Source organism: Pseudovibrio sp. W74 (assembly GCF_001623085.1).
In the GTDB taxonomy this organism is placed as follows: Bacteria; Pseudomonadota; Alphaproteobacteria; order Rhizobiales; family Stappiaceae; genus Pseudovibrio.
This window is the reverse complement of the sequence record NZ_LMCJ01000021.1, coordinates 460,386-515,931: the sequence shown is the minus strand read 5'-3', so window position 1 is coordinate 515,931 and position 55,546 is coordinate 460,386. Positions and strand designations below refer to the sequence as shown.

Genomic DNA, 55,546 nt, shown 5'->3' with positions numbered 1-55,546 from the left:
TGGACCAACCTGTCTTATCCTGTTTGTGCTCTTCTTCCACCTTTTGGTGCAGGGCAAAAATCGCATCCTGTCGTTCAGCAAGTGCGATCTCTTCACCAAACACATCATCAAGGAACTCAACATCCTCCATCGCATGCGCACCCTTGGAAACCAGACCGAATTCCACATCATCTGCAGTGGCTTTCTTCGCAGTCTTGGCATTCTTTGGCGTTTCAAAGCACTTCGGCATGTTGCCGATGGCGGCTTTCATCTGCTCAATGGCTATTTTGGCATCAGCAACGCGATTTTCAGAAATGAGCAGCTTAGCTTCCTGCCCCAGTGTTTCCACCATGGTCTGGTAGCTTAAAAGGTCAGAAAGCTGTTCTTCGTAAGGGATCTTGTTACGCTGTTTGTAATAGGTGCCAGCTTCCTTGAGCAGAGCGGTGACTTCCTGCACGTAGCCGTCCAGCTTGAGAGCCGTTGAAACACCACGATCAAGTGCCTCGCTCATGCCCTTCATGCTGAGCTTTGCATTATCAAGGAAATCATTTGCTACATCGATGTCTTCCCCTTCAGCAGCACGTTCAGCTTCATTCAGGTAATCATCGGTTTTCTGCTCAAAATTATCGAAGATTTTGCGCTGTTCCTTGTCGATGATCAGATGGGCCTTTTCCGTAAGACTTCCAAATTCTACATAGGACTGCGCTACTGCATTCTGAATGCCTTCCGCGGTATCAAGCGATACCTCAAGCGCCTCGGGCACTTCATCTCCATAGGAGGAAACAGTATCGGCCTCAGAAGGATCAATACTGCAAATTTTGAGCATAGCATTCGCCCATGCATCAACCTGACTGGACTGTTTTGGAGTACCAGCAGTTTCATTTGAACCGGAAGGGATATCGGAACCAGCCATAACGGACCTCTTGGCGCACTAAAATAAGTTAATGCGGGATATCACTTACGCCATGAGATTATGTTTCACTATTCCCCCTCTATCGAGCGAATATTTATTAAAAAGAAGACATTGTGAAATTGAAGTATTCTGCTGGACACACAGTTGCGCAGCTCACTCACACAAAAGCACGACATTCAACCTCGCCGACCTACAAGCAGAACGCATTGCCACAAAATCTGGTCTCCCAACTCTCATCAAGCAAACTGCAAGAACTTACCATAAGAACTAACGGAAAAGATGGGGAATTACCCAACAGCAAAAATGCCAGCAACGCTATTAAGCATTCCTGGCATTGTGCTATCTAAAAACCGAACGAATGAACGATGCTTTACATGAATCAAACGGGAGAAAGCACTCCTGTTATCAAAATCGAACTAAACCTAACCGCCGAACTTCAGAGCATTAACAGCCGTCAGGGCACTTTCAGAGATCCCAGCTATAGGGTTGCCAGCAAACAGCTGCACTGTTGGTGCCCCACCCGTTCCAGTTTGAGCATCGTATAGGATCACAAACTTTTTGACGAACTTTTCAACTTCCTCTGGATCCTGAAACTTCTTAATGTCAAATTTCTCATTAATTACAGCTGCTTGGTTGTCAATATCTGTACCGACCATAGACTCAGACATACCTAGTACGGTTCGAACAACCTGATACAATGCGGGCGATCCAAGAATCTCGTAGGCGCTTGTGATGTTACCACCCGTTCTTTGGAAGTTGAGAGCAAGCCTGACACCATCATTTTGCTCACCTTCTTCTTCTTCGAAACTAACCTGGATATACTGTTCAACAATACCTTTAGCTCTTTCCGCCTCGCGCACTTCAAGATTATCTCGATATTTTGCGATTGTATCCTTCAGCTCTGCTGGTTTCTTCAACTCCTCAATATCGATGTTTTCATCAAACCAATCAATTCGCTCACTCTTCGGGCCATTAATGATATCTTCCGGGACATCAAAGGCGACCGTTATAATTTCATACAAAGCGGGATCAGCCAGAATCTGTGTGGAGAAAAGTACATCCCTTGGCATTTTTAGCTGATAATATTTAGCCAATCGATCAACGTCATCAATCTCTTGCCCCGGAGTGTTGGACCAGAGCGCCATTCTCCGATCCAAAGCTTTGCTGTCCCAATCAAATTTTCCTTTGATCGTACCATCTTTGTTAAACGGAAACGCTTCTGCTAGATCTCTGAAGCGCCTATCTTTTAGAGTATTAGCGAGCGCACCGGGATCCTCTGTGCCTTCGACAAGAGCTTTCCGAACCATGCCTTTTGCATAGGACATGTCCTCCAAGCCCATTGTTTTCAACACAAAAGTATAAAGCCGATAGTCGTTGAGCAGATCATCAACTGTCTCGACCTTGCTGAAGTTTTCTTCATAATACTGAACTTCACGGGCAATTATTGGATCCTTAGCTGTTCGATCCTTTGCACCAGGCAAGTCCCGATTGAGCATTGAGAAACGAAGGTTAGTATCCATTGAATTGAACCCGATTACATAAAAACAGTTTGGGATAGTCTGACTCGGTTGTCTTGTCTGAACCTGATGAACTTTGGCGCCGATCTTTTCTACGGACTAGTTTATTTAAGCCATTGTAATGATTGGATTTCAGGCAGCAAACTCGAGCCATGCAGAGTTTGGTCCTGCCCAGTTTCCAGCCTTAAGACTGGTTTACTTAAGCATCTCGTGATGTTGGAATGATTATTGGAGAATCGCCTCATGTAATCTCGCGCCCCTTCTCCCACAAAAAAGACCCCCGCCATCTTTGGCGAGGGTTGTGGGAGTTTTTCTGCCCGAGATGTGCCTCATACCAGGTTGGAGGAGTGTTTGGCTTTGGCTGTTTGTTGTTTTCAAGCACTGCTGGGGGCAGTGCCTGACGTTTTTGTTGGCGTATTCTTTTTACGAGAACCCTAGGTATTCTCCGGGGTTCGGCTAGCTCATTTTTTCTATACGCGCGGGGAGAGCCTGACGGGCGATGCTGCCGACGACGGGGTCGGCGAGCAGGGCCGGGCATTTGCTGGTTGGATCGGTGTAGCCCAGGTCATTGCTGTTGGTGCCGAGGCCCCGCTCAGAATGTCCTTCCACAATGACCTTTCCGATCTTGTGGGTGCGCGCGCCCAGCTCGCGGTGGCCGTAGCCGTGCTCGATGCCGATGGCGCCCCGTGCAATGCCCTGGCGAACCAAAGCCTGCCCGCTGATACGGTTGCTTGGGGAGATGACGGTGATCCAGTCTCCGGTTTTGATGGCAAGCTGGTCCGCATCCACCGTGTTGATGGCGATGGTGTTGGAGAGTTTCAGATCATCCAGATACGGATTGCCTCCGGTGCTGGAAGAGCGCAGCTGGGATTTGGTGCTGACAACGCGGAACGGCCATAGATCTGGCGGGAAAGTTTTGTCCACCTTAGTTCCATCAGCAAAGCTTGGGGCCTGCCATGTGGGGCAGCCAACAAACTTCTCGCCCGTCATAGAGTTTTTCGCCGTACCAACGGTCTCGTTCCAGACCTGAATGCCTTTTTTGTAGGAGCGAGCAAATGTCTCGTCCTTGTATGTTTTCGCTGCATCCTCATAGCGGCCACCTCTGTTGTAAACATAAGCAACACGGCGCCATTCATCTGGCTTTAACGTGCTTTCCAAGTCCGCGCGGATACGATCCACACCGGTGATCGTCATGTCGACGTCATCACTTTCTGGAACAGCTCCCCCGTCAAACGCCACGTTGGCACCGGCACGCATCCAGAAATCCTCAGACCGGTGCAGCGGGTGCAGGTTGCCGTCTGCATCCGGGATGGCTTTGTCGCCAAAGCCCGGCAGATCCATGCGTTTGGCCACGTCGATGAAGAAGTTATCCATGTCCATGTGGCGACCATCTGGTGTTTTGCCGGTCTGACAATCCACCACCGGCCAGCGGGCCGTGGAGACCTTGGTTGGCACACCGCCCCATGCAGACGCCCAGCCCCATGCCTCATAGAACACACGGTCCGGCACGATGTAATCGGCGAAACGTGAAGTTTCGTTGATGAACGGATCAATGGCGATGAACAGCGGCAAGCGCTTGGTGTCTTTGATCTTCTCTTTGACGTCGTTTTCCATGCCCGCAACACCGTAGACCGGGTTGGAGGACCATGTAATGACGGCCTTGGCCTTGTAGGGATACCCCTCCAACACAGAGGTGAGCCATTGCGCGCCCATGGGCTGGGTGAAAGAATGCCAAGGAGCCTGTGCCGGATACGGGTTCTTGCCGTCCGCAACCAGTCGCTTGAACTCACTGGTTTTCTCGTAGGCGAAGCCACCGCGGCCTGCATCCACGCCTTTCACCTTCACCTTGCCGGGGAAGGCCAGCAGGTTGTAGCGTGGGCCTTTCTGCACATCTTTGAAGCGACCGCCACCTGCTGTGGTGCCGCCTTTGGCGTTGAGGTTGCCGACAAGGGCGTTGAGCATGACGATGGCGTAGGCGGTGTAAAAGCCTGCTGCATGCATAGTACCGCCGTGGCAATCGGCAGCTGCCTGTTTGCCAACGCTGGTGAAATCGCGTGCCAGAGAGATGATGCGCTCTTCCGGCACACCGCAATCTGCTGAATATTCAGCAAGCGTTTTGCGCAGTGCCTCCCGGCGCAGCAAGCTCAGGCTGGTGGCTATGGGCACAGTAGAACCATCCAGAAGTCTCACAGTTCCCTGGTGGAACAGTGTGGCAGGGCGGCCCTTTGCAGGAGAAAGCTCTCCCGTTTGCGCATCAAGGCACATAGGTGCTTTTTGAGCATCTTCTTCCAGGTCAGCTGTTACCATTCCTTGCCGCAGGAATGAGCCGCCTTTTGGATGCTCAGGATCATCAATGACCAGATGCGTTGCATTGGACCAACTGGCCTCCCCTGCCGTCTGAGCTGCTGCGCCGGACGGTTGAGCCAGAAACTTGGCGTCATATCGTTCGTTTTCCATGATCCAGCGGATCATGCCCATCACCAGAGCCCCATCGGTGCCCGGCCTGATAGGAACCCATGTGTTGTTCTTGCCAAACGCATGGTTTTGAGAGTTGGTGAGAACAGGGTCCACCACCGCGTACTTAACCCCATCACGCCCACGGGCAGCACCCATCAGCGTGCCCTGCAGCTTGTAGGGGTTGCCTGCATTGCCGGGGGCCGTGCCGATGAACAGCATGTACTTGGCGTGGCGATAGTCCGGCTTCAGGTGTGGCTGCTTCTTCAGGTTGTCCAACATGGCTGCATAGCCAGCCCGCATGGACAGGCCGCAGTAAGAGCGATGCCCCACGAAATTGCGGGTGCCGTAAGCCATTTTAGCGAAGCGGGCAGCCATCATCAAACGACCGTTTTTAAAGACCGGGATCACCACCAGCTGGTTGGCTTTTGGGCCGTATTCCGGGTTTTCCGGATCAAGCGGTGTCTTCAGATCGCGGATGGCACGCAGGCCTTCCACGTGGCCTTCACCAAACAAGTCACCACCCTCAACGGTTTCCTCAATCAGCTGGTCCCAGGAGATTTCCTTCCACTGGCCGCTGCCGCGTTCACCAACGCGTTTCATTGGCTTGAGAATGCGTTCCTTGCTGTTTTGCTTAGCGATGGCAGCATTGCCGCGCCCGCAGGCGGTGGAGCGTCCTGCGAGGCCTTGTTCCCCATAGGCAGACAGGCCGGTGATCGCCTCTTTAATTGGCGTGTCGTATGGAATGTGCGGATTGGTGGAGAGTGGGCTGTATGGGTTGCCGGTGGCGCGCAGAATATCACCAGAGGCTTTGTCGACCCGCACACGGATGCCGCAAACGCTGGTGCAGCCCATGCACATGGTGTAGCCGACCCGTTGATCCGGGTTGAGGATCACCTCTCCAGTTGCTTGATCAACCTTATATTCCGGTGGTAAAGCACCACCGGCAATGCCTTTGGCTTTCGCTGAACCCATTACACCTTGATAGAAGTTTTTGCCCGTTTCAGCAAAGCCCCAGAAGGCAGCGCCAGCTGCGCCAAGAGCGGTTGCACCTTGAAGAACACCACGGCGAGAAATAGTCATAACTGGCTCTCCTTAGGCTTGAGTTTGCTTGCTGGCACGCACGGCCAGCAGGTTGATGAGAAGCGTGACAAAGATCAGGCTGAGGATCAGCAGGCCCGCAGACCCAGCCAATGTGCGCAGAGCGTCCTGAGACAGGGCGGCTTCATGGCCGTAAAATGCGGTCTCGGTTTTGGACATGAGCTGCGCCCCGTTGAAGGTGGACCAGCGGAAAGCCAATGCGCCAAACACGGCCAGCGCTCCACTTACACCGCGCAGCAGCAAGGAGGTCTTTGCACTCACGGCCAGCGCCACCGGCACCACAACACCTGCGATGATGAACGCACCGAACAAGCCAACAGGGGCATAGTCTGCCGCGAGTGTTGAGAGGTTGGTGTCAGTCAGCATCCAGAGGCCAAACGCGACCAGAGTTGCGGCACCTGTCACCACCAGCATGTAGCGGCCTTCACCCTTCTCACCATTGAGGCTATCAATGGTCATGGTGGCACCGGCACCGCTCATCAACGCGGTCAGAATGAGCACAACAGGAAAGCCGAGTGTGTTCCACACCGGACGCGCAGCGACCACGCTCATTTCACCAGCGGTGTACCCTAAAATGCAGAGGGCCAGAGCACCGACAATCATGGTCAGCATGCGTTCACCGCCGCACATGGGCGCGTTGCCGCGACGGCCTGTCATGAACGCCAGCAAAAGCGTAGAGGCGATAAACAGCGGCAGGAACCAGCTGCCCCACCACATGATGGAACCGGGTGCAGCACCACTGTAAAAGTGCATAAAACGTGCAGGCTGGTGCAAGTCCGCCAGCAATGGCAAACCGGAGGCCAATGCAAAACTGGCAGCTACAATCAACGCGCCTTTGGCTTCTGCAACGCGCACAAGACGGGCATAAGCCAGCAGCAACGCAGCGCCTGCGCCCGTTCCCACCAGCAGGAAATACGCGACCGCCCAGGGCCGCCAGACGGCTTCATGATCAAAAGACATTAGATCAACAGCAGGCATAACTCACACCTCCCCATGTGCAGGCGTTTCAAGACCTTGGCGCAAATCACGGGCACCACCACCAACCGCTACGGTTGAGGCAAGCCTGTCATCCAGCCCGATGTAATAGACGTTTGGTCCTGTCTTGAATTCCGGTCGCAGGCCCTTGGTTTCATGCTGGGCCATCAGCTTGCGGATTTCGCTTTCCGGATCATTCAGATCGCCAAATACGCGGGCGTTGCCAACGCAGGTTTCAACGCAGGCAGGCAGCAAGCCAACGGACGTGCGATGCACACAAAACGTGCACTTGTCTGCAACGCCGGTTTTGTGGTTGATGAAGCGCGCTTCATAAGGGCACGCCTGCACGCAGTAGCCGCAGGCCACGCATTGCTCGGCATCCACCACAACAGCGCCCTCATCTGTTTTATAGGTGGCATTGACCGGACACACCGGAATGCACGGCGGCTCGTCACAATGGTTGCACAAGCGCGGTAACACGGCTTGACTGGGACCATCCGGGCCATCCAGCTCATATATGGGGACAGCGGTACGGTGCTGGCCTGCGGGCACGTCGTTTTCAATGGTGCAGGCCACGGTGCAGGCCTGACAGCCGATGCATTTGCGAAGATCCACCAGCATGCCCCAGCGTTTGGGCTTTGCCTGTGCGCTTGCAGCTGCCGGCGCTGCCACCGCAGCTGTTGAGCCTGCCATGGCCAGTTTGAGGAACTCACGTCTTGAATTCATGTCTCCCCCCGGAGTGTCACGGTTTGGGTTGTTCCCAAGCTACCGGGAGGCCAGCAACAAAAATATTGGGGAGGTTATCTGCGGGCTTAGGGGAGTTCCCCTAGATGGGTGGGGCAACACCAGAGAACAAACCCTTAGTCATCACAGATGCACGTCTCATTCGTCCATAGGAGAGCAGCCATAAGCATGCTGCACAAACAAATGATCGTGGTGAATAAAGGAAAACAAACATGCCCGCTATCAATCTTACCGCTGCCTGGCAGGCCGTGCCTTCAGGCGTCTGGCAACCTCAACATCAGGTCGCTGGTGTTTGGAGAGACATCGATCGCGAAACATCAATTGCCTCAATACCGTTGGTACGCTCTGCACCGGGAGGTGGCGAACGTCCAATTTCTGGCCGTTTCACCGTGCCTGAAGCCTCAACCTATCAGGCGCGCGTCTCTCCCCTCTCTCCAAACCCTGTCCGCCTGAACTCTGTCTAATCTTTTAGAGGAGCGAAGCTGTGTTTTTTCATGCAGCTTCTCTTCAAGCAAATTGCATCATGAGGCAGTCGCTCTTATACAGATCAGAAGATTTTTCAGAATGTTCTTTTCTCCAAGGGTTCCTCATTTGAGCATATTGATTATTGCCGTTTCTGGCATGCTTGCCGGGGTATTGTCCGGCATTGTTGGCACGGGGTCATCCATCATCCTGCTGCCTATTCTGGTGGCTGTGTTTGGCACCAAAGCGGCCATTCCCATCATGGCGATTGCGGCACTCATCGCCAATTGCGGGCGCGTGATTGTGTGGTGGAGTGAGATCAACTGGCGGGCAGTTTTCTTTTACGCGCTGCCGAGCATTCCCATGGCTGCTCTGGGCGCTAACCTGCTGATTGCCATACCGGAATCCGTTGGCAGCACCATCCTTGGCCTGTTCTTTCTGGTGCTCATTCCCGTGCGCTATCTGCTGCGCTCCAAAAACATCGGTTCCAAACCAATCCACCTTGTGTTTGGCGGAACGCTCATCGGGTTCATCACCGGACTGGTCGCCTCCTCTGGCCCACTGAGCCTGGCGGTTTTCTCCTCTTTCGGCCTCGTCAAAAGCGCGTTGATCGCAACAGAGGCGGCGGCCTCCCTGTTCGTGTTCGGCTCCAAGGCCGCGACCTTCAGCTATCTCAATGTCATGAGCACGGACATCCTCATTGGCGGGGCACTGGTGGGCGGGTCGATCACCCTTGGCACGTATGCAGCCAAAGCGATCCTGAACAAGCTCAGTTCAAAGCATCATGACCGGATGATTGATCTGGTTCTGGCAGGCTCCGGCATCTCCATGATTATGCCTTGAATATTGCAGGTCGCACCCTACAATCGGCACACTTACAGATTTAGTCCTTCTGCTCTTTCAGCCTCTGACTTTCATTGAGACATTGCGATGCTTCCTGCTGACTATATTGACCTTTACTGCGAGCGAACCGCACCGGGGTTCTGGAATGAACCGCTGAATGCGCTCAGCAATCTCAGCTTTATTGTGGCTGCTCTGATCGCGCTTTCTCTGGTGCGCAAACGGGGCAACCCGAGCATCACAGAGCTGGTGCTGATCGCGCTTGCAGCGGCCATTGGTATTGGCTCATTCCTGTTTCATACATTTGCAAACACTTGGTCAGAGCTGGCAGACGTTGTCCCGATCTGGAGTTTTGTGGCCTTTTACATCGTCACGGTTATCTATCGTGCGACCGGTGAAAACCTGTTCCGTACTTTCCGTGCCAGTGCCATTGCAGTGGGCATCACCGCCGCTATTTTCTGGTTCAGTTCGGATGCTGTACTGACGGATATTGATGCCGGTCCTGACCCGTTCAACGGCTCCCTGCAATACCTGCCAGCTATGGTCGCTCTGCTCATCGCAACCCTGCTGATGCACCTGCGCAAGCACCCGGCCCGGGCCTATATCACGCTCGCCACGGCAACCTTTGCGGTCTCTTTGATGTTCCGAACTGTGGACATGGCCCTCTGCTTCTCCGTCGCTTTCGGCACTCACTTCATGTGGCACCTGCTCAACGGCCTGATGATCGGCTTCCTCCTCGCAGCGCTGGTTCTCAAGATGCCGCCACAAGGAAAGGCTCAATGATCCGGTTGCGTGACTACATTGCGAGCTGGGAGAACTCACCACTCGCAGAACTTGGGCACACACCGTGGGCGATGACGACGAACGCTGCAAGCATCATTCAGGGCATGATCTCTCGCCTTGATAGCTCGTACCGCATCACCAACAACATCGCTATTCACGAAAGCGCCGTGGTGGAAGATGGGGCGACGCTGAAAGACGCAGTGATCATCGGACCAAACGCCTTTGTGTCCTCCCGCAGTTATTTGCGCGGAGGCGTGTTTCTGGATGAAGGCTGCGCGGTTGGCCCGTTTTGTGAGGTAAAGTCGAGCTTCATGCTCAAAGGCTCCAAACTCGCCCATCTGGGGTTCCTCGGAGATTCCATTTTAGGCGAAAACGTCAATCTGGAAGCCGGCGTTGTGGTCGCCAATCACCGCAATGAATGGGCTGGGAAAGAGATTACGCTCCTTCAGGATGGCAACGAGATATCGACAGGTGTGAGAAAATTCGGCTCCCTGATCGGTGACAACAGCAAGGTCGGCGCAAACTCAGTCCTCGCTCCTGGCACCCTGCTCAAACCCGACAGTGTCATCCCCCGCTTGACCTCGGTCGATCAGCAGGCGAAGCAGCTCATATCTGCGATGCTATAAGCTTGTCTCTGGCATTACACTTTGCGCCTGACGCAATCACATTCAGAATTCTTTCCGCACACACTTCCGCACTCAGCGCCGAAGTGTCCAGCTCCAGATCATAAATCCCCGGCTTATGGACCTCTTCCTGCCAGCGAAGGACGGGTAATGGGATTTCGCCTTCCTCATTGGCCGTGAGATAAGTCCCATCACTGCCAGCTCGGCGTTGCATAATCTCTGCCAGTGGGCAAAAGACGCCGACGATCATCACGTCCAGCCCTTCCAGCTCCTTCAGATAATGCCTCCAGTTGCCGTCCAGCGCCGCATAGTTGTTGTGGTGGCCCAGATCAGCGATGACATCAAAGCCCAGTTCGGCATGAGCTGCGATGCTTTTGTAAAGCGCGTGATAGGAGCGGGAGATAAAGTCTTCCAGATCAGGCCTTTCCCCTCCCGGACGCAGACCTATCCCCGGTTTCATATGTTCCGGGGTCATGTGCTTGACGACGACGTCCACACCGAGATTTATCCAGGGCTCATCTGCCTGCTTTTGCAGTGCTGATACAATGGAACTTTTGCCAGACCTCGGTGCTCCATTGAGCAACACAACCCGCCCTTGTATCATCTGCCAGTCTCCCCTTTTCGGAGAGCATATCAAACCTATAGATTTAGACAAAACCCGCCCCACCCATCAACTCCCCCTTCACTCAGCTCGCCAAATTTGCCCGAAAACCAGTGCAATCAAGGCATTATCCGGCGCGTGAATTGCTTTGGGTTGGAGAGGGTGATGCCGGTTGAGAAGCTGAGTGTTGAGCAGCAGAGATGGGCTGAGGATTTCTATCGGCATATGTCATGGACATTTCCGGAGGATGATCTGGTTGGTGGAGACGAGGAAACGGACACCCCGGATCCTGCTGTCACTGATTTCGAGCAGATTGCAGTGCTGGAGAAGAAAGTCGATGAGCTTTATGCGCAGGGCAACCTCATCAAGTTCTGCCGTGCCCTCCTTGGAGGCTTCAAGAAAGCACATAAGGCCGCGCGTCAGGCAATCACCTCTGCCAAGTCCAAAAAAACGCGTGATATTCAGCCATTTGTTGCGGAGATAAACGCAGGCATCACATCGCTTAGTTTTTATGTCGGTGAGTTTGAAGACGCGCTTGCCGTGATTGGCGACCAGATCCCATTGTTACAAAACACCCATGGCCAACTTCAGGAACATCGTTTCCAGTTCATGGAATTGGCGAGCAAGCATAAGAACTACCAGAAAAAACTGCGCAATTTTGAAAGTGCTGATCAGGAGGTGCAAAAGCACTTTGACCAGATCACCACCCACCACCGCGCATCTCACGTGGACGATGCCAACAAGGCAATTGCCAGTTTTGAAAAAAGCCTGCTGAAGATGAAAGCGATAGTCGCGTGGTTGCAGGAAGCGCCCGTAATCCAGTCTGCGGCACCGGAGCTGGAGGCTTCGCTCAAGTTTGGCAAGAAGGTCACCAAAGCCCGTACAGACTTACGTGCGTTTCACATCCGCTCCGGCTCGTTCAAAGACACCGAGGAACTGGTGATCTTTGAAAAACTGCATAACAGAGCGAGCGCCTACATTGTGGAGGCAGAGAAACTCTATGCCAAACGCGAATACCGCCGCGCTGAGGACATGCTTGATAACGCCAACATCACCATGACCGGGCTGGAAATTGCCTTTACCCGTGGCATCAACACAGCCGCACAGGTGGAAGGGTTCCTACAGGATGTGAAAGAGGCTCGCAAAGAAATCGAAGGGCTGGATGCGCAAAAAGCCACGATCCAAAATCCGGAGCAGCTCCGTCACTACGAAGGTTATAGCGCCACCGCCTCAACACTCACCATCCAGATTGAGCGGCTTCTAACCACTGGACGTGTGAAGGACGCCCGCTATATGCTGGAGGACCTGAACGCAACCATCGCCAACATGAAAATTGCGCTAGACCGTCTCAACCCGCCGCCTGAGAAGGTTAAACCAGAGCCAACCGTAGAAGCCCCACCAAGAGAACAGATTATCGAGGATGAACCTGTGCAGCGTCCACGGTCAGCAAAACGTTCAAAGCACGAGGAAGAAGCTGCCAGATACACAGCGCAGATGGGCAAGGCGAAGAAAGATATCGTCGCCATGATGGTGCTGCGCAAAAGCGCCAAGTACAAAGGCGAGTTGGCGGACTTCCTGAGTTACAAAGCCATGGCAGATGATTCAATTGCGCGGGTGGAAGAGGCCATAAAGCAAGACAATCTGGCAGAAGCCTCCGCCAGATTACAGGATATGAAGACCGCCATGTTCACGCTGGATGCGCTGCTCAAAGAAGCCAAAGCGCAAGCTCAGGCGGTTGCCGAGGGACTGCCCCCAATGCGCCCTCGGCGTTAGGGCTGCGATCAGCCCTCCCCCGCGTCCTGTTATTTTTTGCTGAGCAAGCTCATGCGGCCCATGACGTCGTGACCATCCCAATATTTGTGCTTGAGAACAGCGGCCACGTGCACAGCGACCAGTGCCAACAGAGACCAAGCCAGCAACTCATGTGCTGTTGCAGTTGTGTCTTCCAGATTGATACCGGCGAAAGTTTCCATGGTTGGGAAGATCTTTGGCATACCAATGGTGAACCACTTCACACCATGACCGCCAAAATCAACCTCGGCCCAAGCAACCAGCATGGTGACGAGCGGCAGAAGGTACAGGCCCAGGTGACCCAGATGGGAGCCGATTTTTTCCCATGAAGTCAGCCCCGCAGGCAATGCAGGCGGTTTGTTGACCAAGCGGATAGCCACGCGCAGCAACAACAGGCCCAGCAGGGTCACGCCCATAGAGATGTGGAGGTCAAACAGGCTTTCTTCCAAGGGGGTATCTTCCAGAGAGTCCAGCTTCATGATGTAGCCGGTCACCCACATGGATAAAAAGCCAAGGGCCATTAGCCAGTGAAGGATCCGGGCGGAGCGCACATATTGTTGATCAGTCATAGTTTCTGCCAGTTCTTCTTATGGCAGCAACGTGTTGTTTGCAGTTGTGCTTCAGGCGCGTCTTAAACACCGCCTGGTTGCCGCCTCGTAACCCCGGCACCTCACCATGCTATCCTGAAGTTAACCTGAAACTTTGAGTAAAGTTTGCACCGCAAAGCTCCGAAATCCGCCTTTAAGCCTCTTCCACACCGCAACACCGGCCAGACCCTGTCGCGCGGTCGGCACTTTGGGTGAGCTGGTAAACGTCGACGAGGGTTTGCACTTCCAGTTTGGCGAGGACGTTGTGGCGGTGGATTTCTACGGTTTTGACGCTAAGGCCTAATGCATTGGCAATGCTTTTGTTTTGCAGGCCTTGTGCCAGATAACCCATCACCTCGCGTTCGCGGTTGGTGAGGCGGTCTACCTTCACTTTGGCCTGCGCTGTCAGGCAGCATTGGCTGGCGCGGTTTCGGGTCTCTGTGATCAGGTCTTGCAGTTTGTCGAGCAGGCCTTGCTCATCAAACGGTTTTTCCAGTACATCGACGGCGCCAAGGCTCATGGCACGCACACCATCACGCAGGTTCGCAAAGGCAGAGATGACGATCACCGGCAAGTGCTGGCCTGAGGTACGCAGCTTCTCTAAAAGCCCGAGGCCACTGGTGCCGGGGATGCGCATGTCGGTGATGATGACGCCAACGCAAGGGCGTAGATCAGAGCTCAGAAAATCATCAGCACGCTCAAAATCAACAGCCTTCAACCCGACAGACTCCACCAGACACACCAGCGCTTCCCGCATGGCGTCATCATCATCAATAATGATGATCACAGGCTCAGCCTCTGGTCCATAAAGCGGTTTAACTGGTTGTTGTGTCATGATTTCCCTCAGTTTGTGAGCAGCTTAGTGGTAGCCTCACTGTTGCGCATGTACCTGCCTCAAGCATCGGTTTCAGGGTCAACTCCCCATCGTGGCTGTCTACAATGCTAAGCGCGGTGGCCAGCCCCAAACCCAGACTGCCCTTGCTGGAATAAAACGGCTCAAACACCTTATCCTCCAGCTTTTTTGGAATGCCAGCCCCTTGGTCGCACACCATAAGCTCACAGGCTTCTGCAGTCTGTTCCAGCTGAATGGAGATCACTCCATCCTCAAGGCCAGCTTCCACCGTAGCATCAAGCGCGTTTTGCAGCAGAACCACCATGACCTGCCGCAATTGCACATCATCACAGCAGACGAACACAGGCTCATGGGGTGGGTTCCATTGCAGCTGACAGGCATGTTTGGCGGCGAAAGTGCGCATCAGCATCACCGTTTCATCCGCCAAATCGCGCAGGTCCACACGCCGCCGCGCCTCTGGCTGCTTGTTGAGGAAGCTGCGCATGGAGTTGATGAAGTCGGAGGCCCGATTGGCTTGCTCGGAGATGCGGGTCAGCTGTTTTTGCAGCGTTTCTTCATCCGCCGTACCACGGTCCAACCGCTGCCGCAGACTGTGGGCGAAGGTGGAGATGGCCCCAAGCGGTTGCTTTAGATCATGCGCCAGACTGCTGGCGAGGATGTTCATGGAAGAGACACGCCCGGCATGGGCCAGCTCGCTCTCCAACATCAGGTTGCGTTGCAGTGCGTTCGCCAGCTTGTCGCTTGCTGTTTCCAGCTGACGTGAGCGGCGGCGGACCAGAAACTCCACATGCCCGACATGCAGCAGAAAAGCTCCGCTGAGCAGGATAATCACGCCAAGCAAAAAGTAGTTCCGCTCCACCCAGTCCTTCAGGATCTGTCGCAGGTCCTTGTTGTAGGGGTAGAGCGCCAGATCGCGGTAAACGCGCTCAACCGCAGCATAGGAAACCGGCGCAATCCAGTTGGCGTGGCCGAGCCATTCATCCGTGCAGGCGCCATCTGGCATAGAAAGCAGGGCCTGCGTGATGCGCGTTGCCAGCTGAGGCGAGACGCCGGGCACCTTCAAAAACGCCCACCCCGGATAAAGTTCCGTGGTTCTGGCACAGGCAAACTCCGGGTCATACTGCTGGCCCAGAACACGAATTTGCGTTTTGTCCAGCTTGCCAGCGGCACTCATGCTCTCCAACAGACAGGCGCGGACAATGCCGATCTGCACGTCTCCCTTGACCACCGCCTCCACCACTGTTTGCTGCGGAAAGCCCAGTGGTTTAACGCGCAAGTCAGGCTCATCACCAAGGCTCTGCTGCAGGCTGTGTTTGGCAGCAAGATATCCGCCAAAAGCTTCTGTCGAGACAACGCCTGCGCTTGCGCCTTTCAGCTTTGTCAGGCCCGTGATGCCACTGTCCGTTCGCGTAAAAATCACCGACCCGAGGTCGTGCATCTCATTCTTATTGACGTGAGAGCGAGCACTGGCGATGCGGCTGACGCCCGCAATCCGTTCCAACTGAAACGAGTGACCGGGATTGGTGATGATGAAGTCCAGCTGGTCAGCTTGTTCAGCGATTTGTTGAAGGGTCAGAGGCAGATAGGAGAACTCCACATCCGGCAGCTCACGTTGTAAATGCTCAATGGTCGGTGCCCATGTGCGCTGGGTTTCCAAACTGCCGCGATAGGACAGGATGCCAACACGCACCATGTCAGAGCGCGCAAACACCGGACTGGCCGTCAGTTGGAGTACAACCAGCACAGCAAGAAAAAGTACAACACAAACAATGCGCTGAAGAAAGCCTCGCATGCAGCAGTTCCCAGGCTCAACGTATATTAGATAATCCGAAACAAACAGCGATCCTGCCGAATTGCAATAGGTATTTCACCTAGGGCGACGAAGCGCGGCAGGTTGTACCGCTTCTGCATTTACTTGGGGCCTGCCCTGTAGTTTACTCAGGGGAATGAAACTTTCACCTCTGCTGATTTTGAACACTCTGTCATTTACTGCAATCTATTAGGACCAGAACACCATATGATCGGCTATATCACTCTAGGTACCAACGACTTAGACCGTGCCTGTGCATTTTACGACGCCATTTTTGGGAAGATGGGTGCAACACGGGTCTTTGAAAACAACCGGCTCTATGCCTGGAGCTTTGGCGAGGGCAAACCACTCATCGTCCTCAACACACCTTATGATGGCGAAGACGCATCCGTTGGCAACGGCACCATGGTGGCTTTGCGGGTGGAGGATCGCGAAACCGTCGAGACCCTGCATACACTCGCCCTGCAACTGGGTGGCAAAGATGAAGGCCCTCCCGGTCCGCGCGGTGAAGCATTTTATGGGGCTTACTGCCGCGATCTGGATGGCAACAAGCTCAACTTCCACTGCTAACAGCCTTCAGATGTATCACAAAGCACAAAGGATTTGGCGAACCTGCGTAAACATGGCATTGGAATGATTATTCAGAGATTTCAAGTGCTCATACGGAAGGCCGCCAATGCTACGTTCTCTTCTTCTCACCGCGACTTGCGCAGTTTCGCTGCTGTCTCCTCTTGGTGCACAGGCTGATGAAGCAGAGAACGCCTTTGTGGAGGCCAACATCCTGTCGATCTTTTACCACGAGGTTGGCCATGCGGTGATTGACCAGATGCAGGTACCAATCTTCGGGCAGGAGGAAGACGCCGCAGATGTGCTCTCCGTGCTGATGATTGACTGGCTTTATGAGGAAGAGGCCGCGCAGGAGCTCGCAGTCAACAGCGCGTTTGGCTACATCAACGATCCCGATGGGGAGGAAGAGGTGGCGTGGTGGGATCTGCATGGGCCAGATCAGCAACGCTACTACAACCACGTCTGCCTGTTTTATGGTGCAGACCCGGATAACCGTGCAGGGCTGGCCGAAGATTTGGACCTACCGGAAGACCGGGCGGAGATGTGCCCTGTAGAATACGAGCAAGCGGCCAGCAGTTGGGGCGCTGTGTTTGATGAGATGACGCCAGACTCCGGTGTCGCAATGACTTTTCATGCCGGGACTGGCGCGGACGCCGAGGTCATCAATCAGGTACTTTCTGAAGAGATCAAAAGCCTGAAAGACGACATGTCTCTGCCTAACGAGGTGATCGTGAAGGTGGAAAGCTGTGGCGAGCCGAATGCGTTTTACGATCCTGAGGAGGTTTCCATCTCGTTCTGCACCGAGTTCATTCCGCACCTGAGATCACTCTATCAGTCCAACTTGCAGAACTGACACGCTCGTACGCTGGGGATCATAACTTGAGCCCCAGTTTGCTGATCCAGCTACGGCGCATATCCCGAAGTGTCCACTTCAACGCATCACTCGGGATGAAATACCCGCCAATCCCCGAGGAAAATAGCAAGTCATACGTGTGCTCGGTTGATTTGCGCAGCGCTTGCTCAACCTCTTCAGCAGAACCCACCGGCTTGATGGGGATCATCATGCAAATCGTGTCGGGTTCTTGCTCTATCACCTCAACGCGCACGCTCTCGTCAAACGCATAACCTGTTGTTTCGCAGAGCGTTCCTTTCGGATCATCTATCAAGCGCTGCCGATAGTCAGGATCGTTGATCATCCGCCGGTAATCTTGCTCCGCAAAGTCGTTGTTGCTGTGGCCCGTCATGCTTTCCCCTCTCCCTTCGCGATGCTGGAGCGAATGCCGAGCAGCTTGACCTTGTTATAAACCGAGGCAACCCAGACAAACATCTCCCCGCTGGACCACAAATCCATCTGGTTGAGATCCAATGTTGTATCAAGTGCACCCTCTTGTTTGGCAGGTGGAATAGTCAGATAAAGCGTGTCTTTGCGCTGCTGGATGATCCGGACTTTAACGCTGGGATCAACCTTCACTCCCAGCTCTTTAAGCGCAGCAGCTGCATCGCGCTGCGCCAGTTTCGCGAATGCCGGATCCTCCCACATGCGCTGGGTCAACAACAACTCAAAGTCTCTTTCCATTGCTGCTCTTCCTGTTTGACTGCACAAGATCAGAAAGAGCCTAAAGGCAGGACCTTAAGTCTTCGTGGTAACAAGTTTTGCATCTGAGAGGATGGTTTCAATCACTGCTTTTGCTTCTCTTTGTTCCTCAGCGATATTGTCTTTTCTGGCGTAGTAGAGCGTGCGAACTGCCTTCCAGAGAGCCCAGCCTATGGCGCGATCCCAGGTATTTTGGTCGATGTTGACCGCGGTTTTGAAAATCTCGCGATTGACGCCGGAAAAGAACTTCCAGGTGATAACTAAGTCGCAGGCGGGATCGCCAACCGTGCATAAGCCGAAATCAATGACGGCACTGAGGCGGCCATCTCGTGTGAGGATATTCCCGTTTGAGAGGTCTCCCTGCACCCAAACTGCAGGCTTCTCCCATTTGGACCGAAGCGCCTGCTCCCAGATCATCAGCGCTGCGTCGGCATCAATCAGGTCAGTTACACCAGAGAGGCAAAAACGGGTCTCCTCATCATAGACGCTGAGATCACCGCCACGGTAGCAGTTGTGCTCTCCGGCTTCCGGCGCTCCTGTGGTATCGACAGCCCAGAGCGCATGCAGGAAGGCCGCGAGATCTCTCGCAAACTCGTTCATATCACGGATAGATTCTGCGGAGGCTGTCTCTCCCGCGATCCAGCGATAGACCGACCACGGATATGGGTAATCTGCATTTGGTTTACCAAGGGCAGCAGGTGCAGGAACCGCCACGGGCAGGTATTTTGCCAGTTTTGGCAGCCAGTTAAACTCCTTCTCGACCTGCGGAACATAGCCCGCAGCAGACGGCAAACGCACCTTCAGCTCATCGCCCAGGCGGAACGTGTTGTTGTCCCAGCCATCCTTCTCAACACGCCTGAGAGGCAGGGCGGGCCACGCGGGGAACTGCTCATCAAGCATCTTGCGCACCACCTCGGGCGCTATCGTCAACCGGCCATCACTCATTGAAACTCGCAATCACACATAAAAAATCAGCATTAAAAAAGGCGCGGTCGGAACCGCACCTTCAAGAAAGCAGAACTGAGTGTGTTTGCGAAGGGAAAGCCACAAAACCGGGGCAATCCCTTGAAAACTGTCGCCCTAAAGCGACACTAGGCAACGAACATCAGATAGAGGCCAAACAGCGCTGTAACCGCACCAAGCGCGCGCAGGAACATGCGTCCGCTGTTCCATTCGGTCAACGAGCCAAGCCCGATGCCGGATAAGCCAAGCGCAAAAGAGGAAGTGGAAAAGCCGAGCGCATAGATCAACAGGCTGCTCGCGTTCGCCTCAGTGGCATGCGCCGCACCGTGGAACACAGCAAACACGCCAACAATCAGCGCACCCACCACCACAGGCAGTTTCAGAGCGAACGCCACCAGCAGGCCGATCACGATAACAGACGCCAGAATACCCGTCTCCACATACGGCACAACAACGCCCATGTAACGAGCCCAGAACGCCATGAACATGACCAGCGTGAACACCAAGGGCCAGACAAGGCGCTTCTTAAGCAGAACCAGCGCCGCCCAAACACCAACACCGACCATGGTGAGGATGTGGTCCAGCCCGCCAAGTGGGTGCCAGAGGCCGTGAAGGAAGTCCGCTTTGGCCTGTGCCGTGGAAAATGCGGCAGCCTGAGCGGGCAGAGCAATCAATATCAATACTGCCAGAAGACCCGTTAAACCGGCAGTTTCTCTCAATTTCATCAGTGTAATTTCCAATATTGAGCGCGCGACGCCACGCGCAGTCTATGTCGTCAGGTATGGTGCAGGGTGACCGCACAAGGTGACGCCAAACTGACTTGTTTTCGGTGATCAAGCAATCAAACCACGTTCTTTTGGGAAAATCACACCGGATTGCTTGTAGAAAACATCATTGGAACTACTCACTGAGAATGCAGCAGTAAAAAAGGGAGCCTGTGAGGCCCCCTTGCTGGGTGTCTTAATGGGTCATCAGAACCGGGATCTTCATATCATGCAGCACGCGGCGCGTTGCCCCACCAAACAGGTATTGCGCCAACCGGCTGTGGCCGTATCCGCCCATCACCAGCATGTCTGCGTTGAGACGTTCCACCGTGCTTAGCAGAGCTGCTGAAACGGAGCCGGAGACGTTGCTCATCACTTCCAGATGGATATTGACGCCATGGCGCTCGAAGTAACTACGAATATCCGTTATTTCTGAATGCTTTGGCTCGTCATGCGGCGTGATCATCACAACAGAGACAGTGTCTGCATTTTGCAACATGGACATAGAAGCATGCGCTGCGTTGGAGGCTGGGCCCGAGCCATCCCATGCCACAGCTATGTTTTTGGGCGCAAACGCTTTTTCATAGGCGTGCGGCACAATGAGCGTCGCGACACCGGTGTCAAACACCATCGCCTCAATCATGGCAGCTCGCATCGGTTCCGGCTTGGCAGGATCATCCTGTCGTATCACGGTAACATCACTCAAACGCCCCAGATGCATCAGCTCGTCAAACGTGCCGCCAAGGGTGATGTCTGTGACGCGCGTTTCACCATCTATGCCTGCACCGTCAAAGTGTTTTGCGAAGCCTTCCAATGACTTATTGAGTGTCGCGGCGGACTGCTCCTGCAAGCGCAGTTCATAGTCTGGCGGCATTGGCCCGGCGGTGCACAGGTAATAGGAGGTCTCGTAGTTGGGCACGACGCCAATCAGATAGGCATCTGTCAGCTTGGAGAGTTCCACGGCAACGCGGGATGCTACCTGATCACCGGACGTGTCGGTAAGGGTGACGACTGTTTTGATAGACATATCTGAACCTCCAATTGACTCAATTCATGAAGCGCAGAATGCGAAAAGCACCCACCTGTAGGTCGAGTTGCCAAGAATACCCTTCCCGCCTCATAGAGTGATAGTTGGCCCCAAACAGCCGCAAGTAAATTGGGTGCTATACTTAGCCGCCTACGAAATATTATAACCCTACGTACGCGTAATAACCTTAAGTCAACCTATGATAGACATAGGCGAACAGAACAACAGACAGAGTTTTACATTTTGAATATTTAAAGGAAAACAGCAAAAAACTGCCTCATTGTGCAGTCTGTCTGGCGAAGTTCAACGGAATCGGCATAAATTGAAATGTATCCAGCTCATTGGATTCGCGTTTCTTTTTCTAAAGCCAAGCATCTGTGTTGAGGGCATTTTTGAATAATCTATAGTTTCAAAATGAGCTCGGACGAACCAGTTGAACCGGACATTCCAATTCCCGAACTCGAAAGTCTTTTTGATACGAGCATTCGTGTGTTTTTGGAAAAGGGGATTAAAGCTGCCACGATGAAAGACGTGTCGGAGGCGGTGGGCGTTTCTCTTGCCGCTCTGGAAGGCAGGTTTACAACGAAGCAGGGCCTGGTCGTCGCGGCGCTCAGTTGGTACTACCTCAAATATAGCCAGCAAATGCAATCGGTTATGGCTCTGCATTCCGATATCTACTCCGCCATGCAAGCAGCCTTTATGGAGTTTACCGAGCTGTGCTGCGATGAGATCAAAGCGGAGAAAGGCCTCTTCTGGCTGACGCTTATCGATCTTGGCTACGTGGATAAAGAGCTCTGGGAGCAGTTTCAGGGGCTGCAGTTCAATTGGGAAGATCAGATCCGCGACAAGCTCGTTCAATGCCAGAATGAACTCAAAGATCCGGGCGAGATCGAGCTGCTATCCGGGTACTTTATGCTCATTTTTGAAGGGCTCTACGAGATGGTAAAGTTCGGCATGCCCGAGGAGAAGATCTTCAAACTTATCGAGGTTTCACTGGAAGCTTTGGGGAGTAGAATGAAGACGGGCGGGCGGTAAAAGCCGGTACTTACCAGCGTTTTGCGGGTAGCCCAATGGAGGCGTCATAGACGCCCCCATTTCAGTGCACAGTGAGGAGTTCTTTATTTTGCAGTTGCACTTAGGGCATTGCCCAGGGCGAACACGGATGCGAACAGCAGGACAATATCTTTCAAAAGGAACTGCCCCGGAATTACGGAGATCGCCAGCACGCCAGTGTCCGGAATGAACACGCCCGGCGTGGAAAAGAAGAAGCTGAAGGTCAACAGAAACGTGCCAATAGCACCAAGCGCACCGAAGACCGCGAACTTAGGCGCGAAGAAACGGGTGGTGAGTAAGGCGGCAATGGTCAGCTCTGTAAGTCCGATGAGTTTGGACACAGCTCCTTCGGACAGGAATGAGTAAAGCCATCCAAGAAAGGGAGAATTCTCGACCAGTCCACGAATTGCTCCGGCCTCATAAGCCGTAAACTTCATGCCACCAAACCAAAGGAACACGAGAATAAGGGCGGCGAAGATTCCGTTTTTCGCGATATCGGAGAACAAAGCACCCAGGGCAGCGTTGTCATCTGATTGAGTGGCAGGCGCGTGAGTAAGATCAGTCATTTCAACCTCCTGTGTTGAATTTGGTAGTGTGTCGCGGCGGGTCTTGCCAGCCTGTGCACTTAGGTATATGTATTACGGACCGATGTGTCCATAATGAATTACGGACCGATCGGTAACATTGTTGTGAGCGGGAATTAATGTGATGGCGAGACCTCGGGAATTTGACCCCAAAACTGCGTTGGACAGAATACAGAGAGCTTTTTGGGAAAAAGGCTATCATGGCACCTCCATGCAGGACCTGGAGAGGATAACCGAGCTGAAGAAGCAGTCGCTCTACCGGGAGTTTGGTAATAAAGACGCCATGTACGCGCGGGCGCTGAAGCTCTACCACGAGCGAGATATCACCCATCTGGCACAGGTCATCTGCCGGGCACCCAACGCAAAACAACGGTTTGTAGATTTGTTTGAGGCTGTGCTGGAGCCCGTGCGCAACGGCGACCGCAGCGGTTGCTTCCTGTGCAACTCCGCCATTGAGCACGCCCATGATGATCAGCAGATCCAGCTCAACGCGCAGGAAGGTATCCAGAGCACGCAAGACCTGTTCAACACCGCCCTCGCCGTCTCCGAGCCCTACAAGAGTGATGATGCCTTGCGAAAGCAGAAGGCCAATCTGTTGGCTGCAGGTTACTTCGGCCTGCGCGTCATGGTGCGCGGCGGAACGCCTCTGACAGAGCTGGAAGAGACAGTCACCGTTCTGGTCAGTACCATTTAGCAGACCGGGTTTGCTTAGCAGGCGCAGTGATGTAGGCGTCGCCTTAGTTTATAAATTCAGGACACTTTAAATGGCTGGTTATGTTCTTCACCACTACAATATTATCGACAGGTCACGCATTGAGGAACTCGGCCCCAGATCCCTTCCCATTATCGAAAAATATGGCGGCGAGTTGATCGTCGCAAGCCCAATGAAAACCCTTGCGGGGTCAACATCCTACACGAATATGGTGATGTACAGATTCGAGAGTTTTGAGGCTGCTGTGACCTTCTACAATTCAGAAGAGATGATCGAGCTTAGAAAGTTCAGCAGTCAAGTTATCGAGGGATTTGCGACAGTCGTTTCAGGTCATTCAGAAACAGAAAGCGTTGTAAAATCAGGTTATTTCACGAGATGACCTCATATCGCAGATGAAGCAACGGATAGATGCAAGCCGCTACATCCAAGCATAGAAAAGGCTGGCAAAGCTTATCACTTCACCAGCCTGATTTATCGTTATGCTACAGCACTATACGGACTGTACCTTGTACAGGAAGTCGTCGATCTGTTCGCGCAGGTCAACAACCTCTTGCCGCACGGACGATGCGGTTTTGGAGACCAGATCAGAGGACTGATTGGTTTTCTCTGCAGCTTGCGCCACCAGCACCATGTTTTCAGAAACATTCTGCGTGCCCGTTGCTGCCTGATGCACGTTTTCAGTGATCTCGGCGGTAGCCGCGCCCTGCTGCTCAACAGAGGCTGCAATGTTGGATGCAAACTCGTTAACCTGCCGGATGCTGGAGGTGATTTCCTGAATGGCTTCAACAGCATCTTTGGAAGAACCCTGAATCTCCGCAATCTGCTGGGAGATCTCTTCAGTCGCCTTGGAGGTCTGGCTCGCCAGCTCCTTCACTTCGGTTGCCACAACGGCAAAACCCTTGCCCATCTCACCCGCTCGGGCCGCCTCAATAGTCGCGTTGAGCGCCAGCAAGTTGGTTTGCTCGGCAATGTCCTGAATGAGATTGACCACCTCGCCAATGCGCTGCGCCGTGCCGTCCAGATCCAACACCTTGGTGTTGGTTGCCTGCACTGCATCGTTGGTTTGGGTGATCACCTTGTTGGTTCGGGCGATCTGCTGCGCGATCTCTTCAATGGAGGTTGAAAGCTCCTCAGAAGCAGAGGCCACCGTCTGCACATTCGCCGTAGCTTCTTCTGAAGCTGCTGAGGTTGCTGTGGTTTGAACGGTTGTGTTCTCTGCAATATCCGCCAGTTCTTTAGAGGTCTGCTCCAACTCGTCAAACCGGCTGTGAATGACCGTCAAAGCGTTTTCTGCAGTGCCGGAGAACGCCTCAATCAGCTTGGCTGATTGCTTCTGCCGCTCCGCCTCGCGCAAGTGCTCTTTCTCGGCCTCAGACTGCAAGCTCTGGCGTTCAGAGACCGCAGTTACGAACACTTTCAAAGCGTTAGCCATCTGACCGATTTCGTCAGAGCGGCCAGTATACTGCACCTCATCAGAAACATTGCCATCAGCGAGAGACTGCATGCGGTGTGTCAGGTTGACGATTGGGCGGGCGATGGAATTGCCGATGAACCATAAGATGATGCAACCAATCAGGCCGGAAACCACTGCTGCAATCAACGCCATATCGCGGGTGTTGCGGGCACCAGCTGTCAGCTCCTCAGTGGTAACGGACATACCGGCAAACCAGTACTGATCCGTCGTACCCAGTTGAAACTTCTCGAAAATAAACAGGCGGTCACCGACTTCTTGCACGTTCGCTTTGTCGCGAACGCCGCTCATGATGCTCTCAATAACCGGGCGGACTTTCTCGCCTAAAATAGAGCGGTCGCTGTGGCTGACCCAGAGCCCGTCTTCGCTGACCACTGCCAGACGGCCAGTGTCATAGAAGTTGGCGGCACCCATTTTTTCTTGCAGCTTGTCGAAGTCAACATCGATCACCACAACACCAACGGCCTCGCCTTTTGCGTTCAGGATCGGGTCCAGAACCGAGGCGGAGAGGATTTTTTTGCCTTCAACATCAAAGGTGTAAGGCTCAGTCACGAATTGGCTTTTCTGCTGCATCGCCCGGCGCATACGCCGTTGAACATCAGCGCGTCCAATGTCTGCAGTCAGGGACTGGACACTGCCATTTTCCATATAGAAGTAAGGAACGAACTGGCCGGTATCAGAAGCATACTTCTTACCAACGTAATCAGCATCCTTGCCTGCAACATCTGGCTGAAGGAAGACGGCGATGCCGAGGATGTCCGTTGTCCCGCGCAAAGCTGCTTCTGTCATGAGCGCGATGTTGGTGCGCGAAGCATCTCCGCTGTCGATCTCAGCGCCGTAAGTGCGTGCAAGTGTTGTGGAAATAACCTGCGACTCTTTTAAAAGATCCTGCGCTGTGACAGCCAGTCCGGATGCAACCGAGTTGAACAAGGCCCGGCTGTCTTGCTCAGCCGTTTGCATGCTGAGGTAGGTTCCGATCGAAATTACGAGCGATGAGGCAACGAGAAGAACCGCTGCTGATGCGCTGACAATGCGATGACTTAGTTTCATTTTCTGCTTCGCCATACTGTAGAAATCAGTACGGGTTCCGCCATCTCTCACTCATATGATGCTGGTTTCAACCACCTGTGGTTGATTGCCACTTTCCTTGCGTAAATACAACAATAGCCATTATTATAGATTTGTTAATATTTAACTGAATTTATCATCATAATACATACAAAGATAAGCTTAGATCAGATATTATTCCTGATAGAGAACCCATTTTATTGGACAATACTAAAATAAAACTATTATCACTATTAGGGATTATCCTAAGTGCGCAATACATGCTTTGAATTTAAACTTTGAAAAACTCAAAACTACAGCGGTACTAGTACCTACAGCTTTCACTCAGAGCATCTCATCAACGGCAGGTTGCTGCCACGTCTCCGCGGCACGTCTTGAACTGAGGGAATAACGGCATGATCTTGTGCGACCCTGCAGAGGGGGCCAACTTTCTACAAAAAAACGCTGAGCCCGTTTGCGTTGCTATGTAAGCTCCAAAACCAAAACGGGGTGAAACCCGCAGACCTCACCCCAATTCCACCAATTATCTCAGAAGGTTACATTCAGGCAGGCACCTTCTCCTGCTTTGCGTTGTTTTGTGCGTTACTAAGTGCAGATATGCGTCGCTCGCGAAGCTTCAGCGCTTTTTCCGCATTGCCCGCTCGTACGTGGCCATACCCGCGCACTTTCACCGGCCAACTCAGCAGATCATGCGCAGCTTTCTCACCAGCCTCCGCCAAACGAGTGCAGACCAGATTCATGTCCGCCTCATATGATGAGCGCATTTCATTTGCCAGAACGCGCTCCTCATTGTTGCGGAACGGATCAAGGAACGAGCCGCGCAGACCTTTGAGGCTAGACAGGACCGTGAATAACTTCATCATCCACGGGCCGAACTCGGTCTTCACCGGCAAACCAGTCACGCGGTCTTTTTTGGCAAAGGGACCGCCCCCAATGTGGAAGCGTACATCCAGATCGCCCTCGAAAGTTTCCGCGAGGCTTTGCTTGAAGGATGGCTGTGAGAACAGGCGCGCAACTTCAAACTCGTCCTTATGCGCCAGTAGACGGAAATATTGCGTCGCGGCGGTGCGAAGTATCTGTTCACCTGCTCCAGCCTTTTTCAGCGCAACCAGCTTTTGACGGTAAAACCTGCCAAGGCTGCTGCCCTGATAATCCTTGAGGCGGTTCACCCGGTCCTCGATCAGCTCTTCCAGTGGCAGAGGCCGGTCCAGCTTCACCACGGTCGCAATCGGCGCCCGTGCTTTGGCAACCCGCTCCGGGTCCAGCACCATCAGACGGCCCCAATTGAAGGCCTCGAAGTTCTTGTCGCGGGCAACACCGTTCAGCTCAATGGCCTGACGGATGGAACCGAGCGTCACCGGAATAAGGCCGCGCTGCCAGGCAGCGCCAAACAGCATCATGTTTGCCATCACCGCATCCCCGCACAGGTCTTTCGCAGCCTGTGTGGTGTCGAAGTAATCCAATCGGTCACCTACTGCCTCTTCCAGTCGCGCCTGCAGGTTGGGCCTGTTGATGTCCCAATCCGGGTTCTTGGAAAAGTCGATGGTCGGCACTTCTTCGGTGTTCACCACCACCTGAGCGGACCCCTTGCGCAGTGTTGTCAGCGTCTCGTCACCTGCTGTCACCACCAGATCGCAGCCGATCACCACATCCGCTTCGCCAACCGCCAGACGGGCGCTTTGCAAGCCATCGGCGGACTTGGCGATGCGCATATGCGTCATCACCGCCCCGTACTTTTGCGCAAGGCCCGTTAGGTCCAGCGTGGAAACGCGGCTGCCATCCAGATGTGCGGCCATGGAGAGGATCGCGCCGATGGTGACAACGCCTGTGCCGCCGATGCCCGTTACCAGCAGCCCAGTCGCGCCGTTGATGGCGGGCAGTTCCGGCTCTGTCAGCAACTCATCACCCACGCTTTCCACCTGACGTTCCGCAGGTGTGGTGGCCTTCTTCGGCTCTGCACCATGAATGGTCACGAAGCTTGGGCAGAAGCCCTCAACACAGGAAAAATCCTTGTTGCAGCTGGATTGGTTGATCTGCCGTTTGCGGCCCAGAGGCGTTTCCAGCGGCTCAATGGAAAGACAGCCCGACTTCTCGCCGCAATCGCCACAACCCTCGCAGATATCCGGGTGAATATAGGTGCGGACCTTCGGGTCCTCCCACTTGCCGCGCTTGCGCAGGCGGCGGCGTTCTGTGGCGCAAGCCTGATCGTAAATCAGCACTGTCACACCCTGCATCTCACGCAGATCTCGCTGCACCGCTTCCAGTTCCCGGCGGTGGTGCACCTCAACGCCTGCCGGAATGGATTGAGCCTGCACCCGCTCCACATCCTCGGTCACCACAACCACCTTCTTCACACCCTCATTCAGCGCGGCGGTGATGAGCTGGGGCACGGATTGCTCGCCGTCAACGGGCTGTCCGCCTGTCATGGAAACAAAGCCGTTGACCAGCAGTTTGTATGTCATGGTTGCATCAGCCGCCACAGCCTGACGCATGGCCAGAAAGCCGGAGTGAAAATAAGTGCCATCGCCCATATTGGCGAACACGTGCGGCTCATCGGTAAACGGCGCCTGCCCCACCCAGTGCATGCCCTCGCCGCCCATTTGGGAAGGGGCCTTGGTCTTCACCGGGTCATTGAAATACGCAATGGTGTGGCAGCCAATACCTGCCAATGCGCGGCTACCATCCGGTACCTTGGTGGAGGTGTTGTGCGGGCAACCGGAGCAGAACGAGGGACGACGCACCGGCCCCGGCTTCAGCTTGATCGGCACCGGCACTTTGGCCTTGAGCCCGTCATCCTCCAAAAACTCTGCAATGGCAGAGGCCACCTGATTGGCGGCAAGCACGCCAGAGTTCGGCAACAGACCCTTGCCCTGCACCTTCAGCGAAATGCCCGCATCAAACAGGATGGTTTTCAGCTGATCCTCAACAACAGGGCGCTTTTCTTCCACCACAAGGATTTTCTTGAGGCCCTTAGAGAACGCCTCGATGATCTTTGGGTCTAGCGGCCACACCATGCCGATCTTCAGGATGCGAATGCGGCGCTTTTCCGTTTCAAGAGACGTAAGGCCCAGCTCATTCATGGCTTGGCGCAGGTCAGAATAAGATTTGCCCGAGGCGATGATGCCGACTTCCGGTTCATGGGCATCGTGGGTGATCTGGTTGATGTTGTTGGCTTGCGCAAACGCCAGCGCGCGTGGAATCTTCTCTTCCAGCAGTCGCTTTTCCTGCTGCACGGGCAGGTCGATCTCACGAATCCAGACGCCGCCCTGCGGGTCTTGTCTGTCCGGCTTTACCACCTCAATGCGGTCCAGATCCACCTCCACGGTGGAGGCGCTTTCCACCACATCCGTCACCAGTTTTACGCCCACCCAGCATCCGCTGTAACGGCTCATCTCCACGGCCAGAATGCCGTAATCCAGAATGTCCTGCGGGTTGGCGGGGTAAAGCACCGGAATGCCAGAGGCAATCAACGCATGGTCCGACTGGCCTGCCACGGTGGAGGACTTGGCCGCGTGGTCATCCCCACACAGCGCCACAACACCGCCCTTGGGGTGGGTGCCTGCAAAGTTGGCATGGCGGAACGCATCGCCAGAGCGGTCCACCCCCGGCGTTTTGCCGTACCAGAAGCCGACCACCCCATCCTTGTTGCGCATCTTCATGTTGCCCACGTGCTGTGAGCCCCAGATCGCCGTTGCCGCCAGATCCTCATTCACCCCCGGCTGGAATACAATGCTGTGCTTATCCAGATGCAACTGCGCCCGCCACAGCTCCATATCGTAACGCCCAAGCGGAGAGCCGCGGTAACCGGAGATAAAAGCGCCCGTATTCAGCCCCGCCAGCTCATCACGCATGCGCTGCTGCAACGGAAGGCGCACCAGTGCCTGATTGCCTGTGAGAAAGACAACACCGCTGGTCTGCGTGTACTTGTCATCCAGCGACGGGGCGTTGTGGCTCTTGGACGGGGTCGGCACACTGCTTTTTTCTTCAGAAACCATCAGGTAACTCTCACAAATGTCTGGCGTTGCCGGGGTGCGGCAGGAAATTATCTGCGATGAAAAGACCCAAGATTTTTTGGAGATTTGATTATAAGGTGCGGCCTACTCGCTATTACGTAGACCCATACTGCATGAAATATCAGCGGATGTACAATAATCCCTTTGAATACAACAGATACCCAAACTGAACGCCCTGAAGCCTCTGATTTCCTTGAGACTTCAGCAATCCACTACGGCAGTTTCGGCTAGGCTCAGCACACCGGACAACACACAAAAATGGAGCCCGAAAGGCCCCATTTCTGATCGAAAATTCAAGCATTTACAGCATAGTCCGCCTTACTGCGGCAGCAGAACGTCGCCTTTGCCGTTTTGGACGACCAGCAGGATGCAGTCTTTTGGGCCGACGCAGGCGTCATCGTGGAACTCCTGCCCCGGCTGCGTCACGTGCGAGCCCACCGGCAGCACTTCTTTTTTGTCAGCGCGGGTGTGTTCCCACTGTCCCTGCACAGTGATGGCGTTGTAGTCGTTGGAGTGGCCATGCTCCCCCACGTGAAAGCCGCCTGGCATCTTCAGGTACATGCCATAAGGGCCGGTATCACGGTCGCCCCACAACACAGAAATGTGGATCGGCGTGTTGCCAAACTGGGTCCACTCAATGTCTTTCAGCTGGGTCATATGGTCATCATCTCCACCAGCAAAAGCGGCGGTGGACATGGCAATCAAGGCTGCGGTGCTGATGGCTTTCAGGGCTGTCTTAAACATGGCTAATCCTTGTAACTCTCTGTTTTCATGAGCGCAAAGAGATGTGCTCTCGGTGTGAGGCTGAGACTAGCGATTGCCCTGATCCTGTGAAATATGCATAGTTGCAGCGAACAAGGGCGGACATGCATATGAAACTGAACGCAGACGATCTTCTGGTGATTATGCACCTGACCCGCGAGCGAACGCTGGAGAACGCCGCCCTCGCGCTTGGCAAGGACACCTCCTCTGTTTTTCGCGGGATCAAGCGCATAGAAGCCAAGGTGGGCGAGCCGCTGTTCACCCGCTCTCGCGCTGGTTTCAAGCCCCTGCCTCTGGGTTTGGCGCTGTGTGAGCAGGCCGAGCAGATCCATGCAGGGCTTTCCGCCGCTGATGCCCTGCTGGGTGGTGAAGATGTCGGGCTAACTGGTCCACTGCGGGTAACAACCACCGACCTGCTGTTGCAAAGCGTGATCCACCCCCGTCTTGCAGCGTTTCGCAACGCCCACCCAAACCTGCAGCTGGAATTCAACGTCACCAACAGCTTCGAGAACCTGAGCGAGCGGCGCTATGATGTGGCCCTGCGCCCCACCAGCCAGCCGCCGGATGATATGATCGGTCTCAGGCTGGGCACCATCGATTATAAGCTTGTTGGTGCGCCAGAATATCTGGATGGGATGGGGGAGCTTGATTTTCAGGAGCTCACATGGCTAATCCCTGGTGACAGCCTGCAAGCGCACCCGGCGAATGACTGGTTTCGCGACAAAGTCCCCTCACCGGCCAGCCTCATCCGCTATGATAGCATGAGCCTGCTGGCGGATGGTATCCGCAGTGGTCTGGGCGTCGGCATCTTGCCCGACATACCGACGCTTCTTGATGGCCTGCGTGATGTCGGAGAGCAACCTGCCATCTACCAGACCGACCTGTGGCTGCTCTACCATCCCTCAAATCGCGGCAATCTCAAGATCACCGCATTTGATGGATTTGTGAGAGGGGCATTGGGGGCTTAGGTCAAAGGACGTCTGCCATCAGATTTCTCCGCACACCCCACCTGCGAGTCTCCAGAGCTTTGCGGCTGTTTTCAGAAAGATCACCCGCCAGCACAAACCGCACGTTTCTGGTCTTAACATCCTTGGCCGCAAGGCTTCTGGTCACGTTCCAGACGGTCTTTGCGTTGTAGGAGGTCCAGCTCAGATAGTCGTAGGGCAAAACGATGTTCGCCGTGCTGTCAGCCTGGTAAGCCACCACCACATCGTGATGCACTTCCACCTTCTCAATCTTGCTGTCATCATGCAAACGCCCCAGCATCTCCACCAGCATCAGCGCAGAAAACACCTGCGGGCGGGACTGTGCACCGGACGCATGCTTCATGAGAACTTCAATGCCCTCAAGGTCTTTCGCCTCAATCACAAGGCCCGTGAAAATGGTCTTTTCTGTTGGCGTAAAGTGAGCGTTCAGCAGAACGCCCTCAGTGCTTTCCTTGGAGATGCCAGCTTCCGCCAGTCGCTCACGGTTGATATCGGCCATCTCGTCGGGTGTCTTCAGCAGCGTTTTTCTGGTCAGACTGTCCGCCGTCTTAAGGCTGCTGATAATGATGCTGCCCACACCGGGCACAAAGCTCAGCCCCTGATCCACGCCAAACTGTCCCGCGGCATGATAGTTCGCCAGCTCCGTCAACTCATCGCGCAACGGGGTAAAGTGGGTGTACGGATCCACCTTCATCTCAAACGCTAGCTTGCGGATCGCCTCCGGACGACCAAAGAAGCCGCTGATGAACCCGTCTTCTTCACGCTCCGCTGTTTCCGGTGGCATGTTTCCGCGCGTTTTCACAAAGGTCGCCGCTTTGCCCACGCCTTTGCGCACGGACTTCACCATGCCCTTGGCATTGCCATACACGTTTTTGGCTGCGGTGACTGGGGCTGTCACCGTTGTGTAGACCGACTTGATTGGCGTGATGACGGCTGTTCCCGCGCTTCTGGCAAAGGCGACTGCCTTGTTTTTTTCGCGCAGTGCTGCCAGTGCGTTCAGCTCATGGACATGGTCTTCCATAAACTGCTTGCCCTGCACGGTGTAGGCACCATCTTCCGTTTTGATTGCGAAGGTCAGATACCGCCCATTGCTCGGCGCCGCCTCGCTGATTGTGTAGTTTTCGCTCCGTAGCGGCACAGACAAAACATCTGCCGCAGCAAAGTACTTCGGCGGCTCTTCGAGCTTTTTAAACGAAGCCGGACGCTTCGCTGATTGCTCCGGCATCACATCGCTGGCAGCAACTTCATTGTGCGAAGGACTATCAAATAACCCATGCTTATCCTGATGACTTGCACAGGCTGAAACAGACAAAAAAATAACAAGCGTAAATGGCTTTTTGGCGGATAACATAAGATCTCATAGGCCCGGAGAGGAAGGTATATTAGCGGTAAAATCTCATAAGCTAGGTAACGGCACAGTTATGCGGTAACGTGTTGTGATATTTATATTTTTTACAATTCACAGTATAGCTCTTGAAAAGAGACTCGGCAGCACTTCAAAAACCATACCCTCAGTTTCCAAAGCTTTCATGACAACGCCCCGCAAACTAAACTTTATCTGTTAAAACTCAGAATTTCGAACCAGCAACACCCGGCATTTGCAAAGACACTTTATGGAAATCGAACTGAACAGGTCAGAGCAGAAACTTCAGGGTGCTTCCAGTTCGTATGAAGCATTGTCAGGTCATGACAGAGCAATTTTGCATTCCATGATAATGGAACCAACAGTGAGCCAGATTGTCCCCAGAGGCTTCCCAAAAGATCGCTTTTTGGATGAAATCTCACAGCGAGGTTGGGCAAGACCTGTTGAAGTTGAACCCGAAATGACCGCCAATGGCGCCTTTAGGTGCTGGCAAATCACAGACAAGGGCTCAAAGCGTCTGCCAACTTATTTGCTTGCGATTTCGACGGCTAAAATAACAAAGGAAATGGCTGCAAACAGCACAGCAGTTCTGATCAGGTTCCTGCTGAAATTCTCTATTTGCTACTTAGCTTTACTAGTGCTTTTCGCCGCGCTTGGCTTCACAGCAACCAAACTCCAGATAAGTCTCACAGGAACTGGCGGTTACCTCTCTATCGCAGTCGTTACGGTATCACTTTTCGGGGCTCTCTATTTTTCTTCGCGGCTTTGGGTCTTCAAAAAATCAGAGGACAAGCGCCTCCAAAACATTGCCTACGGTCAGTTCATCAGAGAAAAAACCAAGATTGTTTCGATCCTGTTGGCAGGCTCTTTTCTCGCTATTCATGGCAGTGTTGACCTTCTCACTGTGGCAATCGGTCTGAAAGCCGAGCTCGGCGCCCCAATCCGCCTGCTCATTCAATCAGCGCTTCTTAGTGTGCTCGCGATGATCTTCTTGCCCGGTATTCTTGATAAACGCCTGAAACAGCAAGTAAAGAAACGCGCAGCAGCACTCTAGCCGCTGCGCTCAGTCTTCCTCACACCGCCAATATCATCTTTGCGCGGAAGGCGAGGACTGCCTCTGTGGTGTCCTGGTCGAGTTCAGCGCGGGCGCGGAGGACCTGGCCCTGGCGCAGGTCGAACATCAGGCGGGCACGTTCTAATGAGGGAAAGTCAGCGGGCAGGTTGCCCAGCTCTTTTTCCTTGTCAAAGCGGGAGGCGAGACGCTCATCTGCTCCGGTGATCGCCCCTTGAAGTCGCTCGGTGGTGCCTTCCACCTGCCCCACTGTTGTTGAAACGCAGTTACCCAGAAAACACCCCTTGCTGCCGCTTTCGTGGTTGCTGGCGTAATCAATGGTTGAGCGCATGAAGGCGACCACCGCCTTTTTAATATCCGGCTCGGTTTCAAACGCGACCAGCGGTGCGCATCCGTCATCATTGGAATAGCGGTCGATCGCTTCCAGATAGAGCTGATGCTTGTCTCCAAACACCGAATACAGACTTGGACTGTTGATGCCCATGGCTGTCGTCAGGTCCTTCATGGAGGCTCCGTCGTAGCCTTTTTTCCAGAACACATTGATGGCAGCTTGCAGGGCTTCGTCTCGGTTAAAGTTTCTTGGGCGTCCCATTTATTTTGTACCATTCATTACAAAACGATTGACTCTTGTTTGAATTCGAGTTTAATAACGTTCATTACAAAACTCAAGGAGGCTTTTGTGAAACATACAGCATTAGCAGCGGGACAGCCGTTTCCGCAGCTTACAGTGAAGGCTGTTGGTGGTGGCGAACTCTCGCTTGGCACACCTGATGCTGACTTCGACTGGCAGCTGATTGTGGTGTATCGCGGGGCTCATTGCCCACTTTGCACCCGTTACCTGAAGCAGCTCAACGAAAAGCTGAGTGACTTGCATCGCCTTGGCATTGAGGCGCTGGCGGTTTCGGCAGACAGCCTTGAAAGAGCACAACACCAACTGGCAGATGTGCAGCCGGAGTTTCCGGCCGGGTACGGTCTGACCCTTGTGCAGATGCAGGAACTGGGCGTTTACATCTCCAAGCCTCGCTCACCTTTGGAAGCTGAAGCCCCCTTTGCGGAGCCTTCCCTTTTTGTGGTGAACGACAAGCAGGAATTGCAGCTGGTAGACATCTCCAACGCCCCGTTTACACGGCCAGATCTTGGATCCTTGCTGGGTGGGCTGGAGTTTATCCGCAGCCCCGCCAACGCGTATCCAGTGCGTGGCACGTTTAAGTAAATCCGAGGTTTTTTGAGCGGTTTTCCGTAACTGCCAACCTCGTAAAACTCAACTAACACACTGCCCTATATGACGACTTAACTCAGCCGCAACAAGGTCTGGGAACACTCGATAACACTCTGGTGGTCGTGAAAAGACGAAGAAAGATAAGAAAATGACAAAGGCAACACACACTGCAGAAGCCATCCGCGCAGCAATGGATCATCTGATCGACCGCGCCACCAACTATGACATTGACGCCTTGCAAACCATCTATCACGATGACTTCCACACCACGCTTGTTGCGCCAGACAGCAGCGTGACCACCTTCAACAAGCAAGAGTTTATCGAGCACTTCCGAAAACAGGCTGAAGCAGGCAAGCACCAGCTGAACACATGGGCGGAATGGCACGATTTCCATATTCTCGGTGATACCGGCGTTTCTGTGCTGACCCGCAAACACAGCGGCATGAACGACGAAGAAATGAAGCTGCTCTGCAACATTGAATGGCGCTTTGAAGATGGCCGCTGGCAAGTGCTGCGCGAAGCAATCTTCATGCAGCCGCTGGACAGCTGATAACAAGACTTCCCTTCCAATGAGCGGCTTAGGGGGCATCCCCTAAGTCAACACCGTGGCGGAGCCGAGGTTCCTCCGCACTCTGGTCGCGCCGGAGCCTGAAAGCATGCGCTCATGGCGGTTTCGCCTTCTTTTTGAACCTCACTGGAGAATTCTTATGAGCAATCGTCTGGCAAACAAAGTTGCCTTCATCACCGGAGGCAACAGCGGAATAGGGCTTGCCACCGCGAAGGCCTTTGTGGCTGAAGGTGCAAACGTCGTCATTTTGGCCCGCACACAGGCAAAAGTGGATCAGGCAGTCGCCAAAATTGGTAAAAACGCAATGGGTGTTGTCGGTGATGTAGCCGATTTGCCTTCTCTGCGCAGAGCCTTTGAGCAAGTCAAAGAAGTCTATGGCAGAATTGATGTTGTCTTTGCCAATGCGGGTGTTGCTCCGGCCACCCCGCTGATTGAAACCGGCGCGGAACAGCTGGACCGTGTGTTTGACGTCAACTTCAAAGGCGCTTTCTTCACCGTGCAATACGCACTGCCGCTTTTGGCACCTGAGGCCTCCGTGGTGCTCGTGGGCTCCTGCATCAGCGAAATGGGCACAGCGGGTTACTCAGCCTATGCCGCCTCCAAAGCTGCGGTGCGCTCCCTCGCCCGCACGCTGACGCCAGACCTTTATGAGATCGGCGCACGCATCAACGTTCTCAGCCCCGGCCCTATTGATACGCCTGCTCTTTCCAACGGCGGGCTTACAGACGAGCAGGTGAAGGCCACAAACGAAGCCTTTGGCAACCTTCTGGCCGCAGGCCGCGTTGGACAGCCAGAGGAGATGGCAGCCGTCGCTGTGTTCCTCGCCTCCTCAGAGTCTTCCTTCATGCGCGGCGCAGATGTGCAGGCGGATGGAGGCATGAACCAGATCAGGCTGCCTCGCGCGTCCTGATAGCGGCTTAGACATGCTCGCCCATCCCGCAAGCGGGGTGGGCTTCTCATTCAACATTCTCAAGGTTTTACATCATGCCATCAGTCAATCCCGGCACTGTCATACTCAACGGCGAAAATCCTTTCATCTGGCTGAGCGAGACCAAAGACGGCCCAAGCACATCCGAGGCAAGTCTCTGGACCATCACATATTCCCCCAAAGGGGCTGGCCACGCTCTGTTCATCAAGAGTGAACTGACCAACGATGAATGGCGCATCTACACCGACAATGTGGAGATGACCCGCTGGCTGCAATCCACTGTGCAGGGCATGCTGGGGCCAGACACCAAAGACCAAAACATCCCAACCATCAACGCCGAGTTTGACCGAAGCGGTGACACCCAAAAAGCATGGAGACAGACCATCCGCAGCGAAGAGGATGAGATCGTGATGTCATGGTTCGATATGCACCAGCCTCTGCTCGTCAGCGACGAGACTGTCAGCGATCTGCCGCTCCGCCCTTATGGCGTGAGCGCGGTGATGATCCCGGCGGAAAAGGCAGTGCTCACGGTCAATGGACAACAGGCCCGCGGCCAAATCTGGCCTATGGATCTGGATGGTCACCCCTTCACCACCGGCGCTCTGGCCTTCTCAGAAAGCTGGCGTGCGTAACCGCTACTCTTCTCACCCCACAAGACAACAGGAGATCAAAATGACACCGTACACAATGACCCGCCGGCGCGTGATGCTGACCTTGGCTGCCACGGCTGCCAGCACCATGCTGCCACCCATCAGTTTCGCAGGTGAGCTGGCCACCATGAAGCTTGGCGGGCTGGAACTTTCCACGTTCTCAGATGGTTACTTCAACCTGCCCAACAACTGGTTTGGCAATGCGAATGCGGAAATTCTTGCAACAGCGGGTGACCCTGTTGTTGTTGGCGCTAATGTCTGGCTGATCCGTGCGGGAAAACGGCTGGTGCTGGTTGATACGGGGTCAGGTGTCGTTTTTGCGGAGACAGACCCAAATGTAGGCAAGTTGGATGCCTTGCTCGCCGCACAGGGCATCAAGCAGGATGAAATCACAGATATCGTCATCACCCACATGCACGCTGATCATATTGGTGGATTGCTGGGTCCAAATGCCGGTGGTTTCAGCAATGCAAAAATCCATATGGCAGAGGCTGAATGGACCTTCTGGACAGACCCGGCACTGGCAGAACGCGTTCCAGATGAAATGAAACCTCTCGTCGAAGTCGCCCAAGCGATCGCAGCGCCTCTCAAAGATCGCGTTATGACCTATCAAGGTGAAACAGACTTGGGGGACGGACTGGTGCTTGTGCCACTTCCCGGCCACACACCAGGACACAGCGGGCTGCGCATTGCTGGTGGCGGCAAGGAACTCTGGATCATCGGCGACGCCATCATCTCGGAGGTTTTGCAGTTCAGGAATCCTGAAATCACATACGGCCTCGACATCGATCCGCAGCAAGCCATCAAAACACGCAGGGAACTGCTCACTCGCCTTGCAGAAAGCGGCACCCCACTGGCAGCCACACACCTGAGCTATCCCGGCATGGGCCATGTCACACAGGACGGCGATGGCTTCATCTTCAAGCCCCTGAGCTAATCGCTTGGGTCGCGCCTCACTTTGGCAGCAGTTCAGCCGGTTGCACGCACCTCTTCAAGCGGTGTGCAATCGGTTTTCTTGCTCAGGATCATCAGCTGGCTTAGCATGACCGCCTGTATTTTCAGGCGCATCATGCGCTGACAAGTCATTTGAGCAAGGTGATTTTGAGATGAAACCCACCAGCATTTCTGAGCTGACAGCAGAGTTTGGCGTGATCCTGTTTACGGAAAACTTTGAGCTCTGTGTGCAGTTCTATGAGCACACTCTGGGCCTGCAAGTTATTGAACGCACGCCGGATCTGGTCAGTTTTCGCTTTGGCAGCAGCTATCTTATGGTTGAGCGCGGCGGGCACGGCAGCCCCACGCAAAAACCGCGGAGGCAGAACCCCTGCGTCCTGCGGTTCAACACGGACGACATGGACACAGCCATTGAGCTCCTGAACGCTAACGGACTGGATGTTCAGCCTCAAACATTCGACTGGGGCACAATCGCAGCCTTTACCGATCCGGATGGCAACCTGTGTGAGCTGAAATCCCCGGCCCTCGTGGGAGCGTGACAGAGCATCTCCCCGAAAACCTTTGGGCCATCGGGGATGTGTTTCAGCGCAGGAAAGCGGAGCTTATTTCCAGTAGTTGTTGGCCGCTGCAACAGTGCTGAAGTGCTCAGCGATGGTTTGTGAAGCTGCGATCAGAGACTCTGAATCATATTCATACATCAAGCGCATGGCAGAGCGGACTTCGGCATCCGGCTGCATGAATTTGATCGCCATGCGGGAAAGTTTTACTGCAAGCTCATAGCCCTCTTGCGGGTTGGCTGTTTGCAGCGTTGGGAGCCAGTTCTCATCCATAATTCGCATCCTTTTGATTTGGCGATTTTGGAAGAGTCAAACAGGCAAGAGACAAGCGCAATCTCCCCAATTTCCATTGGGATTTGTAGGAGGGGATCCTCAAAGAAACAGGCAGAAGCAACGCCACTCCTGCCTGCAAACTCTAGAGATTAGTTGCCGATTTTTTGGTAAACAGCAGGCTTGCCGCCCAGCACGGATGGGATTGCAAACACAGTATACTGAGTGTCTTCAGTTTGCTCACCCATGCCCAAAGACCCCATTGGCATTCCTGGAACTGAGAGGCCTTTGATGTCCGGACGCTCCGTCAGCATGCGATTTACAGCATCCAGCGGTACATGTCCTTCAATCACATACCCATCCACGATCGCGGTATGGCACGCCTCCAAATCTTCTGGTACGCCCACCTGCTGCTTGACGCGGTAAAGGTCATCCGTCTTTTTCACGATCACGTTGAAGCCCGCTTTATCAAGAGCGTTGCCCCAAGCCGTGCAGCATCCACAATTTGGAGATTTGTAAAGCGTGACGTCTTTATCGCCTTCAGCATGAGCAGGCAGCGTTAAAGCGCTTGCACCAAGAACAGCAGTGAACACGCCAGCAAGTAGATTACCCTTGGAGATCATGAGTCTATCCAATCCAGTTTATTATTTATTTCAGTTAGTTAGAGTTTTGAGGTCTAAGCAACTGAATGGATTGGAGGCCTGTCTATACCGCTGGTTTGAGCAGAGTACACCGGTAATAAAACCGGCACAGACATGCTGGAGCTGCGGTATAAAGGAGAGATTGCATTGGTCTGATCCAGCAGGCCAAGTGTCGCCATACAGGCAGTCATACCTGTTGCCATGGCTGTCTCTGTTTCACAGCAGCAACAAGATGATTTGTCAGAGATCATATGCTCCATGGCAGCTGCATTCTGCTCAGCCAGAGCGAGCTTTTGTGCTGCACTGTTAGACGCCATTTCGCCCTGCATGCTCATGGCATAGGGCGTGGTGACGAACAGCGTCAATAATATGATCAGCACACGAAACATGGCTGCAACCTAAGGGCACATTACGGCAGTTTCAAGTTAAACTGTTGTAATCTCCTGCGTAGGACAGCGTGACATTTATGCGCACCAGATTTTTCATTTTTCCCGAAAAAGCACTTGACCTCAACTTAACTTGAGGAAGTACTTGAATGTCATCTCATCACAAGCGGGCTGAGGCTGTTCCCCTCAATTGGCACAATTTTGCGCTTTTGCCTCACCTGACTAAACTGGAGTACTGACATGAGTGAACCAAAAGCCGCCTACCTTGTCGCCAGCAGCTTTATGCCAAGAGACCATGGCTCAATCGATGCATACGGCGAAAAAGCCGTCCCACTATTCGAAGCGGCAGGTGGGGAATGCATCATCTTTGGCGGACCCGATCAGCCTTTTGAACATCTGGAAGGCGTATGGAACACAAACGCGCAACTGACGCTTTTCCGGTTCCCAAGCATGGACGCGCTCATGACGCTCTGGAACTCCCCTGAATACCAGGCAATCAAACACCTTCGCACAGACGTAATCCCGCCAAACTTCACGATTGCTGTGGAATCCAGCATCTAAATCACATCCCCCCAAAGGCATTAGGGCGCTCTGTCCTCCCCAAGAATACGACAGAGCGCCTGCCTTCACGCAAAGCGTGCTGTACGGGCAACAGACGTGCTTTATTTCGCAGAAACGCTGGGTTTTGCAGACAGGGCCATGATCTGCCGATAGTCTTCAAAGATTATTTCTTTGAGATTTTACTGATGTCTGTTGCACGCCCCATCCTGTTTTATCAACTCAGCCTCACCAGCTTTCACTTTCCCCGTGCTATGCTGGGTGTACTGTTTCCCTACCTTGTAACTGTCTACCTTGCTGAGAGCCCGGAACGGGTGAGCTATGCAATGACGGCTTCTATGCTGCCCAACCTGTTTGTGCTGCTGTTTGCCGGGGCCGTCGCTGATCGCTTCAACAAGCGCAAGCTGCTTGTTTTGCTACACATCGCCAATGCGGTCCCCGTAATAGCGTTGACTGTGCTGCTTCATCTCGGCTTTATCGGGTTTGAAGGCCTGCTCCTCTTTGCGCTGCTCTTTGGCACCACACTGGCATTCGTTCAGCCTACGCTGGATGGCATGCTCAACCACATTTCATCCATGCACATCGGGCGCAGCGTGACGCTTTCCGTGGGGATGCTCTACCTCGTCACGCTGGCAGGCTTTGCACTTGCCAGCAGTGTGGAGTGGGTTGGTGTTGCACCGTTGCTTGCCATCTCCAGCACGCTCTTTCTGGTTGGCATTACAACAAGCCTGCGTTTGCCAGACACGCCAACACTTGCGGAAAAAGACAGACCCAGCATCCTCAGTGAAATTCGTGAGGGACTGGCTTTGGTGTTGTCTTCCAAAACTCTGAGATTGCCTGTGTTTCTGATGAGTTCAGCCGGCCTCATACTGGGCGGTCCCTATGCCGTTCTGGTACCGCTTATGTTACGGGATACCTATCACGCCACAGGTTTTGACTTCGCATTTGCCTTCGCTGTCTTCATGGTTGGCGGGGCATGCTCCAGCGGCTTGCTCCTCAAACTGGGAGCAATCAGAAATCCAGTCCCACCGCTTGTTGTGGGTTACAGTATGGGCGGCTTTGCACTGCTGTTTTGGGCGATGTCTCCACCTTACTGGGCTTTTCTTGGCAGCATCTTCTTTTGGGGCGTTGGCGGTGGCATCTGCCTCAACATGAGCCGCACCATCTTGCAGGAACAAGCGCCCTCAACCCACAAATCCCGCGTGCTCAGCGTCATGTATCTGGGTGATGAAGGCGGTGCTCCTGTTGGCAGTCTTATAACCGGCGTGTTGATCACCACCCTCAGCCTCTCCAGTGCCTCCATCATTCCCGGCGTTGTGGTGCTCTTCATCTCCCTCCTTCTGTTGCTTGCGCTAAGCGCACAGAGGAGTGAGGCAAAAGCAACACAGGATGCGGGGCAATGACGGGCAAGCTGTATGTGCCTTGACTTCCCGTGCAAACCGCATAATCTCTGGCCCGATCAAAACGCGAGGAGATAAAGCGATGAACAAGAACAGGACAACACATTCAACCTGCCCTGTTTCTGTAAGAGTTCATCGCCATGCCTTTATCTATCTCACTCAATCATCTGTCTTACGCACGTCCTGACGGTACTGCGCTTTTTTCTGATCTCAACCTTCAGTTTTCTCAACACCGCACTGGCCTGATTGGCCGCAACGGCACTGGCAAAACAACACTGCTGAACCTCATCAGCGGTGCGCTGACACCTGCTTCCGGCTCAGTCTCCGTGCAAGGGTCCATCGGCTTGCTAAAGCAGCAGCTGCAAAGCGGGCCACAAGAAACACTCGCAGACCTGTTTGGCATCACCGAAGCTCTGCGCGTCCTGCAAAAGGCTGAGGCAGGAACTGCCAGTATGGACGAGTTGGCTCACGCAGACTGGACGCTGGAAAGTCGCATGGAAGCGGCCCTTGCCCAGATGGGGCTGGAAATCTCCACTGATCACCCACTCTCCGCCCTCTCAGGCGGGCAAATCACCCGTTGCAGGTTGGCGGCTCTTCAGTTTCATGATGCTGATTTTCTGCTGCTGGACGAGCCAACCAACAATCTGGATGTAGATGGGCGGCAGGCTCTAGGCACCTTCCTCGCCAAGTGGCGCAAGGGTGCAATCATCGTCAGCCATGACCGTGCCTTGCTGGAGCAGATGGACTGCATTGTTGAACTGACCACACTGGGAGCCTCCGTGTTTGGCGGCAACTACAGCTTCTACAAAGCCCAAAAAGAACAGGAACTGGCAGCCGCTGAGCAAGATCTGGCATCTGCTGAAAAGCGTATTGGCGACCTGAACCGCAAGATCCAGAGCGTTGCCGAGCGCAAAGCCCGCAAGGATGGAGCTGGTCAACGCGCCCGCGCCAAACGCGACCAACCCAAGATCCTTCTCAACGCCATGCGCAACAAGGCTGAAAACAGCCTTGGAGAGAACGCTAATCAGGCCTCCCGACTGCGCGAGGAAGCGGAACAACACTCCAAGGCAGCCCGCGAAAAGATCGAGGTTCTGGAACAGCTCAGCATCAGTATCGCCTCCTCTGGTATTGCCAGCGGTCAGCGGGTGCTGACAGCTGAGGGCCTGAGCGTGGGCTATGAGAAAGATCAGCCTTTGCTTCACGATTTTTCGCTCGTGATAACGGGGCCGGAACGCATTGCCATCAAAGGCACGAATGGAACTGGCAAGACCACGCTTCTGAAAACGTTGACGGGTAAGCTCCCACCCCTGTCCGGCAGGTGCCAGCTGCACCCATCTGCTCGTGTGCTGGACCAGACCGTTAGCCTGCTGAACCCGGACCTATCGGTGCTGGAAAACTTCCGCGTGTTGAATCCGGAGCAGGATGAAAACACCTGCCGCGCCATCCTTGCCCGCTTCCTCTTCCGCGGAGACGCTTCCACTCAGCAGGTCAAAACCCTCAGTGGTGGCATGATGCTCCGCGCCGGCCTCGCCTGCGTGCTCGGCGCAGCCCAGCCCCCCAAACTGCTCATCCTGGACGAACCCACCAACCACCTCGACCTCACCGCCATTGAGGCCATCGAATCCGCCCTCACCACCTACAACGGCGCCCTCCTTCTAGTAAGCCACGATGCCACGTTTCTGGAGAGTATTGGGGTGACAAGAGAGGTGGTGTTGGGGGAAGCGGTGGGGGTGTGAAACAAAAAAGCGGAGGCTCACCACCCCCGCTCTCAAAACGCTTAGAACTTGTAGCTCACTGAGCTTTTGAAGTTAACACCCTTCTCAGGCGCTGCTCCATCAGCAAAATAAGGGCGGTAGTTCTTGTTGAACATATTCTCAATGGAAGCACGGGCCTCCAATCCCTCAAAACGCCCCTCTTTTGGAGTCCATGTCAGAAACACATCATGGACTGCATAGCCTTTACTCGGACGATACAGGCTGGTGTAGTTATCTGGCACCCGGTCCTGAGCATCGACAAAACGGCCCTTCCAGCCAAATGTGATGTCCGCTTCTGGTACCTTGTAGCCCAGGCTGACGACCAACTTTGCTGGAGCAACTTCAGAGACGTACTGGTCCGTGGTTGCATTGACGTCTTTAAGTGTCCCATCATGCTTACCCTGCATTCTGGAATACGCAATGCTACCGAAGAACCGCTCACTGTCGTAATACAACTCGGCTTCAAAGCCCTGCGTATAGTAGCCAGCAAGATTGCCATATGTTGGCGCAGGAGCGTCATAGCTTCTCGAGTTCTCACTCAACAATCGATAAATGTTGTTGGAGACATCATTGCGGTAGATCGCCATACGACCAGTAATCGTGTCGTTCTGTATCAGCACATTCTTGAAGGTTGAAGCCACACCGATACGTTTGGCAGAAACACGCTCATTTTGCAGTTGCGTTGCCGTCGCACGTGAGCTGCCTACATCATAGAACTCATCAACCAGTGGGGCACGAAGCTTATAAGCATAGTCACCAAAGAGTTTGATGTTAGGTGTCAGAGAGTAAACTGCACTGATGCTAGGAGAGAATCCAAAGCGCTCTACAGTACCGTAATCATGATTCATCTCTGGATTGTTATATTTAGGTGCAAGGTTGGATTCACCTTTGGAATGAATGTAGTCATAACGCAGCCCCGGCGTCAGTTCTAATCCAGCAAAACCAATCGTGTATTCACCCCAAGCGGACCAAATTGTCTGCGTTCCACTCGGAATATTATAAGGCTGCAAGTGCCCATCATTGTACTCAGGCCGCCCAACATAACTCTTCTTAAAAGCCATACTGTCGCGAATTTCGTGGCGCATCTGCACGCCATATTTCAGCGTATTTTCAAAATCACCCCAATTAAAGGCGGAGGTGTTTTGAAGGTCCAGTTTGTAGATGGAATAGTCCAGTGTGCTGTCGTCACCCCCAACATAAAGGCCTGCACTGTAGTCCGGATCAGAGACGGGTACCCGACGCGTGTCATGCTGGGCTGTCTTGGAGTAAGAAGCCTTGAACGCCAAATCAATAAGATCGCTGTCTGGGTTATATTCATAAGTCCCGCTCAATGAAGTATCCTTCATCTCACGGTCAACAGCCTGAGTTTTCAGGTATTCTTCCAAGGAGCCATACTTATTCAAAGACCACTGCGAAGCCGTTATCAAACCACGTCTGGCAGCCCATGGTTTGTAGTCATCGCTGTAAGAATGTATGCCACTTAACTCAAAGAAGTGGTCCTCACGCTCCAGGCTTGCTTTGAAATGCCCTGTCAACATGCTGCCCGCAGAAAGAGTCAGATCTTCGTCATTACCTGCAACTGAGTAGTCATCGTTGGTTCGGTGCGTTCCAGCAACCAACACTTCAAAGCCTTGCTCCTCCGAGCGGGCATAGGTGGCAGCTGATTTGACGAGCTCATTGCCGTTGGAAGCAAAGCCGACTTTCGCAAAAGCACCATACGACTGGCCATCACGCAACATGTCCGAAGCGCTCTTAGTTGTCATCTCAACAGAGCCTCCGAATGCACCATACTTTTCGGCCGAAAAAGTCCCCTTGGTGATATCAATGACCTTAAGCAGTTCAGGGTCGATAAAGACCGATCCTTGCTGGTACTTCTCAAAGGACTTCTGAGCGCCATCAATGGTGATTTCAATATCTTCAGAGTCGCCAAACGCCATCATGTTGATGGATTGCCCCAGAACGCGGCTGTTACCGATCAACTCAATACCAGGGAGGCTGGAGAGCAAGCCAGGAATCGTCGCGGACTGAGTGCGGTCAATCAGGTCACTTGTGATTTCGGACTGCGCAATAGTGTCCTTGTTGTCTGTAGACCCGGTCACAACAATCGGGTCCAGCGCGTCGGTATCTTCGCCTTCTTTCGATTTATTGGATTGAGCTTGAGCAGATTGCACAGATAGTGAAAAAGCGCAGGCGACAAGCACTAGGGTGCTGCAAGCCTGCTCCGGTCTCGGAGAGAACTTCATTATATTACCGATGTTTATAGAAAGAGAGATTGGCTTGCGGCTGGCCTCTAACTATAAAACATGAGTAATATAATCAAGTTTTATTTTTGGAGTTTTGGATAAATATTTCTCAACGCTTACAAGTGGTAGAAATCGATTCCTACAGTTCTGCGATAATTGACGCACTCACGAAATCTGAAACCAATCAGCTTCCCCGAAGTCAAAGGTGCGTCACCTTCAGTGCTCCGCCCCAGCGGCTGTTGAGGTAGTTGGCGACGAGGGAGCGGTGGCATTGGTGCGGGAGGTGTTCGGAGCAGAGGAGGCAAGCGCCCTCGAACATATCTGCTTTGAACTTGCTCTCCACCTTGCGCTGGGAGAGCAGGCCCATGAAGCGGTCTTTGAAGATGGTCCAGTCGCCCTTCTCTTTCTTGAAGGCTTTGAACATATCCTGATCCGGTGCCAGCAATGGCTCGTGCTCATAGCCAATGCCGCCAATGGCTTCCAAAAAGAAGGCCAGATCATTGGACTTGGCAAAACCAGCCAGCTGAGAAGTGTTATTGAGGCGCACATCAATCACCTTCTTGACGCCCGCACTTTGCAAGCGGCCAAAGAAGTTCTCTGCTGTTGTTTTGGTGAAACCGATTGTTGTCAGGGTCATATCAATCACTTTGTCTCTCAGTCAAGCAAGCCTGTTTTAGTTCATCGGCAACACGGGTGCCATGTTCGTGATCAAAAGCAGGGCCATGCTCACGTTGAACAGAGCAATGCGATTGCCTTTTGCCAGCAGAGTTCGCAGGGCTGAACCAGAAAGCGCCCATATGCTGATGCTGGTGCTGGTGCTGGGAATGTTCACCACAGCAAAGACCGCAATCAGCAACATCAAGCTGGTCATGTAGTTCTCAGCACTGGTGTAGGAAACAGTTACAATCAGCGCCACAGCCCAGGCCTTTGGGTTGAGCAGTTGGAATAGGAGATTTGTTGGCTGGCAGGGCTCTGCAAGATGGCTGTCTCCAAGTAGGTGAAGGGCCTGCAACAACCTCTTTGCTCTGCGGATTTTGTCAGTTTGATGAGGAGCTTGACCATCCGATCCTCTCCAGCCTACCGTCTTCCCTACGGCTACGCTTGCAGGATCTGGGCTCGGAGCCTTAGTTAGCAGCAACGCTCAAACTCATAGCCCTGGAAGCAAACTTTAACGGGCAAGGCTCTAGTGCCATTTTAATCCGATTGATTGAAACAATCGTCATTCAGAGTACGCGAACGCTCAACGCCCAACCCAGCGAAGATGCACAGACAGGCTTTATCGCGGCGCTGGCTGACAAGTCCCTCGCGTGCACAATCACCCAGATCCACCGCGCACCCGAGCAGAACTAGCAAGTCACCAGCCTAGCCGAAGTTGCAGGCATGTCGCGCGCCAGTTTCGCCCGCCATTTCATTCGGCGCGTGGGCAAATCACCCATGGAGTATGTGCGAGACTGGCGCTTGATGCGCGCGCGCAGCCTACTGACTGACACCAACCTCAGCAGCGATGAAATCGCCACCCGCTGCGGCTACAACTCCCTCCCCTCCTTCTCCAAACTCTTCAAAAAACGCTTTGGCATGGGGCCGGGAACATTTCGGAAGAATGGCGAGAGAGAGTAAGAACCCTGTAATTTATGAAGCAAAAGCCTCGGTATTTACCGAGGCTTTTGTCGATCATATTTATAATTTACTGATTAAAAGTCATATTTGCTACAAGAGACGGAAGCTTCGTTTTCATCTGTTTAATCGCATATTTTTTTGTAGGCACCAGTTCCACCGTTACTTTTTCGTCGGAGAAATATCCGCCCTTTTCGCGAGTTACGAGCTGTATAGTTCCGATATGACTGATCTCATTTGCGCTAACTGTAAAGCTTGGCGCACGTTGAGAAAGCTGCTTAGATGATGCTGGTATGTATCCACCAGAGAGAAGCCCACCAAAATTTATTGAGTATTGTTCTTCACAAATTATCCTACTAATCCAATAATCTCCAGCTGGAAGCGCTTTATAGCCTGGTCTGGATAGTAAACTCTTAAATAAAACCGCCTCACCATCGCTAAACTTATAAACTGTGTTTGTCCTTTTACTCTGGAAAAACAAGATAGGCAGCCTGCACCGACGCGAGCCGTAATGCAAATCTGTAAACACTATGCCTTTGCCAGCTTTCAATTCTTTGTTTATTTCTGCAATGGCTTTTATGTTTTCCGTTACTTCGTTAGGGCCACCGCTAGTCGTAGTACAAGCGCCCAATAATAATAATCCAAGAATAGATTGCTTTTTTAACATTCCAACCAACATCAGAGTACTTTCAATTTAACTCAAAATCATCATGGCTGAAGAAAGCACCCAGAGCATACCCCAAGCTGAACTCGTAAATTTACTCAATTAATAGGTGTAGATTAATGCCAACCCCCAAACCGTGCTTGTGCTTCCGATACCACGAGATCGCGGAACCATTTGTGGGCGGGGGAGGTACGGTTGCGGATGTGCCAGATGGCGCTGATGCCAACGTCGACGACAGGGGCTGGGCACTTGCAGGAGGCGAGGCCGGACTTTATGCCACCACATATCAGTTTGCGAGGCATGGTGGCAATCAGGTCTGTGCCTGGCAATGTCGCAGCAAGAGCGTTGAAGCTGGGGGCAGAATAAACCGTTTGGCGTTTGTGGCCCAACTCAGCCAATGCGCGGTCAATGAATGTCACTTCATCAGCGGTTACCAGCATGTTGGCATGCGGTGCCGCGACATATTTTTCCAGCGTGTCCGGAGCATCTCGCGTTTTAGGATCGTAGAACACCACAAACTCATCATCAAACAGCGTTTGCGCAACAAACTCATGGGAGTCTGGTGGTGGCAGCGGGGTGAACAGCAAATCGGCATCGCCATCCACCAGTGAGGCGACCTCGTGACGATGAGACAGGCGACAGCGGAGAGTTACACCAGGAGCCTCCTGCCGTAAGCGCTTGATTACTGAGGGGATCAGCAGGTTATGGTCTTCATCACGACAGTCGATCACAAAGCGGTTGGTTGCGGTGGACGGATCAAACTTTGACGGTTCACCGATCAACGCCAGCGTTTGCAGCAGCTCTTCCACCATGGGCATCAGAGCATCCATACGCTTTGTCGGCACCACATTGCGGCCTGCTTTGACGAACAGCGGGTCTCCCAAAAGACCCCGCACCCGCTCCAATCCATGGCTGACGGTGGACTGGTTTACGCCCATCATCTGCGCAGCCTGCGTCACTGATCCGCTTTCATGGATCAGCTTCAACATCATCAGGGCACGGCCATCAAGACCTAAATAATTCATTTTCTGCATAGTTCTTATTGAATTAATGCATTTGTATTCATTAAGCCAGCCCCTCATGTATCGGCAGAACGCACACTCTCAATTTCAAAGGAACAAAATATGCAGGATAAGAGAGTTTCTGTCGCTGTTGCCTACCACTCTGGTTTTGGTCACACCGAAACGCTGGCGAAGTCTGTCGTCAATGGCATCAATTCAATTGAAAACGCAGATGGTGTGCTGGTCGATGTCACTGGTTTAAACGGCGACTTTGCCATTTTGAACAACGCTGATGCCATCATTTTCGGTTCACCAACCTATCTGGGCTCTGTCAGCGGTCCCTTTAAGATGTTCATGGATGAAACCTCCAAGGTCTGGTTTGACCGTGGTTGGCAAAATAAGCTGGCGGCTGGCTTCACGGTATCGGCTTCACAGTCTGGCGATAAGATGACTACTCTCGTGCAGATGTCTGTCTTTGCAGCTCAGCAGGGTATGATTTGGGTTGGCGCCAACGATATGGCAGGTAATAACTCCAGTGCTGGCTCCGTTGAAGACATCAACCGCCTCGGTTCTTATCTGGGCATGATGGCACAAGCTAACGTGGATGAAGGGCCAGATGTGGCGCCACCAAATGCAGATCATCGCACGGCAGAATCCTTTGGCAAGCGCATTGCGGAAGCATCCCTGCGCTGGGGCAAGGCTCCGGCCACTCAACCACAAGAGCTGGAAGCAACGGCTTAAGGCTTTACTGACAACGTAAAAGTCGACTCTACAAAAACGCCAAGCAGCATAAACTGTTGTCTCAACGACTTTTGCAAAACTGGCCCCTCTTTGCCGAGGGGCCTTTTTCGTCAGGCGGCCTGAAAGTCGTGCAGGATGACATTGAAACCTTCATCAACGGTTGGCACCTGAAAGTATTTGGTGAACTGCTCAAACTGAGCTTCACTGACCGTAAACTGATGCTCGCCTGCCTCATTACGGACCCAAAGGCGTTCCTTACACACCTCATCGGGCACGGAGAGATAATGCAGCTCATGGGCGACATTAGCAGCTTCGAACAAGCTCTTCATCCACTTGCGATCCCGCATCGTGTTGGCCTGAAAGTCCAACGCAACAGAAACACCATGCTGCAGCAGGCCCACAATGTGCGGGCCAAGCGCTTTTTTCACGCGGGCAGAATACTTCACGTAGTCTTCCAGCGTATTCAACTCATCGGGAAAGAGCGTAGCGTTCCAATGATCTTCGCTGATCAGCACCGCATGATGATCATTCACCAGATGCGTGAGAAGAGTGGATTTGCCGGAGGCAATCTTTCCGCATACCAGAAGCAGTTTTGTTTCCTGAGCAGTCATAATTACCTCCGTAAAAATCTATTCCAAAATTATAGATCTATCATACTCATATTCACCTCAGGTTGCACAATGTGACATAGCACCCCGAATCCATAAAAATCTTAAGCATTTCTGCCATTTATACGAAGTCTTTACATGCATCACATCTCGCAAAATAAGTATTTACACCTATTTATGAGTGAATAGATTTCCGTCAAAATGCCCGCCGCTGACAAGTGAAGCATAAGGTGATAGCCCCCAATGCCAGCGGATACGGCTATCTTCCTTTGTCGAGGTACAAAAAACAATGGACGACGCTTCTGGTTGTCGACCGATCACCGGTGAGGTTCTGATCAGGGAGCCTTACCAATGATAGAGCTTCTCCTTGAGCCACAGGTTTGGCTAATCTTTCTTACCCTGTTTGGACTAGAGCTGATTTTGGGCGTTGATAACGTCGTGTTCATTTCGGTTCTGTGTGAGCGCCTTCCTGCACACCAACGCGCGATTGCCCGAAACCTTGGTATCGGACTGGCCGTGCTTGCCCGTGTGGGGCTTGTGTTCTCCATCAGCTGGGTGATGTCCCTCACCTACTCGCTGTTTCAGGTCAGCACCGTTGATATCAGCGGTCGTGACCTAATCCTTATTGGCGGCGGCGCATTCCTGCTGGCCAAGAGCGTGGTGGAGTTGAAACACCTGTTGGTGGCGAGTGATACCGAGCACGCACCTCACCTGGCAAACGGCATGACAGTCGTGCTGCTGCAAATCGTGGCGATGGACGCCGTGTTCTCCATGGACTCGGTGATCACCGCTGTTGGTTTGACGGATGATTTGCCAATCATGGTCGCCGCAATTCTGGCATCTGCCGTTGTCATGGTGCTGACAGCTGGTGCAATCAACCAGCTCGTCACAAAGCACCCGGGCCTGAAAGCGCTGGCCCTGCTGTTCCTTATTTTGCTCGGTGGTCTTCTCATGGCTGAGGGCTTCGAGATCCACATCAACAAGGGCTATGTCTACTTTGCGATGGCTTTTGGTTTGCTGTTGGAGATCGTCCACATTCAGCTGAGCAAGAAGATAAAGGCTGTTCAGAAACGCCGGAAGTCCAACATCCGGTACCTGACCAAGCCTTCAAGGCCGGGCCGCGTGGAAAACAGGCAAGCAACCCGCTTCGGCAGTTTAGCGAACCTATAGGGTTTGATCAGCATTTCTGCTTAGGCAGAGCAGGTGGAGACCGATACAGAGGGGATTAGCTGCTCTAATCTCTATAAGAATCGGATCTCTGTCTGTGCTGGAATTACTCGCGATTTGCTTTATCGGTCTGCTCGGCGGTGTCGCCGTTGGCCTGCAAGCGCCTATGGGCGGTATTATGGGCCAACGCGTTGGCGGAGCTGCCGCCAGTGTCATCATTCATGCAGGCGGATTGATCGCTTCGCTTGCCCTGCTGTTTGCGCGCAAGGGTGAGCAGATCAGCGAGTGGCGCACCATTCCGTGGTACATGCTGGCCAGCGGTGTCTTTGGCCTCATCCTCTACCTCACCATCACGCAAACCCTGCCAAAGCTGGGCGCAACCTCTGCTGTGCTGCTCATCATCGTCGGGCAGTTAATGGCTGGCATGGTCATCGACCACTTCGGCCTCTTCAATCTGCCCATTCGCTCCATAGACCTCAGCCGCGCCCTCGCCGCCATGCTGCTAATCTCCGGCGCTTATTTGATGGTGCGGTAAGTCTCAGGAGCCTCAGAAATGCAGAAGGTCATTGTCACAGGAAGTTCTGGTCGCATTGGCAGCGAGATCGTCTTAGCTCTCAAGCCAACTTACGATGTTATCGGCATAGATCGCGTCGTTGCATCAACAACAACACACATTGCTGACATTTCTGATGCAGACACTCTGCAGCGCCTCTGTCAGGGTGCGTTCGCGGTGATCCACTCAGCCGCTCTCCATGCACCGCATGTAGGCGTGTTCTCGGAGGATGAATTTCACCAGATCAATGTAAAGAGTACAGTCGCGCTGGCTCGCATGGCGCGTGCGGAAGGTGTTCAGCGTTTCATTTTCACCAGCACCACAGCTCTTTACGGACAGGCCAACACGCTTGCAGACAAAGCAGTCTGGATCACAGAGCAGGTGGAACCACAGCCACGCACGATCTATCACCGCACCAAACTTGCAGCAGAAGACCATTTGGCACCACTGGCAAGCGATACGTTCAAGGTGAGAGCCCTGCACATGTCACGATGCTTTCCAGAGGACCCCGCCCTGACGGCAGCCTATCGCCTCCACAGAGGCATCGATAAACGCGACGTTGCCGCAGCGCACGTGGCTACACTCACTGATGACGGAAAAGATTTTGATCGCTTCATCATCTCCGGTCAAACGCCCTTCCTGCCTGAAGATGCGGAGGAGTTGAAGATAGACGCGCCTGCTGTCATTGTCAGAAGGTCTCCCGCGATTGTAAAACTATTTCAATCGCAAGGCTGGAAATTGCCCAAGTCGATCGACCGTGTTTACGACTCCAGTTATGCGAAGCAAGAGCTGAACTGGGAGAGCAAGCACGACAGTTTCGATTTCGCAGCCATGCATAACGATCTCTGACAAGCAGGGTCTTATTCCAGCACCTGCTCTGACCCGTTGGAAAGGTGATAGATGCAGCCTTGTTTGCGGGGGAGTTGCAGGAGTTCCAGTGTATTGAGCCCCATATAGAGCCCGCGCAGAATGATGGAGGTGATGCCGTGTGTGACAACAACGGCAGGCTCAGTCAGCTCCTCCAGAAAGTGCTGAACGCGACCTGAGATCGCCTCAAAGGTTTCACCCTGCGGGCTCTGAAAATGCCAGAGGCCGCTTTCGTAGTCATCTCCGACCAGATTTTTAACTTCCTGCTTGGTCAGCCCTTCCCAAGCGCCAAAGTTGATTTCTTTCAGTCGATCATCCAGCTTCTGCTCAACCTGAGACCCCAGAGCAAGCTGTGCTGTATGCACCGTGCGGGGCTGCGGGCTGACGAACGCAGTGGCTGGCAGGGCTTCAACACCTGAGAGCAGCTTGTTTTGCAGCAGAGCTTGCTCCTTGCCCTTCTCCGTGAGTGGAGAATTCTGGTGCCCCTGAAATCTGCCCGCTACGTTCCATTCTGTTTGACCATGCCGAAGCACGAAAATTTCCGGGTATCTCGCCAAAGGACCATCCAACTCAAATCATATAAATCGAAGCTACGGATATTGGCGGGAACCTGAAGGCGTGTCCAGAGCGTTTTGAGAGGGCTCAAGCCTTACGCAAGGCTAACTGTTAGGCTGAGCTTATTCAGCTCTAGCTCACTGAAACTTCGTTTGATTTTGATTAAAAGCTGATATAGCACCTGTAAGTGTGCGTCCTACCCGCATCACGAGTGATACGAACAAGCGTGTAAGCAAAAATGACAAGTGACAGTGCAGCTCATATCGGCTCAATAGAAGCAGTCGCCACCACCGTAGCAATCATCGGCGGCAAGTGGAAACCGATCCTGCTCTACCATCTCGTAACCGGTTCCAAGCGTTTTTCCGAGTTGAAGAAACTGATGCCCGGCGCCTCCGACAGGATGCTCACCCGTTCTCTTCGAGAACTGGAAGAACACTTCATCGTTCGCCGTGAGGTGTTTGCTGAAGTGCCCGTGCGCGTGGAATATTCGCTGACCAAGGACGGTTTGTCGCTTATTCCGGTTCTCAATGCCCTGAGCGATTGGGGGCAGGCCCGCAATGGCGTGGATGATGAAAGTGCCGAACCATCCTCCATCTTTGATGCATTGCTTCCAACATTTTCAGGGTAACCTTATGAAGATTGCTTTTCTGGACCGCAGCACTATTGGACCGAGCGTCCACATCTCCAAACCAACCTTTCCGCATGACTGGGTGGAGTATGACAACACCTCTCCTGAGGAAGTGCTGGAGAAGCTGCGCGGGGTTCAGATCTGCATCACCAACAAGGTGCCTCTTTCAGCCGACGTGCTGAAGCAATTGCCGGATCTGAAGCTGATCTGCATTGCGGCAACCGGTTATGACAAGGTGGACATCGCAACTTGCGACGAGCAGGGCATCGTGGTGTCCAACGTACGCGGCTATGCGGTGAACACAGTGCCGGAGCACGCCTTCGCCCTCATTTTCGCCTTGCGGCGCTCGCTGGTAGGCTACCGCGAGGACGTGATCAATGGCGAATGGCAGAAGTCCGGTAAGTTTTGCTTCTTTAATCACCCGATCAAGGATCTCGCAGGCTCCCGCTTAGGCATCATCGGCTCAGGTACATTGGGCAAGGGCACCGCACGCATTGGCGAGGCTCTGGGCATGGACGTTGTGTTTGCCGAGCGTAAGGGCGTGACGGAGGTTCGCTCTGGTTACACCGCCTGGCAAGAGGTGATCACTACCAGTGATGTCATCTCCCTGCACACGCCGCTAACTCCAGAAACACGCGGTATCATCTCCACGCCTGAGTTTGACGCGATGCATCAAAAGCCAATCCTCATCAACACGTCTCGTGGTGGACTGGTGGATGAAGCTGCACTCGTGGAGGCGCTCAACAACGACCAGATCGCGGCAGCGGGATTTGACGTGCTCACCACAGAACCACCGCAGGAGGATAATCCCCTTCTCAGCATTCTGGAGCGCCCGAACGTGATCGTAACCCCGCATGTGGCCTGGGCATCAGAGGAAGCCATGCAAACCCTATGGGACCAGCTGATCTCTCACATGGAAAGCTTCCAAAAGGGCACGCCAACCAACGCTGTTGGTCGTACAGGCAGTTAAAGCCTCTTAGAGCGCGTT

General features: G+C 53.5%; 58 protein-coding genes and 1 pseudogene (1 of these 59 running past the window's edge). 29 read left to right on the top strand and 30 right to left on the bottom strand.

All coding sequences use genetic code 11. The annotated features are described in order from the left end of the window. From PsW74_RS16940 to dsrO, 5 genes are all read right to left on the bottom strand, one after another. On the bottom strand, positions 1-892 hold the beginning of the coding sequence (locus tag PsW74_RS16940) for a hypothetical protein (RefSeq protein ID WP_063287942.1). It extends 2,429 nt beyond the left edge of the window; 892 of the gene's 3,321 nt are visible here — the first part of the coding sequence; it begins with the start codon at positions 890-892; its stop codon lies beyond the left edge, outside the window. A 422-nt stretch (positions 893-1,314) separates the two neighbouring features. Continuing rightward, positions 1,315-2,412, bottom strand: a complete 1,098-nt coding sequence (locus PsW74_RS16935; protein ID WP_063287941.1) for a DUF1217 domain-containing protein — start codon at positions 2,410-2,412, stop codon at positions 1,315-1,317. A gap of 453 nt (positions 2,413-2,865) precedes the next feature. Then, positions 2,866-5,946 (bottom strand): molybdopterin-dependent oxidoreductase, encoded by a 3,081-nt coding sequence (locus PsW74_RS16930; RefSeq protein WP_063287940.1) that lies wholly within the window; start codon positions 5,944-5,946, stop codon positions 2,866-2,868. A 12-nt stretch (positions 5,947-5,958) separates the two neighbouring features. Continuing rightward, the gene (gene nrfD, locus PsW74_RS16925; protein WP_063287939.1) at positions 5,959-6,942 is read right to left on the bottom strand and encodes an NrfD/PsrC family molybdoenzyme membrane anchor subunit; all 984 of its coding nucleotides are present in this window, start codon (positions 6,940-6,942) and stop codon (positions 5,959-5,961) included. Positions 6,943-6,945: 3 nt separating this feature from the next. Continuing rightward, the gene (dsrO, locus tag PsW74_RS16920) at positions 6,946-7,665 is read right to left on the bottom strand and encodes a sulfate reduction electron transfer complex DsrMKJOP subunit DsrO (RefSeq protein ID WP_057462324.1); all 720 of its coding nucleotides are present in this window, start codon (positions 7,663-7,665) and stop codon (positions 6,946-6,948) included. Between the two features lie 230 nt (positions 7,666-7,895). Here dsrO and PsW74_RS16915 point away from each other — a divergent pair, with 230 nt between their 5' ends. From PsW74_RS16915 to PsW74_RS16900, 4 genes are all read left to right on the top strand, one after another. Continuing rightward, positions 7,896-8,147: a hypothetical protein gene (locus tag PsW74_RS16915; protein WP_063287938.1), complete on the top strand. Its 252-nt coding sequence runs from the start codon at positions 7,896-7,898 to the stop codon at positions 8,145-8,147. Between the two features lie 127 nt (positions 8,148-8,274). After that, complete coding sequence (locus tag PsW74_RS16910; protein WP_161831250.1) at positions 8,275-8,988, top strand: sulfite exporter TauE/SafE family protein; 714 nt, start codon at positions 8,275-8,277, stop codon at positions 8,986-8,988. A gap of 87 nt (positions 8,989-9,075) precedes the next feature. Next, the gene (locus tag PsW74_RS16905) at positions 9,076-9,768 is read left to right on the top strand and encodes a ceramidase domain-containing protein (RefSeq protein WP_063287937.1); all 693 of its coding nucleotides are present in this window, start codon (positions 9,076-9,078) and stop codon (positions 9,766-9,768) included. Next, a complete protein-coding gene (locus tag PsW74_RS16900) occupies positions 9,765-10,394 on the top strand; it encodes an LpxA family transferase (RefSeq protein ID WP_063287936.1) in 630 nt (209 codons plus the stop codon). The genes PsW74_RS16905 and PsW74_RS16900 overlap by 4 nt, the downstream gene beginning before the upstream one ends. On the opposite strand, the gene PsW74_RS16895 is transcribed toward PsW74_RS16900, so the two are convergent. Next, a complete protein-coding gene (locus tag PsW74_RS16895; protein ID WP_063287935.1) occupies positions 10,375-10,995 on the bottom strand; it encodes an AAA family ATPase in 621 nt (206 codons plus the stop codon). The two genes, PsW74_RS16900 and PsW74_RS16895, sit on opposite strands and share 20 nt — an antisense overlap. Positions 10,996-11,157: 162 nt before the next feature. On the opposite strand from PsW74_RS16895, the gene PsW74_RS16890 reads away from it, so the two are divergent. Continuing rightward, positions 11,158-12,765 carry a hypothetical protein gene (locus PsW74_RS16890; RefSeq protein WP_063287934.1) on the top strand — a complete coding sequence of 536 codons (1,608 nt, stop codon included), beginning with the start codon at positions 11,158-11,160 and terminating at the stop codon, positions 12,763-12,765. Between the two features lie 29 nt (positions 12,766-12,794). Here the strand turns inward: PsW74_RS16890 and PsW74_RS16885 are convergent, their stop codons facing one another. The 3 genes from PsW74_RS16885 to PsW74_RS16875 form a co-directional block, all read right to left on the bottom strand. After that, positions 12,795-13,352: a cytochrome b/b6 domain-containing protein gene (locus PsW74_RS16885; RefSeq protein ID WP_063287933.1), complete on the bottom strand. Its 558-nt coding sequence runs from the start codon at positions 13,350-13,352 to the stop codon at positions 12,795-12,797. Between the two features lie 172 nt (positions 13,353-13,524). Further along, the gene (locus PsW74_RS16880; protein WP_063287932.1) at positions 13,525-14,205 is read right to left on the bottom strand and encodes a response regulator; all 681 of its coding nucleotides are present in this window, start codon (positions 14,203-14,205) and stop codon (positions 13,525-13,527) included. Then, positions 14,186-16,015 (bottom strand): sensor histidine kinase, encoded by a 1,830-nt coding sequence (locus tag PsW74_RS16875; RefSeq protein WP_063287931.1) that lies wholly within the window; start codon positions 16,013-16,015, stop codon positions 14,186-14,188. The genes PsW74_RS16880 and PsW74_RS16875 overlap by 20 nt, the downstream gene beginning before the upstream one ends. 225 nt (positions 16,016-16,240) lie before the next feature. On the opposite strand from PsW74_RS16875, the gene PsW74_RS16870 reads away from it, so the two are divergent. Both PsW74_RS16870 and PsW74_RS16865 read left to right on the top strand, forming a co-directional pair. Beyond that, entirely contained in the window at positions 16,241-16,603 is a 363-nt protein-coding gene (locus PsW74_RS16870) for a VOC family protein (RefSeq protein WP_063287930.1), read from the top strand. A 106-nt stretch (positions 16,604-16,709) separates the two neighbouring features. Continuing rightward, complete coding sequence (locus PsW74_RS16865; RefSeq protein WP_063287929.1) at positions 16,710-17,453, top strand: DUF4344 domain-containing metallopeptidase; 744 nt, start codon at positions 16,710-16,712, stop codon at positions 17,451-17,453. 19 nt (positions 17,454-17,472) lie between these two features. Here the strand turns inward: PsW74_RS16865 and PsW74_RS16860 are convergent, their stop codons facing one another. The 5 genes from PsW74_RS16860 to PsW74_RS16840 form a co-directional block, all read right to left on the bottom strand. Continuing rightward, positions 17,473-17,844 carry a nitrile hydratase subunit alpha gene (locus tag PsW74_RS16860; protein ID WP_063287928.1) on the bottom strand — a complete coding sequence of 124 codons (372 nt, stop codon included), beginning with the start codon at positions 17,842-17,844 and terminating at the stop codon, positions 17,473-17,475. After that, positions 17,841-18,176, bottom strand: coding sequence for a hypothetical protein (locus tag PsW74_RS16855; RefSeq protein WP_063287927.1), 336 nt, complete (start codon positions 18,174-18,176; stop codon positions 17,841-17,843). Before PsW74_RS16855 ends, PsW74_RS16860 begins: the two co-directional genes overlap by 4 nt. Before the next feature lie 54 nt (positions 18,177-18,230). Then, positions 18,231-19,139, bottom strand: coding sequence for an aminoglycoside phosphotransferase family protein (locus PsW74_RS16850; RefSeq protein ID WP_063287926.1), 909 nt, complete (start codon positions 19,137-19,139; stop codon positions 18,231-18,233). A 146-nt stretch (positions 19,140-19,285) separates the two neighbouring features. Next, a complete protein-coding gene (locus PsW74_RS16845; RefSeq protein WP_063287925.1) occupies positions 19,286-19,882 on the bottom strand; it encodes a HupE/UreJ family protein in 597 nt (198 codons plus the stop codon). A gap of 235 nt (positions 19,883-20,117) precedes the next feature. After that, positions 20,118-20,948: a universal stress protein gene (locus tag PsW74_RS16840; RefSeq protein ID WP_063287924.1), complete on the bottom strand. Its 831-nt coding sequence runs from the start codon at positions 20,946-20,948 to the stop codon at positions 20,118-20,120. A gap of 414 nt (positions 20,949-21,362) precedes the next feature. On the opposite strand from PsW74_RS16840, the gene PsW74_RS16835 reads away from it, so the two are divergent. Beyond that, positions 21,363-21,983 (top strand): TetR/AcrR family transcriptional regulator, encoded by a 621-nt coding sequence (locus PsW74_RS16835; protein ID WP_063287923.1) that lies wholly within the window; start codon positions 21,363-21,365, stop codon positions 21,981-21,983. A gap of 83 nt (positions 21,984-22,066) precedes the next feature. Here PsW74_RS16835 and PsW74_RS16830 read toward each other — a convergent pair whose 3' ends face one another. Continuing rightward, on the bottom strand, positions 22,067-22,567 hold the full coding sequence (locus PsW74_RS16830; RefSeq protein ID WP_063287922.1) for a DUF417 family protein: 501 nt from the start codon (positions 22,565-22,567) through the stop codon (positions 22,067-22,069). 142 nt (positions 22,568-22,709) lie between these two features. Between PsW74_RS16830 and PsW74_RS16825 the strand changes: the two genes are divergently transcribed. Further along, the gene (locus PsW74_RS16825; RefSeq protein WP_208988023.1) at positions 22,710-23,279 is read left to right on the top strand and encodes a TetR/AcrR family transcriptional regulator; all 570 of its coding nucleotides are present in this window, start codon (positions 22,710-22,712) and stop codon (positions 23,277-23,279) included. Between the two features lie 70 nt (positions 23,280-23,349). Beyond that, a complete protein-coding gene (locus tag PsW74_RS16820) occupies positions 23,350-23,676 on the top strand; it encodes a DUF1330 domain-containing protein (protein ID WP_063287920.1) in 327 nt (108 codons plus the stop codon). A 111-nt stretch (positions 23,677-23,787) separates the two neighbouring features. On the opposite strand, the gene PsW74_RS16815 is transcribed toward PsW74_RS16820, so the two are convergent. From PsW74_RS16815 to PsW74_RS16805, 3 genes are all read right to left on the bottom strand, one after another. Continuing rightward, positions 23,788-25,818 (bottom strand): methyl-accepting chemotaxis protein, encoded by a 2,031-nt coding sequence (locus PsW74_RS16815; protein WP_208988022.1) that lies wholly within the window; start codon positions 25,816-25,818, stop codon positions 23,788-23,790. Between the two features lie 560 nt (positions 25,819-26,378). After that, positions 26,379-29,831: an indolepyruvate ferredoxin oxidoreductase family protein gene (locus tag PsW74_RS16810; protein WP_063287918.1), complete on the bottom strand. Its 3,453-nt coding sequence runs from the start codon at positions 29,829-29,831 to the stop codon at positions 26,379-26,381. A 336-nt stretch (positions 29,832-30,167) separates the two neighbouring features. Further along, complete coding sequence (locus PsW74_RS16805; protein WP_063287917.1) at positions 30,168-30,593, bottom strand: DUF4437 domain-containing protein; 426 nt, start codon at positions 30,591-30,593, stop codon at positions 30,168-30,170. 128 nt (positions 30,594-30,721) lie between these two features. Between PsW74_RS16805 and PsW74_RS16800 the strand changes: the two genes are divergently transcribed. Beyond that, positions 30,722-31,579, top strand: a complete 858-nt coding sequence (locus tag PsW74_RS16800) for a LysR family transcriptional regulator (RefSeq protein WP_208988021.1) — start codon at positions 30,722-30,724, stop codon at positions 31,577-31,579. A gap of 1 nt (position 31,580) precedes the next feature. On the opposite strand, the gene PsW74_RS16795 is transcribed toward PsW74_RS16800, so the two are convergent. Continuing rightward, positions 31,581-32,948, bottom strand: coding sequence for a hypothetical protein (locus PsW74_RS16795; protein WP_063287915.1), 1,368 nt, complete (start codon positions 32,946-32,948; stop codon positions 31,581-31,583). A 262-nt stretch (positions 32,949-33,210) separates the two neighbouring features. Here PsW74_RS16795 and PsW74_RS16790 point away from each other — a divergent pair, with 262 nt between their 5' ends. After that, positions 33,211-34,014: a hypothetical protein gene (locus tag PsW74_RS16790; RefSeq protein WP_063287914.1), complete on the top strand. Its 804-nt coding sequence runs from the start codon at positions 33,211-33,213 to the stop codon at positions 34,012-34,014. A gap of 19 nt (positions 34,015-34,033) precedes the next feature. On the opposite strand, the gene PsW74_RS16785 is transcribed toward PsW74_RS16790, so the two are convergent. Beyond that, positions 34,034-34,624, bottom strand: a complete 591-nt coding sequence (locus tag PsW74_RS16785) for a TetR/AcrR family transcriptional regulator (RefSeq protein ID WP_063287913.1) — start codon at positions 34,622-34,624, stop codon at positions 34,034-34,036. Positions 34,625-34,711: 87 nt separating this feature from the next. Here PsW74_RS16785 and PsW74_RS16780 point away from each other — a divergent pair, with 87 nt between their 5' ends. From PsW74_RS16780 to PsW74_RS16755, 6 genes are all read left to right on the top strand, one after another. After that, positions 34,712-35,245, top strand: a complete 534-nt coding sequence (locus PsW74_RS16780; protein ID WP_063287912.1) for a redoxin domain-containing protein — start codon at positions 34,712-34,714, stop codon at positions 35,243-35,245. A 154-nt stretch (positions 35,246-35,399) separates the two neighbouring features. Next, positions 35,400-35,801, top strand: a complete 402-nt coding sequence (locus PsW74_RS16775) for a nuclear transport factor 2 family protein (protein ID WP_057462299.1) — start codon at positions 35,400-35,402, stop codon at positions 35,799-35,801. Between the two features lie 157 nt (positions 35,802-35,958). After that, a complete protein-coding gene (locus tag PsW74_RS16770) occupies positions 35,959-36,729 on the top strand; it encodes an SDR family oxidoreductase (protein ID WP_057462298.1) in 771 nt (256 codons plus the stop codon). 74 nt (positions 36,730-36,803) lie between these two features. Beyond that, positions 36,804-37,379 carry a hypothetical protein gene (locus PsW74_RS16765; protein ID WP_063287911.1) on the top strand — a complete coding sequence of 192 codons (576 nt, stop codon included), beginning with the start codon at positions 36,804-36,806 and terminating at the stop codon, positions 37,377-37,379. 40 nt (positions 37,380-37,419) lie between these two features. After that, positions 37,420-38,334 (top strand): MBL fold metallo-hydrolase, encoded by a 915-nt coding sequence (locus tag PsW74_RS16760; protein WP_208988020.1) that lies wholly within the window; start codon positions 37,420-37,422, stop codon positions 38,332-38,334. 169 nt (positions 38,335-38,503) lie between these two features. Then, a complete protein-coding gene (locus PsW74_RS16755) occupies positions 38,504-38,890 on the top strand; it encodes a VOC family protein (RefSeq protein ID WP_063287910.1) in 387 nt (128 codons plus the stop codon). A gap of 63 nt (positions 38,891-38,953) precedes the next feature. On the opposite strand, the gene PsW74_RS16750 is transcribed toward PsW74_RS16755, so the two are convergent. From PsW74_RS16750 to PsW74_RS16740, 3 genes are all read right to left on the bottom strand, one after another. Then, positions 38,954-39,181 (bottom strand): hexameric tyrosine-coordinated heme protein, encoded by a 228-nt coding sequence (locus PsW74_RS16750; RefSeq protein WP_057462294.1) that lies wholly within the window; start codon positions 39,179-39,181, stop codon positions 38,954-38,956. Between the two features lie 149 nt (positions 39,182-39,330). Further along, the gene (locus PsW74_RS16745) at positions 39,331-39,801 is read right to left on the bottom strand and encodes a DUF411 domain-containing protein (protein ID WP_063287909.1); all 471 of its coding nucleotides are present in this window, start codon (positions 39,799-39,801) and stop codon (positions 39,331-39,333) included. 53 nt (positions 39,802-39,854) lie between these two features. After that, positions 39,855-40,208, bottom strand: coding sequence for a hypothetical protein (locus PsW74_RS16740; protein ID WP_063287908.1), 354 nt, complete (start codon positions 40,206-40,208; stop codon positions 39,855-39,857). A gap of 237 nt (positions 40,209-40,445) precedes the next feature. On the opposite strand from PsW74_RS16740, the gene PsW74_RS16735 reads away from it, so the two are divergent. The 3 genes from PsW74_RS16735 (at position 40,446) to PsW74_RS16725 (ending at position 43,899) form a co-directional block, all read left to right on the top strand. Then, positions 40,446-40,766, top strand: a complete 321-nt coding sequence (locus PsW74_RS16735) for a DUF1330 domain-containing protein (RefSeq protein ID WP_063287907.1) — start codon at positions 40,446-40,448, stop codon at positions 40,764-40,766. A 185-nt stretch (positions 40,767-40,951) separates the two neighbouring features. Beyond that, positions 40,952-42,166 (top strand): MFS transporter, encoded by a 1,215-nt coding sequence (locus PsW74_RS16730; RefSeq protein ID WP_063287906.1) that lies wholly within the window; start codon positions 40,952-40,954, stop codon positions 42,164-42,166. Positions 42,167-42,303: 137 nt separating this feature from the next. Further along, complete coding sequence (locus PsW74_RS16725) at positions 42,304-43,899, top strand: ABC-F family ATP-binding cassette domain-containing protein (protein ID WP_063287905.1); 1,596 nt, start codon at positions 42,304-42,306, stop codon at positions 43,897-43,899. A gap of 41 nt (positions 43,900-43,940) precedes the next feature. On the opposite strand, the gene PsW74_RS16720 is transcribed toward PsW74_RS16725, so the two are convergent. The 3 genes from PsW74_RS16720 to PsW74_RS16710 form a co-directional block, all read right to left on the bottom strand. Then, on the bottom strand, positions 43,941-46,160 hold the full coding sequence (locus tag PsW74_RS16720; protein WP_063287904.1) for a TonB-dependent receptor: 2,220 nt from the start codon (positions 46,158-46,160) through the stop codon (positions 43,941-43,943). Positions 46,161-46,359: 199 nt separating this feature from the next. Beyond that, positions 46,360-46,797, bottom strand: a complete 438-nt coding sequence (locus PsW74_RS16715) for a DUF488 domain-containing protein (protein WP_063287991.1) — start codon at positions 46,795-46,797, stop codon at positions 46,360-46,362. Positions 46,798-46,833: 36 nt separating this feature from the next. Next, a complete protein-coding gene (locus tag PsW74_RS16710) occupies positions 46,834-47,175 on the bottom strand; it encodes a hypothetical protein (protein WP_208988037.1) in 342 nt (113 codons plus the stop codon). Here PsW74_RS16710 and PsW74_RS30220 point away from each other — a divergent pair. Both PsW74_RS30220 and PsW74_RS29370 read left to right on the top strand, forming a co-directional pair. Continuing rightward, positions 47,115-47,288, top strand: coding sequence for a cupin domain-containing protein (locus PsW74_RS30220; RefSeq protein ID WP_343286502.1), 174 nt, complete (start codon positions 47,115-47,117; stop codon positions 47,286-47,288). The genes PsW74_RS16710 and PsW74_RS30220 overlap by 61 nt on opposite strands. 246 nt (positions 47,289-47,534) lie before the next feature. Beyond that, a pseudogene (locus tag PsW74_RS29370) lies at positions 47,535-47,777 on the top strand (helix-turn-helix transcriptional regulator); the annotation flags it as partial. 67 nt (positions 47,778-47,844) lie between these two features. Here the strand turns inward: PsW74_RS29370 and PsW74_RS16700 are convergent. Both PsW74_RS16700 and PsW74_RS16695 read right to left on the bottom strand, forming a co-directional pair. Next, positions 47,845-48,453: a hypothetical protein gene (locus tag PsW74_RS16700; protein ID WP_063287902.1), complete on the bottom strand. Its 609-nt coding sequence runs from the start codon at positions 48,451-48,453 to the stop codon at positions 47,845-47,847. 101 nt (positions 48,454-48,554) lie between these two features. Continuing rightward, positions 48,555-49,463, bottom strand: coding sequence for a LysR family transcriptional regulator (locus PsW74_RS16695; RefSeq protein ID WP_208988018.1), 909 nt, complete (start codon positions 49,461-49,463; stop codon positions 48,555-48,557). A gap of 99 nt (positions 49,464-49,562) precedes the next feature. Between PsW74_RS16695 and PsW74_RS16690 the strand changes: the two genes are divergently transcribed. Continuing rightward, positions 49,563-50,180: a flavodoxin family protein gene (locus PsW74_RS16690; protein ID WP_063287900.1), complete on the top strand. Its 618-nt coding sequence runs from the start codon at positions 49,563-49,565 to the stop codon at positions 50,178-50,180. A gap of 110 nt (positions 50,181-50,290) precedes the next feature. Here PsW74_RS16690 and PsW74_RS16685 read toward each other — a convergent pair whose 3' ends face one another. Next, positions 50,291-50,791: an ATP-binding protein gene (locus PsW74_RS16685; protein ID WP_063287899.1), complete on the bottom strand. Its 501-nt coding sequence runs from the start codon at positions 50,789-50,791 to the stop codon at positions 50,291-50,293. A gap of 348 nt (positions 50,792-51,139) precedes the next feature. Here PsW74_RS16685 and PsW74_RS16680 point away from each other — a divergent pair, with 348 nt between their 5' ends. From PsW74_RS16680 to PsW74_RS16670, 3 genes are all read left to right on the top strand, one after another. Further along, entirely contained in the window at positions 51,140-51,958 is an 819-nt protein-coding gene (locus PsW74_RS16680) for a TerC family protein (RefSeq protein WP_063287898.1), read from the top strand. Positions 51,959-52,052: 94 nt separating this feature from the next. Beyond that, complete coding sequence (locus tag PsW74_RS16675) at positions 52,053-52,490, top strand: DMT family transporter (protein ID WP_082596634.1); 438 nt, start codon at positions 52,053-52,055, stop codon at positions 52,488-52,490. Positions 52,491-52,508: 18 nt separating this feature from the next. Next, the gene (locus tag PsW74_RS16670; protein ID WP_063287897.1) at positions 52,509-53,357 is read left to right on the top strand and encodes an NAD(P)-dependent oxidoreductase; all 849 of its coding nucleotides are present in this window, start codon (positions 52,509-52,511) and stop codon (positions 53,355-53,357) included. 11 nt (positions 53,358-53,368) lie between these two features. On the opposite strand, the gene PsW74_RS16665 is transcribed toward PsW74_RS16670, so the two are convergent. Next, positions 53,369-53,908, bottom strand: coding sequence for a histidine phosphatase family protein (locus tag PsW74_RS16665; protein ID WP_208988017.1), 540 nt, complete (start codon positions 53,906-53,908; stop codon positions 53,369-53,371). Positions 53,909-54,168: 260 nt separating this feature from the next. Here PsW74_RS16665 and PsW74_RS16660 point away from each other — a divergent pair, with 260 nt between their 5' ends. Next, entirely contained in the window at positions 54,169-54,558 is a 390-nt protein-coding gene (locus PsW74_RS16660) for a helix-turn-helix domain-containing protein (protein ID WP_057462073.1), read from the top strand. A 4-nt stretch (positions 54,559-54,562) separates the two neighbouring features. Continuing rightward, complete coding sequence (locus PsW74_RS16655; RefSeq protein WP_063287895.1) at positions 54,563-55,528, top strand: D-2-hydroxyacid dehydrogenase; 966 nt, start codon at positions 54,563-54,565, stop codon at positions 55,526-55,528. Positions 55,529-55,546: the final 18 nt, after the last annotated feature.

What these genes read in the sequence shown, in the direction of transcription:
- PsW74_RS16935 (WP_063287941.1), bottom strand. Translation starts at nt 2,412, where the DNA reads ATGGATACTAACCTTCGTTTCTCAATGCTCAATCGGGACTTGCCTGGT.
- PsW74_RS16765 (WP_063287911.1), top strand. Translation starts at nt 36,804, where the DNA reads ATGCCATCAGTCAATCCCGGCACTGTCATACTCAACGGCGAAAATCCT.
- PsW74_RS16820 (WP_063287920.1), top strand. Translation starts at nt 23,350, where the DNA reads ATGGCTGGTTATGTTCTTCACCACTACAATATTATCGACAGGTCACGC.
- PsW74_RS16835 (WP_063287923.1), top strand. Translation starts at nt 21,363, where the DNA reads ATGAGCTCGGACGAACCAGTTGAACCGGACATTCCAATTCCCGAACTC.
- PsW74_RS16810 (WP_063287918.1), bottom strand. Translation starts at nt 29,831, where the DNA reads ATGGTTTCTGAAGAAAAAAGCAGTGTGCCGACCCCGTCCAAGAGCCAC.
- PsW74_RS16840 (WP_063287924.1), bottom strand. Translation starts at nt 20,948, where the DNA reads ATGTCTATCAAAACAGTCGTCACCCTTACCGACACGTCCGGTGATCAG.
- PsW74_RS16880 (WP_063287932.1), bottom strand. Translation starts at nt 14,205, where the DNA reads ATGACACAACAACCAGTTAAACCGCTTTATGGACCAGAGGCTGAGCCT.
- PsW74_RS16800 (WP_208988021.1), top strand. Translation starts at nt 30,722, where the DNA reads ATGAAACTGAACGCAGACGATCTTCTGGTGATTATGCACCTGACCCGC.
- PsW74_RS16785 (WP_063287913.1), bottom strand. Translation starts at nt 34,624, where the DNA reads ATGGGACGCCCAAGAAACTTTAACCGAGACGAAGCCCTGCAAGCTGCC.
- PsW74_RS16885 (WP_063287933.1), bottom strand. Translation starts at nt 13,352, where the DNA reads ATGACTGATCAACAATATGTGCGCTCCGCCCGGATCCTTCACTGGCTA.
- PsW74_RS16795 (WP_063287915.1), bottom strand. Translation starts at nt 32,948, where the DNA reads ATGTTATCCGCCAAAAAGCCATTTACGCTTGTTATTTTTTTGTCTGTT.
- PsW74_RS16870 (WP_063287930.1), top strand. Translation starts at nt 16,241, where the DNA reads ATGATCGGCTATATCACTCTAGGTACCAACGACTTAGACCGTGCCTGT.
- PsW74_RS16680 (WP_063287898.1), top strand. Translation starts at nt 51,140, where the DNA reads ATGATAGAGCTTCTCCTTGAGCCACAGGTTTGGCTAATCTTTCTTACC.
- PsW74_RS16815 (WP_208988022.1), bottom strand. Translation starts at nt 25,818, where the DNA reads ATGAAACTAAGTCATCGCATTGTCAGCGCATCAGCAGCGGTTCTTCTC.
- PsW74_RS16720 (WP_063287904.1), bottom strand. Translation starts at nt 46,160, where the DNA reads ATGAAGTTCTCTCCGAGACCGGAGCAGGCTTGCAGCACCCTAGTGCTT.
- PsW74_RS16790 (WP_063287914.1), top strand. Translation starts at nt 33,211, where the DNA reads ATGGAAATCGAACTGAACAGGTCAGAGCAGAAACTTCAGGGTGCTTCC.
- PsW74_RS16655 (WP_063287895.1), top strand. Translation starts at nt 54,563, where the DNA reads ATGAAGATTGCTTTTCTGGACCGCAGCACTATTGGACCGAGCGTCCAC.
- PsW74_RS16700 (WP_063287902.1), bottom strand. Translation starts at nt 48,453, where the DNA reads ATGTTGGTTGGAATGTTAAAAAAGCAATCTATTCTTGGATTATTATTA.
- PsW74_RS16755 (WP_063287910.1), top strand. Translation starts at nt 38,504, where the DNA reads ATGAAACCCACCAGCATTTCTGAGCTGACAGCAGAGTTTGGCGTGATC.
- PsW74_RS16740 (WP_063287908.1), bottom strand. Translation starts at nt 40,208, where the DNA reads ATGTTTCGTGTGCTGATCATATTATTGACGCTGTTCGTCACCACGCCC.
- dsrO (WP_057462324.1), bottom strand. Translation starts at nt 7,665, where the DNA reads ATGAATTCAAGACGTGAGTTCCTCAAACTGGCCATGGCAGGCTCAACA.
- PsW74_RS16715 (WP_063287991.1), bottom strand. Translation starts at nt 46,797, where the DNA reads ATGACCCTGACAACAATCGGTTTCACCAAAACAACAGCAGAGAACTTC.
- PsW74_RS16695 (WP_208988018.1), bottom strand. Translation starts at nt 49,463, where the DNA reads ATGAATTATTTAGGTCTTGATGGCCGTGCCCTGATGATGTTGAAGCTG.
- PsW74_RS16930 (WP_063287940.1), bottom strand. Translation starts at nt 5,946, where the DNA reads ATGACTATTTCTCGCCGTGGTGTTCTTCAAGGTGCAACCGCTCTTGGC.
- PsW74_RS16895 (WP_063287935.1), bottom strand. Translation starts at nt 10,995, where the DNA reads ATGATACAAGGGCGGGTTGTGTTGCTCAATGGAGCACCGAGGTCTGGC.
- PsW74_RS16855 (WP_063287927.1), bottom strand. Translation starts at nt 18,176, where the DNA reads ATGGAAAGAGACTTTGAGTTGTTGTTGACCCAGCGCATGTGGGAGGAT.
- PsW74_RS16735 (WP_063287907.1), top strand. Translation starts at nt 40,446, where the DNA reads ATGAGTGAACCAAAAGCCGCCTACCTTGTCGCCAGCAGCTTTATGCCA.
- PsW74_RS16905 (WP_063287937.1), top strand. Translation starts at nt 9,076, where the DNA reads ATGCTTCCTGCTGACTATATTGACCTTTACTGCGAGCGAACCGCACCG.
- PsW74_RS16850 (WP_063287926.1), bottom strand. Translation starts at nt 19,139, where the DNA reads ATGAGTGATGGCCGGTTGACGATAGCGCCCGAGGTGGTGCGCAAGATG.
- PsW74_RS16890 (WP_063287934.1), top strand. Translation starts at nt 11,158, where the DNA reads ATGCCGGTTGAGAAGCTGAGTGTTGAGCAGCAGAGATGGGCTGAGGAT.
- PsW74_RS16845 (WP_063287925.1), bottom strand. Translation starts at nt 19,882, where the DNA reads ATGAAATTGAGAGAAACTGCCGGTTTAACGGGTCTTCTGGCAGTATTG.
- PsW74_RS16745 (WP_063287909.1), bottom strand. Translation starts at nt 39,801, where the DNA reads ATGATCTCCAAGGGTAATCTACTTGCTGGCGTGTTCACTGCTGTTCTT.
- PsW74_RS16805 (WP_063287917.1), bottom strand. Translation starts at nt 30,593, where the DNA reads ATGTTTAAGACAGCCCTGAAAGCCATCAGCACCGCAGCCTTGATTGCC.
- PsW74_RS16685 (WP_063287899.1), bottom strand. Translation starts at nt 50,791, where the DNA reads ATGACTGCTCAGGAAACAAAACTGCTTCTGGTATGCGGAAAGATTGCC.
- PsW74_RS16900 (WP_063287936.1), top strand. Translation starts at nt 9,765, where the DNA reads ATGATCCGGTTGCGTGACTACATTGCGAGCTGGGAGAACTCACCACTC.
- PsW74_RS16865 (WP_063287929.1), top strand. Translation starts at nt 16,710, where the DNA reads ATGCTACGTTCTCTTCTTCTCACCGCGACTTGCGCAGTTTCGCTGCTG.
- PsW74_RS16760 (WP_208988020.1), top strand. Translation starts at nt 37,420, where the DNA reads ATGACACCGTACACAATGACCCGCCGGCGCGTGATGCTGACCTTGGCT.
- PsW74_RS16860 (WP_063287928.1), bottom strand. Translation starts at nt 17,844, where the DNA reads ATGACGGGCCACAGCAACAACGACTTTGCGGAGCAAGATTACCGGCGG.
- PsW74_RS16725 (WP_063287905.1), top strand. Translation starts at nt 42,304, where the DNA reads ATGCCTTTATCTATCTCACTCAATCATCTGTCTTACGCACGTCCTGAC.
- PsW74_RS16915 (WP_063287938.1), top strand. Translation starts at nt 7,896, where the DNA reads ATGCCCGCTATCAATCTTACCGCTGCCTGGCAGGCCGTGCCTTCAGGC.
- PsW74_RS16660 (WP_057462073.1), top strand. Translation starts at nt 54,169, where the DNA reads ATGACAAGTGACAGTGCAGCTCATATCGGCTCAATAGAAGCAGTCGCC.
- PsW74_RS16775 (WP_057462299.1), top strand. Translation starts at nt 35,400, where the DNA reads ATGACAAAGGCAACACACACTGCAGAAGCCATCCGCGCAGCAATGGAT.
- nrfD (WP_063287939.1), bottom strand. Translation starts at nt 6,942, where the DNA reads ATGCCTGCTGTTGATCTAATGTCTTTTGATCATGAAGCCGTCTGGCGG.
- PsW74_RS16830 (WP_063287922.1), bottom strand. Translation starts at nt 22,567, where the DNA reads ATGACTGATCTTACTCACGCGCCTGCCACTCAATCAGATGACAACGCT.
- PsW74_RS16825 (WP_208988023.1), top strand. Translation starts at nt 22,710, where the DNA reads ATGGCGAGACCTCGGGAATTTGACCCCAAAACTGCGTTGGACAGAATA.
- PsW74_RS16690 (WP_063287900.1), top strand. Translation starts at nt 49,563, where the DNA reads ATGCAGGATAAGAGAGTTTCTGTCGCTGTTGCCTACCACTCTGGTTTT.
- PsW74_RS16730 (WP_063287906.1), top strand. Translation starts at nt 40,952, where the DNA reads ATGTCTGTTGCACGCCCCATCCTGTTTTATCAACTCAGCCTCACCAGC.
- PsW74_RS16770 (WP_057462298.1), top strand. Translation starts at nt 35,959, where the DNA reads ATGAGCAATCGTCTGGCAAACAAAGTTGCCTTCATCACCGGAGGCAAC.
- PsW74_RS16750 (WP_057462294.1), bottom strand. Translation starts at nt 39,181, where the DNA reads ATGGATGAGAACTGGCTCCCAACGCTGCAAACAGCCAACCCGCAAGAG.
- PsW74_RS16875 (WP_063287931.1), bottom strand. Translation starts at nt 16,015, where the DNA reads ATGCGAGGCTTTCTTCAGCGCATTGTTTGTGTTGTACTTTTTCTTGCT.
- PsW74_RS16670 (WP_063287897.1), top strand. Translation starts at nt 52,509, where the DNA reads ATGCAGAAGGTCATTGTCACAGGAAGTTCTGGTCGCATTGGCAGCGAG.